The 57,010-nt window shown below is 67.6% G+C and carries 54 protein-coding genes (2 of these 54 only partly in view); 29 read left to right on the top strand and 25 right to left on the bottom strand.

All coding sequences use genetic code 11. The annotated features are described in order from the left end of the window. The 4 genes in view from LX13_RS09365 to LX13_RS09350 are tightly spaced (at most 49 nt apart) and all read left to right on the top strand, a layout consistent with a single transcriptional unit that may run on beyond the window. Nucleotides 1–1,812, top strand: partial view of a hydantoinase B/oxoprolinase family protein gene (locus LX13_RS09365; protein ID WP_253661069.1) — the 3' portion only. It extends 510 nt beyond the left edge of the window; only the last 1,812 of its 2,322 coding nucleotides appear in the window; the start codon falls outside the window, past its left edge; its stop codon occupies nucleotides 1,810–1,812. After that, entirely contained in the window at nucleotides 1,809–3,503 is a 1,695-nt protein-coding gene (locus LX13_RS09360) for a (2,3-dihydroxybenzoyl)adenylate synthase (RefSeq protein WP_253661068.1), read from the top strand. The genes LX13_RS09365 and LX13_RS09360 overlap by 4 nt, the downstream gene beginning before the upstream one ends. Nucleotides 3,504–3,552: 49 nt before the next feature. After that, entirely contained in the window at nucleotides 3,553–5,133 is a 1,581-nt protein-coding gene (locus LX13_RS09355; protein ID WP_253661067.1) for an FAD-dependent monooxygenase, read from the top strand. A gap of 37 nt (nucleotides 5,134–5,170) precedes the next feature. Continuing rightward, nucleotides 5,171–5,878: a TetR/AcrR family transcriptional regulator gene (locus LX13_RS09350; protein ID WP_253661066.1), complete on the top strand. Its 708-nt coding sequence runs from the start codon at nucleotides 5,171–5,173 to the stop codon at nucleotides 5,876–5,878. A 9-nt stretch (nucleotides 5,879–5,887) separates the two neighbouring features. Here LX13_RS09350 and LX13_RS09345 read toward each other — a convergent pair whose 3' ends face one another. Next, nucleotides 5,888–6,496, bottom strand: a complete 609-nt coding sequence (locus tag LX13_RS09345) for a TetR/AcrR family transcriptional regulator (protein ID WP_253661065.1) — start codon at nucleotides 6,494–6,496, stop codon at nucleotides 5,888–5,890. A 94-nt stretch (nucleotides 6,497–6,590) separates the two neighbouring features. Next, nucleotides 6,591–6,923 carry a TfoX/Sxy family protein gene (locus LX13_RS09340; RefSeq protein ID WP_253661064.1) on the bottom strand — a complete coding sequence of 111 codons (333 nt, stop codon included), beginning with the start codon at nucleotides 6,921–6,923 and terminating at the stop codon, nucleotides 6,591–6,593. Nucleotides 6,924–7,045: 122 nt separating this feature from the next. On the opposite strand from LX13_RS09340, the gene LX13_RS09335 reads away from it, so the two are divergent. Beyond that, entirely contained in the window at nucleotides 7,046–7,405 is a 360-nt protein-coding gene (locus LX13_RS09335) for a hypothetical protein (RefSeq protein ID WP_253661063.1), read from the top strand. A gap of 32 nt (nucleotides 7,406–7,437) precedes the next feature. Continuing rightward, nucleotides 7,438–8,229: an SDR family NAD(P)-dependent oxidoreductase gene (locus LX13_RS09330; RefSeq protein ID WP_253661062.1), complete on the top strand. Its 792-nt coding sequence runs from the start codon at nucleotides 7,438–7,440 to the stop codon at nucleotides 8,227–8,229. Here the strand turns inward: LX13_RS09330 and LX13_RS09325 are convergent. Then, nucleotides 8,213–8,674, bottom strand: a complete 462-nt coding sequence (locus tag LX13_RS09325) for a DUF4126 family protein (protein ID WP_253661061.1) — start codon at nucleotides 8,672–8,674, stop codon at nucleotides 8,213–8,215. The two genes, LX13_RS09330 and LX13_RS09325, sit on opposite strands and share 17 nt — an antisense overlap. Before the next feature lie 61 nt (nucleotides 8,675–8,735). On the opposite strand from LX13_RS09325, the gene LX13_RS09320 reads away from it, so the two are divergent. Together LX13_RS09320 and LX13_RS09315 are read left to right on the top strand one after the other, a co-directional pair. Then, nucleotides 8,736–9,548, top strand: a complete 813-nt coding sequence (locus LX13_RS09320; RefSeq protein WP_253661060.1) for a DNA-formamidopyrimidine glycosylase family protein — start codon at nucleotides 8,736–8,738, stop codon at nucleotides 9,546–9,548. 139 nt (nucleotides 9,549–9,687) lie between these two features. Then, nucleotides 9,688–10,662: a hypothetical protein gene (locus LX13_RS09315; protein WP_253661059.1), complete on the top strand. Its 975-nt coding sequence runs from the start codon at nucleotides 9,688–9,690 to the stop codon at nucleotides 10,660–10,662. A gap of 69 nt (nucleotides 10,663–10,731) precedes the next feature. Here the strand turns inward: LX13_RS09315 and lon are convergent, their stop codons facing one another. Next, nucleotides 10,732–13,050 (bottom strand): endopeptidase La, encoded by a 2,319-nt coding sequence (gene lon, locus LX13_RS09310; RefSeq protein ID WP_253661058.1) that lies wholly within the window; start codon nucleotides 13,048–13,050, stop codon nucleotides 10,732–10,734. A 193-nt stretch (nucleotides 13,051–13,243) separates the two neighbouring features. Beyond that, the gene (locus LX13_RS09305) at nucleotides 13,244–14,047 is read right to left on the bottom strand and encodes a DUF4436 family protein (RefSeq protein WP_253661057.1); all 804 of its coding nucleotides are present in this window, start codon (nucleotides 14,045–14,047) and stop codon (nucleotides 13,244–13,246) included. Nucleotides 14,048–14,380: 333 nt separating this feature from the next. Here LX13_RS09305 and LX13_RS09300 point away from each other — a divergent pair, with 333 nt between their 5' ends. Continuing rightward, the gene (locus tag LX13_RS09300) at nucleotides 14,381–14,923 is read left to right on the top strand and encodes a CGNR zinc finger domain-containing protein (protein ID WP_253661056.1); all 543 of its coding nucleotides are present in this window, start codon (nucleotides 14,381–14,383) and stop codon (nucleotides 14,921–14,923) included. Nucleotides 14,924–14,938: 15 nt separating this feature from the next. On the opposite strand, the gene LX13_RS09295 is transcribed toward LX13_RS09300, so the two are convergent. From LX13_RS09295 to LX13_RS09285, 3 genes are read right to left on the bottom strand one after another with little or no spacing between them, the layout of a single operon-like run. Further along, on the bottom strand, nucleotides 14,939–15,655 hold the full coding sequence (locus LX13_RS09295; protein WP_253661055.1) for a DUF8176 domain-containing protein: 717 nt from the start codon (nucleotides 15,653–15,655) through the stop codon (nucleotides 14,939–14,941). Next, the gene (locus LX13_RS09290; RefSeq protein ID WP_253661054.1) at nucleotides 15,652–16,215 is read right to left on the bottom strand and encodes a DUF8176 domain-containing protein; all 564 of its coding nucleotides are present in this window, start codon (nucleotides 16,213–16,215) and stop codon (nucleotides 15,652–15,654) included. Before LX13_RS09290 ends, LX13_RS09295 begins: the two co-directional genes overlap by 4 nt. Before the next feature lie 10 nt (nucleotides 16,216–16,225). Continuing rightward, nucleotides 16,226–17,443: a glycoside hydrolase family protein gene (locus LX13_RS09285; RefSeq protein ID WP_253661053.1), complete on the bottom strand. Its 1,218-nt coding sequence runs from the start codon at nucleotides 17,441–17,443 to the stop codon at nucleotides 16,226–16,228. A gap of 366 nt (nucleotides 17,444–17,809) precedes the next feature. On the opposite strand from LX13_RS09285, the gene pgfA reads away from it, so the two are divergent. The 3 genes from pgfA to LX13_RS09270 all read left to right on the top strand — a co-directional run bounded on the left by pgfA (nucleotide 17,810) and on the right by LX13_RS09270 (nucleotide 20,973). Further along, nucleotides 17,810–18,964 (top strand): cell envelope lipid trafficking protein PgfA, encoded by a 1,155-nt coding sequence (gene pgfA / locus LX13_RS09280; RefSeq protein ID WP_253661052.1) that lies wholly within the window; start codon nucleotides 17,810–17,812, stop codon nucleotides 18,962–18,964. Nucleotides 18,965–19,135: 171 nt separating this feature from the next. Beyond that, nucleotides 19,136–20,062, top strand: a complete 927-nt coding sequence (locus LX13_RS09275) for an aldo/keto reductase (RefSeq protein ID WP_253661051.1) — start codon at nucleotides 19,136–19,138, stop codon at nucleotides 20,060–20,062. A gap of 2 nt (nucleotides 20,063–20,064) precedes the next feature. After that, a complete protein-coding gene (locus LX13_RS09270; protein WP_253661050.1) occupies nucleotides 20,065–20,973 on the top strand; it encodes a S1 family peptidase in 909 nt (302 codons plus the stop codon). 8 nt (nucleotides 20,974–20,981) lie between these two features. Here LX13_RS09270 and LX13_RS09265 read toward each other — a convergent pair whose 3' ends face one another. After that, a complete protein-coding gene (locus LX13_RS09265) occupies nucleotides 20,982–21,563 on the bottom strand; it encodes a TetR/AcrR family transcriptional regulator (RefSeq protein ID WP_253661049.1) in 582 nt (193 codons plus the stop codon). 89 nt (nucleotides 21,564–21,652) lie between these two features. On the opposite strand from LX13_RS09265, the gene LX13_RS09260 reads away from it, so the two are divergent. From LX13_RS09260 to LX13_RS09250, 3 genes are read left to right on the top strand one after another with little or no spacing between them, the layout of a single operon-like run. Next, nucleotides 21,653–22,600 carry a DAPG hydrolase family protein gene (locus LX13_RS09260; protein ID WP_253661048.1) on the top strand — a complete coding sequence of 316 codons (948 nt, stop codon included), beginning with the start codon at nucleotides 21,653–21,655 and terminating at the stop codon, nucleotides 22,598–22,600. 32 nt (nucleotides 22,601–22,632) lie between these two features. Then, a complete protein-coding gene (locus LX13_RS09255; RefSeq protein WP_253661047.1) occupies nucleotides 22,633–23,130 on the top strand; it encodes a DUF427 domain-containing protein in 498 nt (165 codons plus the stop codon). 48 nt (nucleotides 23,131–23,178) lie between these two features. Beyond that, on the top strand, nucleotides 23,179–24,048 hold the full coding sequence (locus LX13_RS09250) for an LLM class F420-dependent oxidoreductase (protein ID WP_253661046.1): 870 nt from the start codon (nucleotides 23,179–23,181) through the stop codon (nucleotides 24,046–24,048). Nucleotides 24,049–24,083: 35 nt separating this feature from the next. Here LX13_RS09250 and LX13_RS23425 read toward each other — a convergent pair whose 3' ends face one another. Beyond that, on the bottom strand, nucleotides 24,084–25,142 hold the full coding sequence (locus LX13_RS23425; protein ID WP_253661045.1) for a GGDEF domain-containing protein: 1,059 nt from the start codon (nucleotides 25,140–25,142) through the stop codon (nucleotides 24,084–24,086). A 214-nt stretch (nucleotides 25,143–25,356) separates the two neighbouring features. On the opposite strand from LX13_RS23425, the gene LX13_RS09240 reads away from it, so the two are divergent. Then, entirely contained in the window at nucleotides 25,357–25,728 is a 372-nt protein-coding gene (locus LX13_RS09240; RefSeq protein ID WP_253661044.1) for a nuclear transport factor 2 family protein, read from the top strand. A gap of 16 nt (nucleotides 25,729–25,744) precedes the next feature. Here LX13_RS09240 and LX13_RS09235 read toward each other — a convergent pair whose 3' ends face one another. Beyond that, nucleotides 25,745–26,422 (bottom strand): SDR family oxidoreductase, encoded by a 678-nt coding sequence (locus tag LX13_RS09235; protein WP_253661043.1) that lies wholly within the window; start codon nucleotides 26,420–26,422, stop codon nucleotides 25,745–25,747. A gap of 35 nt (nucleotides 26,423–26,457) precedes the next feature. After that, a complete protein-coding gene (locus LX13_RS09230) occupies nucleotides 26,458–27,048 on the bottom strand; it encodes a TetR/AcrR family transcriptional regulator (protein WP_253661042.1) in 591 nt (196 codons plus the stop codon). Nucleotides 27,049–27,157: 109 nt separating this feature from the next. Here LX13_RS09230 and LX13_RS09225 point away from each other — a divergent pair, with 109 nt between their 5' ends. Further along, entirely contained in the window at nucleotides 27,158–28,507 is a 1,350-nt protein-coding gene (locus LX13_RS09225) for a cytochrome P450 (protein ID WP_253661041.1), read from the top strand. A 2-nt stretch (nucleotides 28,508–28,509) separates the two neighbouring features. On the opposite strand, the gene LX13_RS09220 is transcribed toward LX13_RS09225, so the two are convergent. Next, nucleotides 28,510–28,980 (bottom strand): SRPBCC family protein, encoded by a 471-nt coding sequence (locus LX13_RS09220; protein ID WP_253661040.1) that lies wholly within the window; start codon nucleotides 28,978–28,980, stop codon nucleotides 28,510–28,512. Nucleotides 28,981–29,092: 112 nt separating this feature from the next. Between LX13_RS09220 and ilvD the strand changes: the two genes are divergently transcribed. Continuing rightward, nucleotides 29,093–30,799 (top strand): dihydroxy-acid dehydratase, encoded by a 1,707-nt coding sequence (gene ilvD / locus LX13_RS09215; RefSeq protein WP_253661039.1) that lies wholly within the window; start codon nucleotides 29,093–29,095, stop codon nucleotides 30,797–30,799. Between the two features lie 16 nt (nucleotides 30,800–30,815). On the opposite strand, the gene LX13_RS09210 is transcribed toward ilvD, so the two are convergent. Then, nucleotides 30,816–31,511 (bottom strand): YceI family protein, encoded by a 696-nt coding sequence (locus tag LX13_RS09210; RefSeq protein WP_253661038.1) that lies wholly within the window; start codon nucleotides 31,509–31,511, stop codon nucleotides 30,816–30,818. A gap of 169 nt (nucleotides 31,512–31,680) precedes the next feature. Between LX13_RS09210 and ggh the strand changes: the two genes are divergently transcribed. Genes ggh through LX13_RS09195 form a run of 3 tightly spaced genes read left to right on the top strand, consistent with a single transcriptional unit; the run spans nucleotide 31,681 to nucleotide 35,495 of the window. Further along, entirely contained in the window at nucleotides 31,681–33,021 is a 1,341-nt protein-coding gene (ggh, locus tag LX13_RS09205) for a glucosylglycerate hydrolase (RefSeq protein ID WP_253661037.1), read from the top strand. 54 nt (nucleotides 33,022–33,075) lie between these two features. Next, nucleotides 33,076–34,467 (top strand): hemolysin family protein, encoded by a 1,392-nt coding sequence (locus LX13_RS09200; RefSeq protein WP_253661036.1) that lies wholly within the window; start codon nucleotides 33,076–33,078, stop codon nucleotides 34,465–34,467. Then, nucleotides 34,464–35,495: a hemolysin family protein gene (locus LX13_RS09195; protein WP_253661035.1), complete on the top strand. Its 1,032-nt coding sequence runs from the start codon at nucleotides 34,464–34,466 to the stop codon at nucleotides 35,493–35,495. The genes LX13_RS09200 and LX13_RS09195 overlap by 4 nt, the downstream gene beginning before the upstream one ends. A gap of 44 nt (nucleotides 35,496–35,539) precedes the next feature. Here LX13_RS09195 and LX13_RS09190 read toward each other — a convergent pair whose 3' ends face one another. Next, a complete protein-coding gene (locus LX13_RS09190; RefSeq protein WP_372499862.1) occupies nucleotides 35,540–37,645 on the bottom strand; it encodes a PhoX family protein in 2,106 nt (701 codons plus the stop codon). Between the two features lie 185 nt (nucleotides 37,646–37,830). Between LX13_RS09190 and LX13_RS09185 the strand changes: the two genes are divergently transcribed. Next, nucleotides 37,831–39,339 carry an amidase gene (locus LX13_RS09185; protein ID WP_253661034.1) on the top strand — a complete coding sequence of 503 codons (1,509 nt, stop codon included), beginning with the start codon at nucleotides 37,831–37,833 and terminating at the stop codon, nucleotides 39,337–39,339. A gap of 54 nt (nucleotides 39,340–39,393) precedes the next feature. Here the strand turns inward: LX13_RS09185 and LX13_RS09180 are convergent, their stop codons facing one another. Next, complete coding sequence (locus LX13_RS09180; RefSeq protein WP_253661033.1) at nucleotides 39,394–39,975, bottom strand: TetR/AcrR family transcriptional regulator; 582 nt, start codon at nucleotides 39,973–39,975, stop codon at nucleotides 39,394–39,396. Nucleotides 39,976–40,107: 132 nt separating this feature from the next. Between LX13_RS09180 and LX13_RS09175 the strand changes: the two genes are divergently transcribed. Continuing rightward, nucleotides 40,108–40,842 (top strand): SDR family NAD(P)-dependent oxidoreductase, encoded by a 735-nt coding sequence (locus LX13_RS09175; RefSeq protein WP_253661032.1) that lies wholly within the window; start codon nucleotides 40,108–40,110, stop codon nucleotides 40,840–40,842. A 78-nt stretch (nucleotides 40,843–40,920) separates the two neighbouring features. After that, on the top strand, nucleotides 40,921–41,547 hold the full coding sequence (locus LX13_RS09170) for an NADPH-dependent F420 reductase (RefSeq protein WP_253661031.1): 627 nt from the start codon (nucleotides 40,921–40,923) through the stop codon (nucleotides 41,545–41,547). A 15-nt stretch (nucleotides 41,548–41,562) separates the two neighbouring features. Here LX13_RS09170 and LX13_RS09165 read toward each other — a convergent pair whose 3' ends face one another. The 4 genes from LX13_RS09165 to LX13_RS09150 form a co-directional block, all read right to left on the bottom strand. After that, on the bottom strand, nucleotides 41,563–41,946 hold the full coding sequence (locus tag LX13_RS09165; RefSeq protein WP_253661030.1) for a thiol-disulfide oxidoreductase DCC family protein: 384 nt from the start codon (nucleotides 41,944–41,946) through the stop codon (nucleotides 41,563–41,565). 64 nt (nucleotides 41,947–42,010) lie between these two features. Next, complete coding sequence (locus LX13_RS09160; RefSeq protein ID WP_253661029.1) at nucleotides 42,011–42,820, bottom strand: LLM class F420-dependent oxidoreductase; 810 nt, start codon at nucleotides 42,818–42,820, stop codon at nucleotides 42,011–42,013. 39 nt (nucleotides 42,821–42,859) lie between these two features. After that, a complete protein-coding gene (locus tag LX13_RS09155; RefSeq protein WP_253661028.1) occupies nucleotides 42,860–43,285 on the bottom strand; it encodes an ester cyclase in 426 nt (141 codons plus the stop codon). A 44-nt stretch (nucleotides 43,286–43,329) separates the two neighbouring features. Beyond that, nucleotides 43,330–44,037 (bottom strand): SDR family NAD(P)-dependent oxidoreductase, encoded by a 708-nt coding sequence (locus tag LX13_RS09150; protein ID WP_253661027.1) that lies wholly within the window; start codon nucleotides 44,035–44,037, stop codon nucleotides 43,330–43,332. A 90-nt stretch (nucleotides 44,038–44,127) separates the two neighbouring features. Here LX13_RS09150 and LX13_RS09145 point away from each other — a divergent pair, with 90 nt between their 5' ends. Genes LX13_RS09145 through LX13_RS09135 form a run of 3 tightly spaced genes read left to right on the top strand, consistent with a single transcriptional unit; the run spans nucleotide 44,128 to nucleotide 47,509 of the window. After that, nucleotides 44,128–44,886: a TetR/AcrR family transcriptional regulator gene (locus LX13_RS09145; protein ID WP_253661026.1), complete on the top strand. Its 759-nt coding sequence runs from the start codon at nucleotides 44,128–44,130 to the stop codon at nucleotides 44,884–44,886. 40 nt (nucleotides 44,887–44,926) lie between these two features. Further along, nucleotides 44,927–46,189, top strand: coding sequence for a DNA polymerase IV (gene dinB / locus LX13_RS09140; RefSeq protein ID WP_253661025.1), 1,263 nt, complete (start codon nucleotides 44,927–44,929; stop codon nucleotides 46,187–46,189). Between the two features lie 57 nt (nucleotides 46,190–46,246). Beyond that, complete coding sequence (locus LX13_RS09135; protein ID WP_253661024.1) at nucleotides 46,247–47,509, top strand: lipase family protein; 1,263 nt, start codon at nucleotides 46,247–46,249, stop codon at nucleotides 47,507–47,509. A gap of 84 nt (nucleotides 47,510–47,593) precedes the next feature. On the opposite strand, the gene LX13_RS09130 is transcribed toward LX13_RS09135, so the two are convergent. From LX13_RS09130 to LX13_RS09115, 4 genes are read right to left on the bottom strand one after another with little or no spacing between them, the layout of a single operon-like run. Next, nucleotides 47,594–47,989, bottom strand: a complete 396-nt coding sequence (locus tag LX13_RS09130; protein ID WP_253661023.1) for a universal stress protein — start codon at nucleotides 47,987–47,989, stop codon at nucleotides 47,594–47,596. Continuing rightward, the gene (locus tag LX13_RS09125; protein WP_253661022.1) at nucleotides 47,986–49,515 is read right to left on the bottom strand and encodes a tripartite tricarboxylate transporter permease; all 1,530 of its coding nucleotides are present in this window, start codon (nucleotides 49,513–49,515) and stop codon (nucleotides 47,986–47,988) included. Before LX13_RS09125 ends, LX13_RS09130 begins: the two co-directional genes overlap by 4 nt. Continuing rightward, nucleotides 49,515–50,048 (bottom strand): tripartite tricarboxylate transporter TctB family protein, encoded by a 534-nt coding sequence (locus LX13_RS09120; protein ID WP_253661021.1) that lies wholly within the window; start codon nucleotides 50,046–50,048, stop codon nucleotides 49,515–49,517. Before LX13_RS09120 ends, LX13_RS09125 begins: the two co-directional genes overlap by 1 nt. Further along, on the bottom strand, nucleotides 50,045–51,013 hold the full coding sequence (locus LX13_RS09115) for a Bug family tripartite tricarboxylate transporter substrate binding protein (protein WP_253661020.1): 969 nt from the start codon (nucleotides 51,011–51,013) through the stop codon (nucleotides 50,045–50,047). The genes LX13_RS09120 and LX13_RS09115 overlap by 4 nt, the downstream gene beginning before the upstream one ends. Before the next feature lie 187 nt (nucleotides 51,014–51,200). Here LX13_RS09115 and LX13_RS09110 point away from each other — a divergent pair, with 187 nt between their 5' ends. Then, the gene (locus LX13_RS09110) at nucleotides 51,201–52,766 is read left to right on the top strand and encodes a sensor histidine kinase (protein ID WP_253661019.1); all 1,566 of its coding nucleotides are present in this window, start codon (nucleotides 51,201–51,203) and stop codon (nucleotides 52,764–52,766) included. 31 nt (nucleotides 52,767–52,797) lie between these two features. Then, nucleotides 52,798–53,478: a response regulator gene (locus LX13_RS09105; protein ID WP_253661018.1), complete on the top strand. Its 681-nt coding sequence runs from the start codon at nucleotides 52,798–52,800 to the stop codon at nucleotides 53,476–53,478. 1,104 nt (nucleotides 53,479–54,582) lie between these two features. Here LX13_RS09105 and LX13_RS09100 read toward each other — a convergent pair. Further along, nucleotides 54,583–57,010: the 3' portion of a tetratricopeptide repeat protein gene (locus tag LX13_RS09100; protein ID WP_253661017.1), read on the bottom strand. It continues 74 nt past the right edge of the window; the window shows 2,428 of its 2,502 coding nt (coding positions 75–2,502); the start codon falls outside the window, past its right edge — the gene reads right to left on this strand; its stop codon occupies nucleotides 54,583–54,585.

Raw genomic sequence — 57,010 nt, 5'->3', positions numbered from 1 at the left:
GGATCGGGACTCGGATCGTTCGACCCGTCGGCCAAGGACGTCTTCTCCGAGTCGCTGCCCACCCCGCCGATCAAGGTGGTCCGCAACTTCGAACTCCAGCGCGACGTCGCCGACGTGTGGGTTCGCCGGTCCCGTGTCCCGATGCTCGTGGGCCTCGACCTGCGCGCCAAGATCGGCGCCAACACGGTGGGACGCAACCGCATCCACGCGGTCATCGAGCAGTACGGTGCCGACACCGTCAAGGCCGTCATGAAGCGCATGATGACCGACGCCGAGGGGCGACTCCGATCGAAGCTCACCTCGCTGCCCGACGGCACCTGGAAGGCCACCGGATACCAGGACCAGTCACACGCGGGCGACCGCGGCGTCCACAAGATCACCGTCGCGATGTCCAAGACCGACGACCATCTGACGTTCGACTTCACCGGCACCGACAAACAGACCGGCGTCATCAACTGCACCTATGCCGGGATGCGCGGTGGGGTCATGCTCGCGCTGCTCCCGATCCTCGCCGGCGACATCCCGTGGTCGGCAGGCGGTCTGATGCGGTGCTTCGATCTCGTCTCCGAAGAGGGCACCATCAACAACGCGAGCTTCCCGGCCGCGGTCAGTCGTGGCCCGATCGGACCCGCCTGGTTGACCGGAACCCTGATCGCGGAGTGTCTTTCGCAGATGCTGGACCGCTCGGTCGATCTGGGCGCCAGTGTGCAGGCGGCGTGCTGCGGCACCTGGGACACCGCGGTGATCGCGGGGCTGGACGAGCGGGCCGAGCAACCGGTCCCGTTCCTCAACATCATGATGGAGCCCATGGCCGGCGGATACGGGGCGCGTCCAACGGCCGACGGCATGGACACCGGAGGACTCTTCTGCATCCCGATGGGCCGCATCCCGGACACCGAGATGACCGAGTTCCTCTACCCGTTGCTCACGTTGTGGCGTCGCGAGGAGCCCGACTCGGGCGGGCCCGGCCGTCAGCGCGGCGGCGTGAGCGCGTCGTTGGCGGTCACCCCGTACGGAACCAGCCTGCCGATGGGTCTCGTCCTGGCGTCCGCGGGCAAGGCCGTGGCCCAGAACAACGGTCTGGCAGGCGGATATCCCGGCAACACCGGCCTCGAGATCCTTGCCCGCGGCACCGACATCAACGAGCAGTTCGCGGCCGGCCACATCCCCGGCGACCTCGACGAACTCGCGGGCGGCCGGGAGTTCGGGGCCTGCTATGCGGAGAGCTACGTCGCGCCCGGCGAGGTGTTGTACATGCACTGGCAGGGTGGCGGAGGGTACGGCGATCCGCTGCAGCGCGACCCGGCCGCCGTCGCGATCGATCTGCGCGAGGGCAAGGTCACCGCGGATGGCGCGGCCGCGGTCTACGGCGTCGTCGTCGACCACAATGGCACCGATGATCGCGCGACCGCGAAACTACGGACGTCCATGCTGACCGAACGTCGGGAGCGATCCACGCAGCACCCCGACGCCCCGACGATGGACCTGAGCCTGGGCCGACGACTGGACGACAACCTCGCCGAGGTCAGTGTCGGTGACTCGCGTGTCATCGCCTGCGCGCACTGCGGTCGGTTGCTCGGCGACGACAAGAACGGCGGGGTCCTGGATCTCGCGCGGTTCGAGGGCCCGTCCTCGGCGGCCGGCCCCCAGGTCACGTCCGACCCGACCGAGTACGTCGACACACCGATCGTGTTCCGTCAGCTGTGCTGCCCGGGCTGCTGGACGGCCATCTACTCGGGCATCGTCCCGGCCGATCACCCCGATCACTCCCTGGAGATCTCGCGACTGTTGCCGGCGGTGGCGACCCGGTGACCACGATCGACGCACGTGGGCAGACCACGTACGACGACTGGGACGGTCGGCTGATCCCGTACCCGCCCGATCGGGCCCGGCGTCATCGCGAAACCGGTTCGTGGAGTGCGGATCCGACCGGACGCAGGTTCCACGACGTCGCGACACGTCATCCCGACCGACCGGCGGTGATCACCGCCGAGGGGTCGATGACCTACGCCGAACTCGACCGACGGACCGACGCCATCGCGGCCGGGCTGATCGACCTCGGTCTGCGCCGGCTGGACCCGGTGGTGTTCCAGCTGACCAACCGCCTCGGGACCGTCCTGGCCTGGTACGGCTGTCTCAAGGCGGGGCTCGTACCCGTCGCCACCCTGGCCGCGCATCGGATGCACGAGATCGGACACGTCAGCCGGACCGTCGGTGCGGTGGCGCACATCGTCGAGGTCGGGGACCCGTCGTTCGACCTGCTGCGCTTCGCCCACGAGCACGCGGCCGGCGGCGACACCGTCCGACACATCCTCACGGTGGGTGCGCCGTCGGCCGAGCCCGGCTCGATCCGACTGGAGGACCTGGGTCTCGACGTCGACGCGTCGGCGGCACGAGGTTTTGTCGAGGCGATCGAACGCGACATCGACCCGCAGGACGTCGTGGCGTTCCAGCTGTCCGGCGGGACCACCGGTGTGCCCAAGGTGATCCCGCGCATCCACGCCGAATACTGGAACAACGCCGAGATGTACGCCCGGTGGCTGGGGTGGGACGAGACGAGCCGCGTGGCCCATCTGATCCCGATCATCCACAACGCCGGCATCGTGTGCGGTCTGCACGCGTCGCATTCCGTCGGCGCCTGCCTCGTGCTGGCGACCGCCGACGCCGCCAGTGCCTTCGACCTGATGGAACGGGCAGGGGCCACCGAGGTCCTCATCGGGCACGGGCACTATCAGGCGGTCATGGACCCCGGGTTCGACCGCGTCCGCGACCGGTTGCGGAGGGTCATCCTGTCCGGTGCCAAGGTGTCCGCGGAGCTGATGGCCCGGGTCGACGACGGCGAAAGCCACTGGGGCGGTCAACTCTTCGGGATGTCGGAGGGGATGTTCGCGGTGACGCCTCTCGACGCACCGTTACGTGCCCGGGTGGAGACCGTCGGTACGCCGGTCGCCCCGGACGACGAGGTCCGCATCCTGGAACCGGGCACCGAGACCGAGGTCTCCGACGGCGTCGTGGGGGAGTTGTGCTGTCGTGGTCCCTACACGATCTCGGGATATTTCGATGCGGCCGAACACAATCGGTCGGCGTTCACCGCGGACGGCTTCTACCGGACCGGTGACCTGGCGACCATCGTCGTCATCGACGACGTCCGATACGTGTCCATCGAGGGACGCATCAAGGACCTCATCAACCGGGGCGGCGAGAAGATCAACGCCGAGGAGCTCGAGTTCCTCCTGGTGGAGCATCCCGGCATCGACGACGCGGCTGTCGTCGCGATGCCCGATCCCCGCCTCGGTGAGAAGACCTGCGCGTATCTCGTTGCTGCCCAGGGTGAGCTGTCGCTGGCCGAGATCCGCGAACACCTGACCCGACTCGGTGTCGCGAAGTTCAAGTGGCCCGAACGCCTCGAGTGGGTCCCGGCGCTCCCCCGAACCACCGTCAACAAGATCGACAAGAAGAGTCTGCGCGCCGACATCGCCGACAAGGTGCTCGCCGACCGCTGAGGTCGGGCGTCCTCGCAGACCACACCTGGATCGATCGTATGGAGATCTCATGAACCTCGCTCGCATCGCCGTCCTCGGTGGTGGCCCCGGCGGCCTCTACGCAGCACGACTGCTGAAGCTGCGCCACCCCGACGCCGACGTCACCGTCTACGAACAGAGCTCGCCCGACACCACGTTCGGGTTCGGTGTCGGCCTCGCCTCCCGCACCCAGCGCAACCTCCGGGACGCCGACGCGGCGTCGCTCGAGGCCATCGTCGCGGCCGCGTACTCCCACGAGATGTCCATGCAGGTGGGTGCGGATGTGGTCCGCATCGCGCACGGCGACCTGCTGGCCATAGCCCGGACGCAGCTGCTGGCGATCCTGCAGGATCAGGCGCAGCGCGCCGGGGTCAGCCTCGTCTTCGGTGAACGCCATGCGGCGGCCGACCTGGACGCCGACCTCGTGATCGCGGCGGACGGGATCAACAGCGCGACCCGGGAATCCGATCCCCGTTTCGGCGCCCACCTCACCACCGGTGCCGGGCTGTACCTCTGGTGCGGAACGGATTTCGCGCTACCGAGCGCCATCTTCGTCCCGTCGACGACCGAGCACGGGACGTTCGTCACGCATGCCTACCCGTACTCGGCCGACCGCAGCACCTTCCTCGTCGAGACCGACGAGGCCACCTGGCGGCGAGCCGGTTTCGACGTCTCGACCGCCGAGACCGGCCCGACCGACTCCGATCAGACCTCGCTGCGGTATCTGGAGTCGGCGTTCGCCGGAACGCTCGGTGACCACGGCCTGATCGGCAACCGCACCCGCTGGATGCGGTTTCGCACCGTCCGGTGTGACCGCTGGTCGGTCGACAACGTCGTCCTCCTCGGCGACGCGGCGCACACCGCCCACTACTCGATCGGCTCGGGGACCAAGCTGGCGATGGAGGACGCCATCGCACTCGATGTGGCCCTGCGGGATTCGGACTCGATCGCCGACGCGCTCGCACGGTACGAGAGGATCCGCCGACCCGCGGTCGAGCATCTCCAGCAGATCGCCCGTCGCAGCGAACTGTGGTGGGAGTCGTTCCCGCAGCGGATGGATCTGCCGGTGGACCGGTTGATGGTCTCGTACATGACCCGGTCGGGAAAGGTGGGTCTGGACCGGTTCCTCGATTCGGCGCCCGAGGTGGCGTGGGCGGGGGTGACGAGTTACGCCGGCGTCGACGTCGGCAGGCCGCGGCCCGACGACGTCGCGCAGTGGGTGCTGGCGCAGCCCCTGGAGCACCCGCGGGGCTCCTACCCCGCACGACTGGCTCCGACGGACCTGCGCGACGACCCGAAGACCGTCGTCCACCACGTCGACACCGAGTCGGCCTGGGATGAGGCGGCCGATCGGCTCGTCGCCGCGGCGCGGGGAGATGCGGTGGTCTGGGTGGCCGGGGCCTCCGACCGCGACGCCGTCCTGACCCGTCTCGACATCGCCGAGCGCGTGGTCCGCGGTACCGACGCACTGGTGGTCGTGGAGATCCCGTCGGAGTGTCTCGCCGATGCGGCGGCGGCTCTGGTCAGTGGTCGTACCCACCTCGTGGCGACACCCGAGCGCGCCGACAGGGGGACCGAGAGAGGAGCGCCTGCCGTCGCGTCCTCGGTGTGAGGGCGTTTCGGTGAGCCCTGCCGGTTATCCTTCACCGATGAGCAGCGAGGACGAGTCGGTGCCGGCGCGCAACCCTCGTCGCGAGCTGGTCGAGAAGCAGATCCTCGACCAGGCGACGCGGTTGTTCGCCGAGAAGGGGTACGCGAGCACGACGCTGCAGGACATCGCCGACGCCACCGGACTGACACGGCCATCGCTCTATCACTACGTGGCGAACAAGGACGCGCTGCTGTCGCGTCTGGTCAGCGAGAGCACCGACACCCCGGCCGCGATGCTGCACGAGATCAACGAACGCACCGATCTCGGTCCCAGCGAGAAACTCCGCAAGATGGCCACGGCGATCGCGCTGAACCAGGCGCAGACCGCCGACCGGTTCAAGCTGATCATCCGGTCCGAGGCGGCGTTGCCCGACGAGATCTCCCGGACCTTTCAGCAGAGCAGGCGGCACGTGCTCCAGGAGTTCGTCCGGGTGATCGAGGACGGTGTGCGCAGTGGCGAGATGCGACCCATCCATCCGCGGACCGCCGCGCTCGGGATCATCGGGATGCTGAACTGGGTTGCCTGGTGGCACACGCCCGGTGACCCCGACGCGGATCGGGCCGCGGCGGTCCAGCTCGCCGACATGGCGTTGCGGACGGTGGCGCAGACCGAGGTAGGTCCGTCGACCCCCGAGGGGCCGGAGCGGGCCATCGCCCTCATCCGACAGGATCTCGACTACCTGGAGCGACTGCTCGCGCAGGAGTGACCCGCGGCGCTACTCGAGTTTGATGGCGTGGACCGCCGCGAGCATCACGTCCCGCAGCGACTCCGCTGTCGGTTCCTCCTGCTTGGTCCAGCGGATCATCGCGCCGGTCAACGCGTCGTTCATCGCCTGGCCGAGGGAGGCCGGTGATCCGGCCCGCGGCAGGCTCCCGTCGTCCTGCGCCTCGGCGATCATCTCGGTCAGGACCTCGGCGGTCGAGTCCGGAACAGCCAGTAGCGGACCGCCCGCGTACACCCAGGCCCGTACCAACGGCAGCGCCGCGTCGACATCCCGCGCGTAGGCCAACGACCACCGCTCCTGTGCGTCGAGGATCCGGTTGCGCAGGGGGAGTGCGGGATCGGTGTCCTTGCGGAGGAGGTCGCCGAAACTCGTGTGCAGAGAGCGCGCCACCTCGCCGAGCAGCAACTCCTTCTGCGGGAAGTGATTGAACACGGTGGCGCGAGCCACCTGTGCCTCGACCGCGATCCGCTCCATGGTGGTCTCGGTGTATCCCAGCTCGCCGAACAGTTCGACCGCGGTGGCCAGAATGCGCTCGCGGATAGAACCTTTGCGGTCAGGGGAGCCGGATTCGACAGGTTCCCCGGTGTCCTCGGGTGTCATTAGGCAGACTATAGAGTCTGGTGCCCGCGATCTCGACCGCTCGTCTGCCTCGGGGGACGAAGATCACCGCTCGTCGCCGCGGGTGAGACCGGTGTCATTTCGGTGGGAGTGTGCGCACGTGAGCGACGCCGCGATCCACCCAGTCACCCAGCTCGTCGTGGCTCTCGATTCCCGCGGCGGCGACACGCAGCCATCCGCGCGCCTCACGCCCGGACATGATCATCGGGGACGTGTGCAGGTGCTCGAGCAGTGCATCGGTCTCGTCGGGTGGGACGCGCAGCATCAGTCCGCCCTCTGTGCTGACGGCGACCACCATGTGTCCGTCGATGAGGAACGCGAGTCCGCCGAACATGGCCTTCTCCGTCACGCCCGGCTCGATCTCGAGGAGCTCGCGGACGCGATCCGCGAGGTGTTCGTCGTAGGCCATGACCCCATTCTTCGACGGCGAGGCGTGGCTTGTCTCGCGGTGGGGGAGATCCAATCGAGTTCCAACACCGCCCGGCTAGGTTCGGCGCTCGGTGAGTTGTCGGGAACCTGACAGGAGTAGCCATGACCAATGCCCCAGCGCCGCGACCGCAGTCGGGTCTGCCGTTCGACGAGGATCAGGAACGTCTCGGGACCCCGCCGGCGTCCGGCCCCGTCGACGACGGGCTCCGCTCGTATCTCCGGGGGATGCACCCTCGGGCGATGTTGGCGATGGGCGAGGGGATGCCCGTCGTGATCAAGCAGCTGGTGCAGTTGCTGTTCCTGCTGTGCTGGCCGTTCTGGGCCGTCGGGGGACTGGTCGTCGGTGTCATCTACTACTGGGTGCTCTACCCGTTGCTGTGGGTCCTGTTCTGGCCGCTGCGTGCCCTGATCGGCGACAAGAAGATCACCGCCGAGCCCGCGGACGGAACCGTCATCACGTGAGGGGTGTCGGCGTCGTGGCCTAGCGTCGTCGCATGGACCTCGACCTGTCGGGCCGCCGCGCCCTGATCACCGGGAGCAGCGGCGGCATCGGCCGTGCGGTTGCGCAGCGCCTCGCCGAGGAAGGGTGCGCCGTGGTCGTCCATGGACGCGACCGCGGTCGAGCCGAGGAGGCAGCCGCGCAGATCGCGGCAACCGGAGCGCAGACATCGGTGGTGGTCGGTGACCTGACCCGCGCCGAAGACACCGACCGCATCTGCGACGAGGTGGCCGCGCTCGGGGGAGTCGACATCGTCGTCGCGAACGCCGGCCCGTTCGTCGAGAACACCTGGCACACCGCAGATCCGGACGACTGGTTGCAGGCGTTCGAGGGGAACGTCCTCTCGACCGTCCGGCTGATCCGCCGCCTCACCCCGAGCATGCGCGCGACGGGGTGGGGTCGGGTTCTGACAATCGGGACCCGGGCCACGGTCACCCCGCTGACCACGATGGTGGAGTACTCGGCCGCCAAGGCGTCGGTGGTCAACCTGACGGTGAGCCTCGCGCAACACCTGGCCGGTTCCGGGGTGACCGCGAACTGCGTCAGCCCCGGGGTCATCCTCACCCCGTCGATGCGGTCGATGTTCGCCGCGCGGCCGGAGAACATGGGTGCCGAGTGGGAGGACATCGAGGCCGCGGTGACGTCGGACTACGCCCCGAACCCTGTCGGACGGCTCGGACGCCCTGATGACATCGCGTCCGCGATCGCGTTCCTGGCCAGCCCTCTGGCCGACTACATCACCGGCGTGGAACTCCGTGTCGACGGTGGGATCACGGGCGTGAGTTGACCACCGCGGTGTAGGCCAGCGCGTTGGCGGCGACGTCCTCGGCCAGCGCGGCCGCGACCGGCGGGACCTTCGTCGACGCCGCCGACCGGTAGGCCGCACCGGCGTACGAACCCGCCAGCGCCGCAACCGAACCGATGACGATCGTGGCGGCGACGGTCTCGGGGTCGGCGCGCCGCGTCAGGCTGTACGCCCCCAGTCCGCCGGCCGCGACCCGGGCGAGGAGCCCGGGCAACTGCAGGCGCGACGGCGTGAACGGGAGTTTGTCGGCGACGGATTCGCCGACGATCGCGAGCGCCGCGACACCGTCGGCCAGCGCGGCATTCGGGGTCCCGGCGAACCGCGCGTGCACGAACGATGCGATCCCCACCGCGCTCCGCAGACCACTGGCGAATCCGATGACGGCGGCCGAGCCGAGAGTTCGAGGTGGCAGCGTTCGAGGTGTCATGGATCAGTCCTACCCGCCCCGGGTCTATGACGTAACCCGTGATGACGAGGACGATGGGTACGTGCCCGAAGGTGACACCGTGTTCGCGCTCGCCCGGCGCCTCGACTCCGCGATGCGAGGCCGCGTGCTGACGCACGGCGAATTGCGGGTCCCGGCACACGCCACGGCAGATCTCGCCGACCGCACCGTGCTCGAACACGTCACGTACGGCAAGCATCTGCTGACGCGGTTGTCGGGCGACCTCACGCTGCACACCCACCTGCGCATGCAGGGGTCTTGGACCGTCTCGAAGGAGGGTAAGTGGCTGCCGCGGTCGGTGATGCCCGACGTGCGGGTCGTCCTGCGGACCGACGGACCCGCCGCGTACGGGGTCCGGCTTCCGGTCGTCGAACTGCTCCGAACCGGTGACGAGGATCAGGCCGTCGGCTATCTGGGACCCGATCCGCTACGGACCGACTGGGATGCCGCCGAGGCCGCGCGCAGGCTGGCGGCCGATCCCGGACGGGCGCTCGTCGCAGCCCTCCTCGACCAACGTTGCGTCGCCGGTTTCGGGAACCTCTGGGTCAACGAGCTGTGTTTCCTGCGCGGACACTATCCGTGGACACCTGTCGCCGATGTCGACCTCGACGCCCTGCTCCGGCTCGGCGCCCGCGCCCTGACCCATTCGGCCACCGTGCCCGGGGCGATGCAGGTGACCACGGGCAACAAACGCAAGGGGGAACAGCACTGGGTCGCGGGGCGAGCCGGCCGACCCTGTCTACGTTGTGGCACAACGATACTGGTGGTCGACGAGGTGCCGAACGATCCGGAACGCCGCCGGACCTGGTGGTGCCCGCACTGCCAACCCGAGCCCACGAACCCCACGGGGCCCTGAGGCGTCCCGGCGGGCACGGTGTCGGTCGCCTTCGCCGGATCTCGCGATTCCGCGACTTTGCTTACCGAGGCTCGATACCCTCGCTCACGATATGGGCACTCACGATATGGGCACTCACGTGATGGGCAGGAACAATTCGATGACACGGTGGCGGCGCAGCGCGGTGGTGATGGCCGGCGCGATCGCGACAGTCCTCGGGACGATGGCGGTACCCGCGCAGGCGGCTCCCGCGGGTGACCTCAGCGACCAGACGGCGGTCGCCGCCACCCAGAAGGCGACCTCGGACGCGGGGCAGCCGACCGGGACCGGGGTCTCCTCGGACGGGGTGTCGGTGCCGGCGTCCGGCCCGGCGCGTGTCGTCGTCACCTCGCCGAGCGGCGCCGAGGCGACGGTGACCGCCCAGCGATCCGATGGCAGCCGTGTCGTCGACGGTGCCGCCGTCGCCGATGCGGGCAACGCCAAGATCGTGTCGCAGGCGGTGTCGCCCGGGGTGGCGCAGCACGCGATCACCATCGGCGCGACGCCGGGTGCGTCGTCCTACGCGTTCGACGTCGGCGGAGATCCCGATCAGCGTCTGATGCTGCGCCCGGACGGCGGTGTCGCCCTGCGTGCATCCCAGGGCGGGGTCGACGTCACGCTCGGATCGGTGGCCAAGCCGTGGGCCGTCGCCGCCGACGGAGGGTCGGTCGACACGCGCTTCGACGTCTCGGGGTCGACCATCACGCAGGTCGTCGAACCCACTGCGGCAACGCGGTTCCCGGTGGTTGCCGACCCGCGCATCACGTTCGGACGGTCGGTCCAGATCGCTCTGACCGGTGGTGAGGCGAACGCCGTGCGGCGGGCGGCCGCCGCTGTCCTCGGGGTGGGCGTGAAGATCGGGTGCACGTCGGCCGCGCGAGCCGCCGTGGCAGCTGTCGGTGGACCGGTCGGCGCCGCCGCGAGCGCAGTACTGAGCCTCGGCTGCAAGTACGGCGAGGCGGCGTTGGTGTCGAAGCTGTTCGACACCGCTCGAGCACACGGGCCGTATGAGGATCTGCAGTGCTACGCGAGCGAACTCCTCGCTGCCATCGGCGGGAAGCTCGCCCCGGTGGCAACCGAGAACTGCTCCGCCTGACCCCACAGACGACCACTGCCCCACCGGGATCCGGTGGGGCAGTGGTGTGTCCTGCGTGGTCGCAGTCGGTCAGGCCGCGATCGTCGCGCCCTGCTCGACGTCCTCGAGTGCGGCGAGGATGATGTCGGCGACATCGGTCATCGGCCGCACGTCGACCGCGTCGAGCACCTCGGCCGGGACGTCGTCGAGGTCGGGTTCGTTGCGTGCCGGGACGAACACCGTTGTCAGACCGTTCCGTTGCGCGGCCAACAGCTTCTGCTTGAGTCCACCGATCGGGAGGACCCGACCGTTCAGGGTGACCTCACCGGTCATGCCGACCTCGGCGCGAACCCGGCGTCCGGTCGCCATCGACACCAACGCCGTCACCATCGTGACGCCTGCGGATGGGCCGTCTTTCGGGGTCGCGCCTGCAGGGACGTGGATGTGGATCTTGCGATCCAGCGCCGACGGATCGACGCCGAGTTCCGCCGCGTGCGACCGGACGTAGGACAGCGCGATCTGCGCCGACTCCTTCATCACGTCACCCAGCTGACCGGTCAGGGTCAGGCCTGCGTCACCCTCGGTGCTCGAGGCCTCGATGAACAGGACGTCGCCACCCATGCCGGTGACGGCGAGACCCGTTGCCACGCCGGGCACGGCGGTGCGCTCTTCGGACTCCGGGGTGAACCGGGGACGCCCGAGGTAGCCCACCAGATCGGGCTCGTCGATCACCAACGCCGTGTCGTCGGCCGCCAGTTTCGTGGTCGCCTTCCGCAACGCCTTGGCCAGGAACCGCTCGAACTGACGCACACCCGGCTCGCGGGTGTAGTCGGCCGCGATCTTGTGCAGCGCCTCGTCGGTGACGGTGACCTCGTCGGCGGTGAGCGCGGCGCGGTCACGCTGGCGGGGGAGCAGGTAGTCCCGCGCGATGGCGACCTTGTCGTCCTCGGTGTAGCCGTCGATCGTGACCAGCTCCATGCGATCCAGCAGAGCGGACGGGATCTGTTCCACCACATTCGCGGTCGCGAGGAACACGACGTCGGACAGATCGAGATCCAGGTCGAGGTAGTGGTCGCGGAACGTGTGGTTCTGCGCCGGGTCGAGCACCTCGAGCAGAGCGGCCGAGGGGTCGCCCCGGTTGTCCGATCCCACCTTGTCGATCTCGTCGAGCAGCACGACCGGGTTCATCGAACCGGCCTCACCGATCGCCCGCACGATGCGCCCGGGCAGCGCTCCGACGTAGGTGCGACGATGCCCACGGATCTCGGCCTCGTCGCGCACGCCGCCGAGGGCAACGCGAACGAATTTGCGGCCCAACGCCCGTGCGATCGACTCACCCAGTGACGTCTTGCCGACACCGGGAGGACCGGCGAGCAACATGACGGCACCGGAGCCGCGTCCGCCGACGACCTGCAGGCCACGCTCGGCCCGACGTGCACGCACCGCCAGGTACTCGACGATGCGATCCTTCACGTCCTCGAGACCGTGGTGGTCGGCGTCGAGGATCTCGCGCGCCGAGGCGATGTCGGTGGAGTCGGTCGTGGAGGTGTCCCACGGGAGGTCGAGGACGGTGTCCAACCAGGTTCGCAGGTAACCACTCTCGGGCGACTGATCGCTCGAGCGTTCCAACTTGCCGACCTCGCGCAGGGCTGCCTCACGGACGTTGTCGGGCAGCATCGCCGCCTCGATCCGTGCACGGTAGTCGTCGGAACCGTCCGGTTCGCCCTCGCCGAGCTCCTTGCGGATGGCGGCGAGCTGCTGACGCAGCAGGAACTCCTTCTGCGTCTTCTCCATGCCGTCGCGGACGTCGCCGGCGATCTTGTCGTTGACCTCCACCTCGGCGAGGTGGTCGGTGGTCCACGTGATCAGGGTGCGCAGCCGCTCGGCGACGTCGGGGGTCTCCAGCAGCTCACGCTTCTGGACGTCGGTGAGGTACGACGCGTAGCCGGCTGTGTCGGCCAGGGCCGAAGGGTCGGTCAGCTTGTTCACCGAGTCGATGATCTGCCATGCCTCACGGCGCTGCAGCATCGCCAGGACGAGCTTCTTGTACTCGGCCGCGAGCTCTTTGATCTCGTCATTGACGGTGGGCTCGGTGACGGTCTCGACCTCCACCCACAGCGCGGCGCCGGGCCCGGTGGTGCCGGATCCGATGTGTGCGCGGCCTTCGCCCTTGACGACGGCAGCGGCCTGTCCGCCGCCCAGCCGACCGACCTGCACGATGGATGCGACCACGCCGTACGACGGGTAGCGGTCCTCGAGACGGGGTGCGACCAGGAGTTTTCCGGAGTCGGTGGCCTGGGCGGCGTCCACGGCCGCCCGCGCTGCGTCGTCGAGTTCGATGGGGACCACCATGCCGGGCAGCAGGATGGGATCGGTCAGGAACAGAACCGGTAAGCGGGTATCGCTCATTCTTCCTCCAAGGTTAAGTCTGATCGGCTCAACCGGCGGGGGAGTTGATGTGTTCCCGCTCAAGTCCGTGTTCGTTGTGAGCGGAATCAGAGCGTCGAAGGGTCGAGAACAACGGAGATCGTCCGTCTGGGAGACCGGCGTGGTCACCACGACCACGATGGCCCGCTACCCGGACGATCTCAGTGGTCGAGGGTCACGGACCCTGTCGCCACCACGCGGTGACGTAGAAGACGAGTGAGAGCGCCAGACCCATGACCACCCACAGGACCACGGTGTAGTCGACCCACGAACCGATGGGCGGCGACCCGGGGAACAGGTTGCGGATGGGCAGCACCGCGAACAGCATCACCGCGAACCACGTCACGATCGGCGGCAGGAACTGCTTGCGGCGACGCAGCGTCTGGATGGACACGAACAACGTGCAGATCGGCAGGATCGCCAGCACCACACACATCGCGAGGCCGAAGGCGATCGTCGCCCCGGTACGCGAGACATGAACGTCGAGAGCCTCTCCCGGCCCCTCATCGGTGTCGGTGGTGTCGACCGCCCACGACGACATCGAGTCGGTCACGGCGACCTCCGTCGGCACTGCGGTGCGCGTGTCGCCGGACCCCGCGAACACCCGAACCGTGAGACTCGGCGCGCGGTAGGTGTCGAAGGGCCAGTCGCGGATGTCCCCGTCGGCGTACAGGGTGACCGGCTGCGAGCTCAACTGCGTTCCGCGAGCGAAGGTCAGCGAGCTGGCACTCGCGGCCGGGGTGACCTCGACGGTCAGGTCCTCACGCAGGTCGCCGTTGGTGTCGAGGAGGTCGGCGCCCGCATACACCGAGGCGCGGGTCTGGAGCGAGAAGTCCTCACCCGAGACCGCGTTGATGTCGAGGTAGACCAACGCGCCGTTCGCTCTCGGCTGCCGATGGTCCGCCCCGCCGCCGTCACCGCCTGTCGCATAGGCGATCACGACCGTGACGTAGAGACCGATCACGATCAGGACGAGCAACGCCGCGGCCGCTCGGCCGCGCGTCCGTGTCAGCGCGATGGCTCCTCCTCGATGGTGGAACGGTGTCGCCAGGGGAACGTCAGGTCAGTACCGCGGGAGTGCACGGACCGACTCAGGCCGCTGGGCGGATCGTTCGATGTGAACTGTAGGTCGACGCGGCGCGCCCCGCAGGAGATGCACCGGACGTAGAGCACCGCGCCCTCGCTCGTGCGATGCGCGGACTCGGTCGACCATCCGTGTTCGTGCGCCGCTCGCTTCGGATGGAGCTCGGTGTGACGGGATGGGTTGTTCAACGGTTGGATGGTCATGCCATCACTGTGCTGTCATGGTCTTGTGCATCTCAACCCTTACGGCGAGTACGCGGTCCTGCTCGCGGCATCGCTGGCCAACAACTGGCCGGACACCTGCGCCGGCATCGAGGAACGAACGCGCGACTTCGGTATGACCATGAGCTTCCACATCGGCGCCGACGACCATGCGCAGACCAGGGCGGTGATCGACGGGTGGTTGCGGATGGTCGACGCCCCGACCGAGGACGAGCGGGCGCGGTTGCTCAACGAGACGATGAGCGTGGCCGCCGCGTATCCCCGCCTGACCAATCACGACGACGAGGGGTGGCATCTGCACTATCGCGACCGCGACCAGTCCCTGGCGCACGTGCTCACCGCGGTGATCTCGGTCGGCACGGCGTTGCACCTGACCACCCGTGGCATGCACCGCATCGGACGGTGCGCGGCGGGAGAGTCGGGTGGAGCGTCGTGCGAGAAGGTGATTGTCGACGTCAGCCGCAACGGCACCCAGCGGTACTGCTCGGTGCGCTGCGCCAACCGCTCGGCGGTGCGTCGGCACCGCGCGAGGTCAGCCGCACGCCGGTGAGGCGCGCTCGGGCGATCAGCTGCCGTCGCCGGTGACGATCGCGTCGATGACCCAGCGGTCCGGTTCGTTCGCCGAGACGTAGAAGGTGTCCTGGACACCGACCTGTGCGATACCGGCGTCGGTGCGGACCCGCAGGGTGACGAGAAGGCGTGCAGTCGATCCGGTCGTGGTGATCTGGGCGCACCACGCATCCGTCGACGCGGGCAGCGCCGAGATCCATTGCTGGAGTTGCGCAACGGTCGGGATGGCGGCGGCCTCCGACAACGTCCCGCGCGCGCCGACGGCCGACCGGTCGTCGATGGCCGCGCCGACGAAGGCCGCGACGACTCCGGTCGGCGTAGTCGGATCGCCGCCGCGCGACACGGTCGTCACAGAGCCGTCGGTGCCAGTCGCACACCACCCCGCCGGTGCCGTGCCGGCGGTCGAATCATCCTGCGAACCGGTCAGGTACACGACGAGAACGGTCAGTCCGGCGGCCACGAGGACGACGAGGGCAAGGGTCCCCGCGATCAGTATCCGGCGTTTGGTTCGGGCCTGGGAGCGCGTGCGCTGGCCCTGCATCGCCAGTTCGTCGAGGGTCGCCGACCACGCACTCGTCGGACCGGGTTCGGGACCGAACCACGACGGATCCTGTGGCGGGCCCTGCGGCGGTGGTGCGTCGGGGCCGCGGTACGGGTCTTGGGGTCCCAAGCCCTCGGGGTCGTTGGTCCAGCCCCAACGGTTGTCACTCATTGGTCGACCTGGCCTGTCATCTGCACCGAGCCCGATGTCCCGGTGACGCTGGCGCGCAGCCGGAAATCGGAGACCACACCGCTCGGGGGTTGGTAGGTGATCGTGAACAGGACTGTGTTGGCGTCGGTCTGACGAAGACGGAGGCAGTAGGTCGTCCCGGGCGGATAGCCGTTGAGTGCTTCGCGGATCAGTTCGGGTCGGCCCATGGGGTTGCCGGGGGCGATGGCCTCGGAAGCGCGATCGGCGTCGCGGGCGGTGATGACCGCCCAGTAGTAGTACGCAACGGCGCTGATGGCGGAGTCGGGACCACCTTTCTCGCGGGTGACGGTCTCACCGGGCGCGGCGGTGGTGGGATCGCAGGGGAGTGGCTTGATCGCCGGCAGTGCGGCGATGGGGGCGATCGACGACCCGCCGACGGCACTCGCGTCGGGCAACGCCTCGGGCGGGGGATCACTGCTGCACGCCGCTACGGCGAGCAGGAAAACCGTTGCCGCACACGCGACCAGCCCACGCCCCGCCTGATGGCGACGGTGTGGGCCGGCGGTGTGCCGAGGGGTCATCGAACGGCACTCACTTGCGGTGCTTGCCCCCTGCTGAGGCGGCGGCGTACTGCGGGTGGTCGATGCGGAGGTTGGGGAACGCACGCAGCGCCTCACGGCCGAAGTTCTCGACTGCCGCGGCCACCGAGTCACGGGCGGTCTGCGCGAAGACACCGGCCGCCTGGTACGGCGCGTCGGCCTGGGCGTGGTCGATGTCGATCGGGACGTTCACGGCTCCGATTCTCACATGGCCGGTGACGTCGCCGTTCTTCGCGACCACGTAGTCGACCTTGCCGCCACCGGGGAGTCCGCGGTCGTCGAGGTGCAGCTCGTACTGGTTCGCGTCCGGGTTCGGCGGGGTGGGCTTGGACTTGCGCGGATCCTCGTTGGTGGCGCCCAGCGGTGCGTTGGGATCGCCGCCCGGATCGCCTGCGCCGACGGCATAACCGATTGCGCCGCCGATGACTCCACCGATGCCTGCTCCGACTACGGCTCCACCGGCTGCGCCGCCCGCGATGCCCACGCCCGTACCGACACCCAGGCCGATGAGCGCGCCTGGAGCCGCGAACGCCGCGAACCCTGGAGGGGTGAAGGTGCCGATGATCGCGCCTGCCGCAGCACCGGTACCTGCACCGACAACGCCTCCGACCACGGCGGCCGGGATGCCCAGCGCGATGGCGCCTGCGGTGCCGCCGATCAGCGCGCCGACAGTGGTCGACGCGGCGGTACGCGCAGCCTGATCCGGCGGGAAGCCGATCGACTCGTAGTAGGTGGCGGTGCGTGCCTCGATCGTCGCCGCCTGCCCGTTGAGGTTGCGGGCGTCGGCGTCGGACAGCCACGCCGGCTGAGGCGTGCGGAAGTTGCCGAGCTTGATCACGCCCGGACGCGGGAGGATCGGGTTGACGGGCTTGACGCGTTGGGGCGCGCGCAGCACCGGCGGGACCGCGTTGTACGAGCCGGAGTACACCGGCGGCGTGTAGCCCGGGCTGCCCTCGTAGACCGGGGGAGCGTCGAAGGTGGCTGCGGGGATGATGCTGCGACCCTGCGGCGCCGGGGGAGCGGGTGCCGGTGTCGGTGCCGGGGCGGGAGCCGTGGAGGGCGGTGCGGAGCCGGGCGCGGTCTCACCCGAGGGAGGGGCCGACCCGGGAGGCGCGGCCAGGGCCTGACCGGCGGCTCCGGAGGCGATCGCTGCGGCGATCACGACACCGGCGGTCGTACGGGTGATTCGCTGCGTGTGCTGCTGCGACACGGTCACGCTCCTTGGCGTCAGGTATCGACGTGACCGTCGACGATGTGGTGAAGACCAGCTCAGCCTTCACAGATCGTCCGAGCGCGACTGGTCAGCCCCCGGGATCAATAGCCTCTGTAAAGATTGCTCGAATTGAATCATGTGCGTTTGTCTAGTTCAACTGGGAATGTCGACACTGTGGAGTTCCGTTTGCGGTGAACGAAAACAGCTGTCGCTCATGGCCTGCGCGCTTCGGGCGCGCCGCCGCCTTGGAGTGAGACACGCCGTGTCATCCGTTCGTACGACATTCCGACGTTGGCGAGCACGCTGCCGACACCGCGCAGGCGCCATATACGGTGAACCGGACATCGTTACGTCAGGAGCCCAGTGTTGAAGAAGTTGCTCGCCCCCTTCCTCGTGTTCATCGGGGTCGCCGCGATCACCGCGGCCATCGCGGTTCCGACGTGGCTCGTGCCGAAGCTCGAGGTCGTGCCGCTCGACCTCGACATCACGACGGTGTCGCAGTCGGTCCCGATGGGGATCACCTCCGACAACAATCTGCCGGCGCGGGTGTTCGATCGCTGCTCGGTCAGTGAGGACAAGGCGCGGGTCTTCGACGCGCACGTGACCCAGCAGCGCCGGACCGTCGTGGTGGATCCGTCGAACGCCGACCAGGCCACGGTGCAGTCGGGCCAGACCGTCCGCATCGACCGGATCGACGACAACGGCACCACCGTCGACCAGACGACCGCGCCCATCGGCGCGACCCGCTCCTGCAACGACGGTCTGTTGTCGTCGAACGTCGACCTCCTGTCGGTCGACCGGAAGACCAGCGCGCCCAACGGGAAGCTGAACCGCCTCTACCTCTCGGCAGGGCCGGACGGTCAGCCGATCCAGGAGAACGAGGGCAACTTCATCGATGTCCCGCGCAAGGGTTACCAGTACAAGTTCCCCTTTGACACGAAGAAGCAGGAGTACCCCTACTTCGACGCCAACACTCGTCGTGACCTGCCCGCGAAGTTCGTCGGCGAGACCAAGATCAACGGCCTGACCGCCTACGAGTTCGTCAGCGAGGTGCCGGAGATCGATCAGGTGCTGCTGGCGACCCCGAACGGACAGCCCGCGCTCGGGACGTCGCTGGAGAAGCCGGCCTCCTGGTGGGGGATCCAGGGCATCCCGGCGAACGAGCAGGTCGTGATGCACCGCTTCGCATCGGCGACCCGCCACGTGTGGGTCGAGCCCGAGACCGGCACTGCGCTCAAGGGTCTCGAGGTCCAGCACCAGTACTTCAAGTCGCCCGGCGCCGAAGATCCCGACCTCGCCGCACCGCTGCGCGAGTTCCGGATGGATGCGTTCCACGCCACCGTCGCCTGGAACGACACCACCATCGACAAGCAGTCCGACAAGGCGCAGGGCTACGTCGACCAGCTGCGCTGGGGCGGCGTGATCGTCCCGATCATCCTCGGCGTGGTCGGTGCCATCGCGCTGATCGCCGGTGTGGTGCTCCTGCTGCGTCGCCGTGAGGACACCCCGGCGACCTGATCCGGCCACCCACTGAAATCGTCCGACTCAGAGGCCGTCGAGGGCAATACGCCCTCGGTGGGCCTCAGGTCGGACGATTTCGATCACTGCCGCGGGACTCTTCGCCGCGCCGCACTACGCTGTCCATTAGCGCTGCGAATCATCGACCGCGGCCGTGTGAAGGGACAGACCATGGTGCAGATCGGACCGACGGACCTCGACACGTTTCCCCTCGTCCTGGGTGGCAACACGTTCGGGTGGACCAGTGACGAGCAGCAGAGCGGTGCCGTTCTCGACGCGTTCACCGAGGCGGGCGGCAGCTTCATCGACACTGCGGATCAGTACTCGCAGTGGGCTCCCGGACACAGCGGTGGTGAGTCGGAGACGGTGCTGGGCAACTGGCTCACGCGGCGCGGTAACCGTGACTCGGTGATCATCGCGACCAAGGTCGGCAAGCGCGAAGAGCACCTCGGACTGTCGCCGGACAACATCCGCGCGTCGGTCGACGGGTCGCTGGAGCGGTTGCAGACCGACCACATCGACATCTACTACGCCCACGCCGAGGACCCGACGGTCCCGCTGCACGACATCGCGGTCGCGTTCGACGGCCTCGTCGCGGCAGGCAAGATCCGCCACATCGGTCTGTCGAACTTCTCGCCGGTGTTGATCGAGGAGTGGTTCAGCGTCGCCGACGCACTCGGACTCGCGAAACCGGTTGCGCTGCAGCCCCAATACAGCCTGGTCCACCGCACCGAGTACGAGGGTGGGCTCCAGCAGATCGCCGTGGACAACGGTCTCGCCGTCCTTCCCTACTGGGGTCTCGCATCGGGTTTCCTCACCGGCAAGTACGCGCAGGGAAAACAGTTCGACGACACCGCACGCGCCTCGATGGCATCGGGGTACGCGACCGACGAGGGCTACGCCGTGCTGAAGAAGGTGACCGAGATCGCCGACGCGCACGGTGTCGAGCCGGCCACGGTCGCGCTGGCCTGGCTGTCGACGCGGCCGCAGATCACCGCGCCGATCGCGAGTGCCCGTACGCCCGAACAACTCCCGGCACTGCTGGCTGCAGCCACCCTGGAGCTGTCCGACGACGAACTCGCCGCACTGGAGGATTGAGAGTGAGACCGACGATGTTCGCGAAGCTCGTCACAGTGATCGCTGCCGTGGTGGCGACCGTCGCTCTCGGCGCTGCCCCCGCATCGGCGATGTCGAACGGGCAGCCCACCTCCCCTGGTTCGGCCCCGTGGTTCGCCGCGATCGTGTTCGCCGATGGTGCCGACGTGGGAGGCACCATCGTCACCGGAGATCGACCGGCTCGCAGCCACTGTGGTGGTGCACTGATCGATGCCCGAACCGTCCTGACCGCAGCCCACTGCGTGGCCGATCCGGCGACGATCGCGGCCGATCCAGCGAAGGCGTTGCCGACAAACGCCTTGCGCGTCATCCTGGGGGACCGATCGCTGAGCGCCGACCGGACGCCGGAGATCGCGATCAGTCGCATCGACATCGACCCCGCGTTCGGCCTCGTGCCGAATCCCCGGGACCCCGGCAACCTGGACACGGCCGCCGCCCACGACGATCTCGCGCTCATCACGCTGGCGAAGCCGCAGCCGAGGGCACAGACGATCGGACTGTCGCCGACTCTCGGTCTCCCGGGAACGCCGGTGGCACTGTACGGCCACGGGCTGATTCCCGAGGGTGGGATATCCGACGGCCTGCTGCGCGGCCCGCTGGCGCTGATCTCCGCCGCGGACTGTGCCCGACAGACGTTCGCCGCCCCCGTTCGTGGCGGGTTGATCTGCGCTCAGTCCCCGGAGGGGCGACCCGCAGTTCAAGCCGGGTTCGGCGACAGCGGCGGACCGGTTGTGACGAGAGACCGTTCGGGGCGCGCGGGTCTGGTGGGGATCTTCTCCTTCGGCACCGAGACGGTCGCCCCGGTGCTGTTCACGCCGGGGTTCAACGCAGCGACCGATGTTCGCATCGGCGCGCTCCGCTGGCCGGAACTACGGGCGCACCTGCACCTCTGAGCCGCGGCTCAGCCCCCGACGAGCAGGCGCGCCATCTCGGCGATCTGGTCGTCGTCGAGGGGCGTGGGACCGATCATGACCTGCCGCTGCATCATCCCGTCGATGCCCAGGCGCACGAGCTCGCCCCGGGCGTCGGAGACGGGATCGCCGGCAATGCCGAACGTCGCGACGATCATCTTCACGAAGGCCGCGTGCTGGTCGTCGAAGGCTGCCCGCAATTCGGGGTTGGTCATGCTCTCGGCCCGGAGGTGATGGCGCGCGATCACCCGATCGCGGTTCTTCTCGTCGGACATCTCGGTGACAAACCCCGTGATCGCCACCGCAGCCCGCGATCGGCTCCACTCGGCGATGTCGAAATAGCGAGTCGCAGTGTCGATGTCACGACGGAACACCTCCTCGAGGGCCAGGTGCAGCAGCCGGGCCCGAGTGGGCGCGTGGTAGTTGACCGATCCAGAGCTGAGGCCGGCGGCCGCGTCGACGGCACGGTGCGTCAGTCCGCGCGGCCCGCGCTCGGCCAGCACCGACACCGCGGCCGCCATGATCGCGGCCCGTCGGCTCGTCTGCGGGGGGCGGGCGTCGGCAGTTGTCACAGATCACAGATTACCGGTCGTGGTTACGGAGCCGTAGGAACACAAGCGAGGTCTTGCACCCGCCCGGGATGGAACCTTAGTCTCAACGGATGTTGAGTAATTGGACGCCGAGCCGTCGACACCTGTTCCGGGTCGGGGCCATGGGCGCCGTGGCGGCGGCAGTGGGCAGCGCACCCATGGCGGCGGCACGCCCCCAGCAGACATCGACCACCCAGGACTGCGGGGTGCGCTACGTCGGCTATCGCGACGCCGATCGGGCCAAGCCGTACGCGAAGTACATGGCGGCGCACACCGATCCCGCGCCGGCGCCGGTCCGGCGGGCATTCGACGGGCCGCCCCTGGCGTCCGCAGCGATCCCCGACTTCGCGAACATCACCCGTGACCTCGGCCCGACCGGGTACTCGACCATCGAGACCGGATATGGACAGAAGGCCGACGGCGTCCTGTTCGTCGCGGTGCGGACCGAGATGCCCCGGGTCACCGCGGCGATGTGGGACTGGTGGTTCGGCTGGCACTCCGTCGAGTCCGCCCGCTACAAGCTGTGGCACCCCGACGCCCACGAGTACGCCTCGCTGCGGGTCGACCGCACCACCGACGCGATCCCCGACCGGCAGAAGTACGTCGGCAACACCAGCTACGTCGACGAACTCGTCGGACCGAAACTGCAGCAACTCGGCATCGACTTCCGCGACCCGCGCGGACAGGGCTTCGCGGTCCCGTCCGACCAGACCGTCGTCTTCGGACGCGTGGGCAGCAGCATCGCGCCGGTCGACCTCGGCTGGCTGGCGCATCAGGTGCGCCCGATCCCCGGCGGCGCGGAGATGCGCAGCCGTTTCTACCTGAACATGCGCGGACTGCACCTGCCGAACCTCGGGCAGGCCGCGTGCGCGGTGAAGCGTGGCGCGTCGGTCGACCCCACCGATCTGTTCCTCGGTCTCGACCTTGCGAGGGACCTGCTCATGCACTGCGGCCAGGAGATGAACCATCTCGCCGGGTTCCTCCCGGAGCTCCACCGGGAGTTCGCCGTCCGTCCGTAGTCTGGACGGGTGATCCAGAGACGAGCCGCGTGATGCGCCGACCCACCCCGGAGACCCCCGGGCCCGGACAGGAATCGGTGTGGGACTACCCCCGCCCCCCACGACTGGAACCCTTCGCCGGATCCATCACGATCGAGCTGGGCGGCCGGACCATCGCGTCGGCCACACGTGGATGGCGGGTACTCGAGACCAGCCATCCGCCAACGTATTACATCCCGCGCGACGCGTTCGCCGACGGCGTTCTCCGCGAGACCCAGGGTGCATCCTGGTGTGAGTGGAAGGGCCAGGCCTCCTACTTCGACCTCGTGACGCCCGAGCGCGGCGCACCGAAGGCCGCCTGGACCTACCTCGAGCCCACCCCCGGATTCGCCGACCTCCGCGGAGCGATCGCGGTCATGGCCCGCGACGTCGACCGCGCCACGGTCAACGGCGAGGAGGTGACCCCGCAACCCGGTGGTTTCTACGGCGGCTGGGTCACCGACAGCGTCGTCGGCCCGTTCAAGGGCATCCCCGGCTCCATGGGCTGGTAGCCGCCCCACGATCGTCCTGCTCGCCCCCTCCGTCAGAAGGAACCCGTCATGCAGATCGCCGTCCATCTCGCCAACATGACCCTGCCCGGCGGTCCGCCGGCCCTGGCCCGCACCCTCGCCGACACCGCGAAGGCCGCCGACGAGGGCGGGGTCGACACCCTGACCGTCATGGACCATTGGTTCCAGATGGAACAGCTTGGTGGGCCGGATCTGCCGATGCTGGAGGGGTATTCGCTCCTGACGTTCCTCGCGGCGCACACCAGTCGGGTGCAGCTCGGCACGCTGGTCACCGGCATCACCTACCGCCACCCCGGACTGCTCGCCAAGGTGGTGACGACGCTGGACATCCTGTCGCAGGGTCGGGCCATGCTGGGCGTCGGCGCCGCCTGGTACGAACGCGAGCACCAGGGCCTCGGCGTGCCGTACCCGTCGACCTCCGAGCGTTTCGAGCGCCTCGAGGAGACCATCAAGATCTGTCGCCAGATGTTCGGCGACGACGAGGGGCCCTACGAGGGAACGCATTACCGACTCGCCGAGACGCTGAACAACCCGCAGACCATCTCCCGGCCCGGCCCGCCGCTGATGATCGGTGGCAGTGGTGAGAAGAAGACCCTCAAGCTGGTCGCCCGGTACGCGGACATGTGCAATCTGTTCGCGACGGGCGTCGACGAGGTCGCCCACAAGATCGATGTGCTCAAGGGCCACTGCGAGACCGAACAGCGGGACCCGGCCACCATCAAGACGACCATCATCGGTGCGGCCGACCCCGTCGCCGACGTCGATGCGTTCCTCGGCGAGATGGAGCGCTACGCGGCGCTGGGTGTCGAGCAGGTGTTCGTCGGCCCCGCCGGATCGGATCCGGTCGAGTGGACCGAGAAGCTGGCCGAGACCGTCATCCCGCGGTTGCGCGAGATCTGAGCCTCACGGCCGATACGCCGGGGCGCACGGTGAGATCAGCTGTGCGCCTCGGCGTTGGCCGACGGCACCGGGTCGGGCACCGACCAGTCGATCTCCACGCGGTCGCCGCCGGCGTCCTGCGCTGTACGCATCGCCACCTCGGCGCGGTCGAGAAGGGCGTCGATCGCGACCTGGACGCCCGTCGACGGGATCGGGGTGGGCGCGAACGCCACGCCGACACTCGCCGAGACCGGCACCGGGTCCTCGACACTGAAGACGAGCTCACGGAAACGATTCGCGAAGATGCGCACACCCTCGTGGGTGACGCCGGCGAGTGCGCTGAACTCCGCGTCGCCGGTGCGCGCGACGAAGTCGCCCCCGCGGACACCCTGGGCGAGGCGCGAGGCCACGCGCTTGAGCACCTGCTCGCCGCGTTCGCGACCGTCGCCGACGGCGATATCCTGGAACTGGTCGAGGTGCACCCGGACGACGACGAGGTAGTCCTTGCGGTTCAGCGCGCCGAGACTCGTCGACGCCGCTGAATAGAGACCGTGGCGCGTGAGCACCTCGGTCAGTTCGTCCCGCATTGGTCCACCCGTCTGCAGAGAATTACGTGTGCCGATAGCTGCGAATCCATAATGCAGTATCGCGGTCAGGAAGACCCCGGCGAACGCTGCCTGCGCCGCGAAGGGGTACAGCGATCCGATCGACTGATCACTGCCGGCGAGACCCACGACGAGCACCGCGATGATGACCACCGCCGACGCCGCGACCTGACCGGCCGTGACCCGGCGACTGGTGAAGAACGCCGCGTAGCTGCCGACAAGCCCCAACGTCACGGTGCTGGCGAGTCCGACGCGCGCATCGCTGCAGCTCAGCGCAACGAGAGCGCACCCGAGATCGGCCGCTCCGAGGAACACCACGCGCGCAACCGGACCGGTGCGCGGCGCCACGAGCAACACGATCCCGACCGCCACGGCCCCGATGCAGGCGACTCCGAGGGCAACGCGCCCGGCGGTCCCGTCCGGACCTCCCGGAACCCACGCCAGACCGAGCCATGCGGCCGCGGTCAGGATGCTCAGGATCCCGATGCCACCGGACAGCGCGCTGATCACACGCGTGTTCGTACTCGATCTGACACTGCCCCCCGGCTGAAGTCCCCCTTCGATGACCGGCACCTGACGATTGTGTCCGACGTACACCGGTTTGGTGCTTCGAACGGTCATGAGTCCCCTGTTTTGGGACATTGCGGCGCGAATGTGTCCATGCGTTAGTGTCCATCACTAGAACACGTTCTAGTTCCAGGGCCGAAGAAACGAGGATGGACACATGAGCAGCGAGAAGATCCGGGCAACTGTCGAGAGCTACGTCGAACTGGTCGGGGCCGGAACAGCGGAGGCCGTTGTCGACCTCTTCGCCGAGAACGCGACGGTCGAGGACCCCATCGGCGCCGACATCCGATCCACCCGCGAGTCACTGCTGGAGTTCTACGGCGCCATCGCCGGGCTCGAGCGGTCGACGTCGCTGTCGTGGGTCCGGATCGCCGGCGACACCGCCGTCTTCGAGTTCTCGCTGACGACCGTGGCCGGCGACGCATCGTTCCAGGTCACGCCGATCGACATCATGCGTTTCGACGACGACGGCCGCGTGGTCAGCATGCGTGCGGTCTGGGATCCGGCGACCGACCTCAAGCAGATCTGAGCCCTCGCGCCGTGCGTCAGCGTCGCGCGGCCGGACGCAGGATGATCTCGGTGGGATGTGCGTCGGCGGGCGTGGCGATCGCGTGGGCGACCGCAGCAGCGACGGTGTCGGGCGCCAGGAAACGCGACCCGTCGTACTCACCGCCCTCCATCGCGACGATGTCGGCCTGCATGTCGGTGTCGATGCGCCCGGGGTACACCGAGGTCACCCGCAGGCCGGGCTCCTCGGCGCGCAACGAGTCCGCGAACGCACGCAGCGCGAACTTGCTCGCCGCGTAGGCGCTCCACCCCGGGTTGGCGTTGCGGCCGGCCCCGGAGTTGATGAACACGATGTGCCCGTCCGCCTCGCGCAACGCGGGCAGGAGCAGCCGGGTCAGCTCGGCGACGGCGATGAGGTTGACCTCCATGATCCGGCGGTACTCGTCGGCAGGCGTCTCCTCGACGGTGCTGATGCTGCCGACGCCCGCATTGTGCACGAGCACGTCGAGGGAATCGATGGCGTCGACGGCATCGGCCATCTCCTCGTGGTCGGTCAGCTCGACCGGCCACGTCGACGACCCCTCGAGGTGGGTGGCCAGGGTGTCGAGCTCGGACGACGGTCGGCCGCCGAGCAGGAGGTCGTGGGTGGGGGCGAGGGCGCGCGCGATGGCGGCGCCGAGGCCGCGACTGGCACCGGTGATCAGAGCTGTGGGCATTCCCCGAGCGTAGTGACCGGCGCCGGCTGTCCGGGTCAGCCCGCCGCGGGGCCGAGCAACCGTGTGGTGGCGATGATGGCCGTCTCGACGACGTCGTCGACGGGCCGGTTCTCCTCGACGACGAGGGCGGTCAACTCCTCGAGCCCGCCGACGAGGAAGCGGGCCATCTCGACCGTCACCGGCGCGATGTCGGCGGTGCGCAGCGACGCGGTGTCGCTCAGGCCCACCAGCAGTGCGATGAACTGGTCCCGCGGACGGGACTGCAGGGTGACGGTCGGATCGCCGAGCGAGGGCAACTCGCGAACGTAGCTGCGGATGACGGCCGGATGAGTCTGTACCCCTGCGAAATACGCGGTGATCGCCTGCCGGACCTGCAGCCGCCAGTCGGCGGTCATGTCGACCGCGTTCGCGACCATCCCGAGGATCTCGCTGTGCACCGAACGCAGCAGTGCGAAGTAGCAGTCGTCGAGGCCGCTGAACTCCTTGTAGAAGGTCCGTCTCGATGTCCGGGCGTGGGCGACGATCTCACCGATGGTGGTGTCGCGGTAGGTGCGTTGCGTCAGCGATGCCGCCATCCCGGCCATCAGGCGATCCCGGTACGAGGGTCCGGTGGGTTCGGTGGTCACGATTCCCTTCCGGTGCCCGACATCAACCACGGTTCCGACCGTACGCCGAGCACCTGCTGGTACGTTGGAGTACCTGCAGACTGATGTGTTCGTCGAAGGGTTCGCCTCCATGTCCACCGACACCGCCCCGGACGTCGCCGTCCCGCACCTCCCGCCGTCGTCACGGCTGCCGAGATCGGTTCAGGGGGCTTTGTTCATCGCCTCCCGACGGCGGCTGTTCGCGTTGATGCGCCGCCGCCACGGCGTGGACTACACGGTGAACGTCCCCATGTTCGGCAACGCGGTGGTCCTCGGCGACACCGATCTCATCCGGCAACTGTTCCTCAGCGGCTCGGATGCGGTGCACAACATCCGGCCCAATCTCGGGCGCGTTCTCGGGCGGGCGTCGATGTTCTCGCTCGAGGGCGAGGAACACCGCCGCCAACGCAAACTCCTCACCCCGCCGTTCCACGGCAGACGGATGCGTGAGTACGAGTCGATCATCGCCGAGGAGACCCTCGCCGAGGCCCGAACGTGGCCGTCGGGGAGCGAGTTCGAGTCGCTGGCCCCGATGATGCGGATCACGCTGAACGCGATCCTGCGCGCTGTGTTCGGCGCCGAGGGCGAGGAACTCGAGGTCCTCCGTCGGCACATGCCGGAGTGGATCGAGCAGGGCTCGCGGATCTCGGTGCTCCCCAAGCCGCCGTTCGACTTCCCCGGGTCGCCGTGGCGCCGGTTCCACACCAACCGTCGCCGCTTCGACGATCTCGTCGACACCCTGGTCGCGAAAGCGCAGGCCGACCCCGATTTCGAGAACCGCTCCGACATCCTGTCGTTGATGCTGCGCAGCCGCTACGACGACGGCACCGCGTTGTCTCGCAAAGAGATCGCCGATCAGCTGCTGACCATGCTCGCCGCCGGTCACGAGACGACCGCGAACACGTTGGCCTGGGCGATCGAGCGTCTGACCCGCCATCCCGACGTCCTGCGTCGTCTCTACGACGAGGTCGATGCCGGCGGCTCCGAGCTGCGCCAGGCCGTCATCTACGAGGTCCAGCGGTCGCGGCCGGTGATCGACCTGTGCGGACGCACCGTCACCGCGGAGTCGCTCACCCTCGGCGAGTGGACCATCCCGCGCGGGCGCGTGGTGTTGGTGAGCATCGCCCAGGTGCAGGCCGACGAGGCGTTGTTCCCGCACGCCGATCGTTTCGACCCGGACCGATTCCTCGGGTCCAAGCCCAGCACCATCTCGTGGATACCGTTCGGCGGCGGCACGCGGCGCTGCATCGGCGCAGCGTTCGCGAACATGGAGATGGATGTCGTGCTCCGAGAGTTGCTTCGGCATTACGCCATCGAGATGACAACGGCTGCCGATGAGGCGTGGCATTCGCGCGGGGTCGCGTTCAACCCCGCGAAGGGTGGACGGGTGCGGCTCTCACCGCGCGGCGTCGCATCGACCGGTGTCGCCGACGTCGGCTGACCTCAGCTGCCCGACTCGGCCTGCTCCTTGAGCGCGAGCAGGCCCCTCTCGAAGTCCTTGCCGATCAGCTTGTCCATCGGGACCACCATGGCGAACAGCTTGGCGAACCCCGTGCTGTGTCCGGCCATCGTCCAGCCGACCGTCGTGGTCGACTCCGTCTCGACGATCGTGAAGACGACGGTGCTCTCGGACGAGAACGGCTTCTCGAACCGCAGGTCGATGGCGACGCGTCCCGGTCGATCCGCCTCGGTGATCGTCATGGTGCCGGCGCCGGCCTTGCGGTTGCCGCGCCACCCGTACGTGGCGCCCTCCCCGGTGTCCGGACCGCCGTAGGTGCGTTCGACGTCGGGGTCGTTGCGTTCCCACGGTGACCACGCGGTCCACCGGTGGAAGTCGGCGACGAGCCCGAACACGGCATCGGCGGGCGCGGCGATCTCCGTCGTGCGGGAGACGGTGTACGGGGTGGGTGCCATGCCGTGGAACGGTAGTCGGATCGGGCGCCGGTCGGAACGGGTTTACGCTGGCTCCGGAGTTCCATTCATGGGCAGCCCAGCCCGATTCTCGATGTAGAAGGTCAGGAGCGTCATGTCGACGGAGGACAACTCACCGGACGTCAAACCCCGCAGTCGCGACGTCACCGACGGCCTGGAGAAGACCGCGGCGCGCGGAATGCTGCGCGCGGTCGGGATGGGTGACGACGACTGGGTCAAGTCGCAGATCGGTGTCGCGTCGTCCTGGAACGAGATCACCCCGTGCAACCTCTCCCTCGAGCGACTGGCCAAGGCGGTCAAGGTCGGGGTGCACGCGGCTGGTGGCTTCCCGCTCGAGTTCGGCACCATCTCGGTGTCCGACGGCATCTCGATGGGCCACGAGGGCATGCATTTCTCGCTGGTCTCGCGCGAGGTCATCGCCGACAGCGTCGAGACCGTCGTCAGCGCCGAGCGTCTCGACGGATCGGTGCTCCTCGCCGGATGCGACAAGTCGCTGCCCGGAATGCTCATGGCCGCAGCACGTCTGAACCTCGCGAGCGTCTTCCTCTACGCCGGCTCCACCCTGCCGGGATTCGCGACGTTGTCGGACGGCAGCGAGCACCAGGTCACCATCATCGACGCCTTCGAGGCGGTCGGAGCCTGTTCGCGTGGCCTGATGTCGCGTGCCGATGTCGACACCATCGAACGCGCGATCTGCCCCGGTGAGGGTGCCTGCGGCGGTATGTACACCGCGAACACGATGGCGAGCGCCGCCGAGGCGCTGGGGATGTCGTTGCCGGGCAGTGCTTCCCCGCCCGCGCCGGATCGTCGCCGCGATCAGTTCGCGCACGCCAGCGGCGAGGCCGTCGTCGAACTCCTGCGTCGCGGGATCACCGCGCGCGACATCATGACCCGCGAGGCGTTCGAGAACGCGATCGCCGTCGTCATGGCGTTCGGCGGCTCCACCAACGCGGTGCTGCACCTGCTGGCCATCGCGCACGAGGCCGAGGTCGAGCTGACCCTCGACGACTTCACCCGTGTCGGGGCGCGGGTCCCGCACCTCGCCGACGTCAAGCCGTTCGGCAAGCACGTCATGACCGACGTCGACGCCATCGGCGGCGTTCCCGTGGTGATGAAGGCCCTGCTCGACGCGGGTCTGCTGCACGGGGACTGCCTGACCGTGACCGGCCGGACCGTCGCCGAGAACCTCGCCGACATCGCCCCGCCCGACCCGGACGGCAAGGTGCTGCGCGCGATGAGCGAGCCGATCCACCCCACCGGCGGCATCACGATCCTCAAGGGTTCCCTCGCCCCGGGCGGCGCCGTGGTCAAGTCCGCCGGGTTCGACTCCGACGTCTTCGTCGGCACCGCCCGCGTGTTCGAGCGTGAGCGTGCGGCGATGGATGCCCTCGAGGACGGCACGATCGCGGCCGGCGATGTCGTCGTCATCCGCTACGAGGGCCCGAAGGGTGGGCCCGGGATGCGCGAGATGCTCGCCATCACCGGCGCGATCAAGGGCGCGGGCCTCGGCAAGGACGTCCTGCTGCTGACCGACGGCCGGTTCTCCGGCGGCACCACCGGGCTCTGCGTCGGACACGTGGCGCCCGAGGCCGTCGACGGCGGTCCGGTCGCCTTCGTGCGCGACGGTGACCAGATCCGGCTCGATGTCGGGACCGGCACGCTCGATCTGCTCGTCGACGAGGCCGAGCTCGAATCACGCAGGCAGGGCTGGGCGCCGCTGCCCCCGCGCTACACCCGCGGGGTCCTGTCCAAGTACGCCAAGCTCGTCGGCTCGGCGTCGCAGGGAGCGGTCTGCAGCTGACTCTCGGCGTACGCGGTCAGGCGCGGTCGAGGTTCACCAGGAACTCGATGGATCCGGTCTTCTCGACCTGGACGAAGCCGAGCGAGGGCGCTTCGACGCCGTAGTCCGACCATGTCACCGGGATCGAGCCCTGCACGATGACCGAGGTCCCCGATCGTTTGACGTTGAGATCGGTGCTCACGTCCCGCTTTTCGCCCTTGAGGGTCATCGTGCCGGTCACCGGGACCGTGGCGGCCGCACCCGAGGCCGGGACCCCGGAGATGTCGGCGGGACTCGTGATCTCGAACGTAGCGGTGGGATGCGCAGAGGTGTCCATGATCCCGGAGCCGCGGAACCTGTTGTCGCGCGACGACTCCGGGCTCGTGATGGATGCGACGTCCACGGTGATGGTGCCGCTCTCGAGTTTGTCGGCGGCGACGTCGATGCCGCCGGTGACCTTCGCGGTGCGGCCGTTGACCGTGATGTTCTCCCCGCGCAGCACCTCGTCGACCCGGTACCCCGCCTGCGTCCGGGTGTCCTGTGCGTCCGGGCCGGCGACGACGGTCCACGCGCCGTTGACGTCGCCCTGGGCGGCCTGGGTCTGCGAGGGCAGACTCAGCGCCTCATCGGCGTCCTCGACGATCCAGTTCTTGTAGACCCATGGTCCGGCGGCGACCGCCACGATCACGACCACGACGATCACTCCGGCGGCCCACAGCAGCTTCTTCTTCATGTCGCTCCGTCTCATCGTGTCCTGGTGCGGTGATGAGAACCGAAGATATGCGGCGTTCCTGAAAACCACCTGGCAAATTGGTGCGAATCGGACTCCGCCCCGTCCGCGCGGTGTCGGGCCCGATCGCGCCGCCGCGCGCGAAACCGCAGGTGTGCGGGAGGATGGCGAGGTGGCGAACCTCGGCTTCACCCCGACCCAGCTGTCGGCGCGCGCGGCCTATCTCCTGCGCGGCAACGATCTCGGCACCATGACCAGCGCCGCACCCAAGCTGTACCCGCACATGTGGAGCTGGGACGCCGCGTTCGTCTCGGTCGGTCTGGCACCGCTGAGCGTGGAACGCGCGGTGATCGAGATGGACACCCTGCTCTCGGCCCAGTGGACCAACGGGATGATCCCGCACATCGTGTTCGCCAACGGCCGCGACGGATACTTCCCCGGCCCGGCGCGATGGGAGTGCGCAAAACTGGCCGCCCACGCCCCGACGACCGCCGACACCTCCGGCATCACCCAGCCGCCCGTCCACGCGATCGCGGTGCAGCGGATCCTCGACCAGTCCCGTCGACGAGGGCGCACGACCCGCGCGGTGGCCAACGAGTTCCTGGATCGTCGCTGGGGCGACCTGGTGCGGTGGCACCGCTGGCTGGCCGACGCCCGGGATCCGGGCGGGCGGGGTCGGATCACGCTGTTCCACGGCTGGGAGTCCGGCATGGACAACTCGCCACGCTGGGACGCCGCCTACGAGAACGTCGTCCCCGGGGCCGACCTGCCGCCGTACACCCGCGCCGATCTGACCCACGTCGCCGACCTCACCATGCGCCCCACCGACCTCGAGTACGACCGCTACCTGTGGCTCGTCGAGCAGATGAAACGGGTCAACTACGACGACGCCCTGCTGCCCGACGTGATGAGCTTCGCCGTCGAGGACGTGTTCGTCAGCGCCATCTTCGCCGTCGCGTGCGACGTCCTCGCGACCATCGGTGAGGACTACTCGAAGCCCCGGGCGGACGTCCGTGACCTGCGGGCGTGGGCCGATCGCTTCCGTGCCGGCGTGGTGTCGGCGACCAACGAGCGCAACGGCATCGCCCGCGACTTCGACCTGCGCGCCGGACGGTGGATCAACACCGAGACCATCGCGGCCTTCGCTCCGCTGCTCTGCGGCGGCCTGCCCCGCGACCGCGAACGGACGCTGTTGCGGATCTTCGAGGGTCCGCGTTTCTGTGGCCATCCCGACCTGAGGTACGCCGTCCCGCCGTCGAACTCGCCCATCGCGGCGAACTTCAAACCGCGCGAGTACTGGCGCGGACCGGTGTGGCCGGTGATCACCTGGCTGTTCTCATGGGCATTCGCCCGGCGCGGTTGGCCCGAACGTTCGGCCCGCCTCCGCGAGGAGGGGCTGCGCCAGGCACAGGACGGTGCGTTCGCCGAATACTACGAACCGTTCACCGGCGAGCCGCTGGGCAGCATGCAACAGAGTTGGACCGCGGCGGCCGTCCTGGACTGGCTCGATTAGGTCACTGCCCGGTAGGTAAAGGAACTTTTACGTTCAGTTGGACGTAGAAGTGTCGTGACGATCCTCGGAATCCTCGCCGGCATCCTCGTGGTCCTCGTGATCACCGCGTTCACCGGCTACTTCGTCGCGCAGGAGTTCGCCTACATGGCTGCCGACCGCTCACGGCTCAAGGCGCAGGCCGCAGCGGGCGACCGCAGCGCCGAACGTGCCCTGCGGGTGACGCGTCGGACCTCCTTCATGCTGTCCGGTGCACAGCTCGGCATCACCGTCACCGGTCTGTTGGTCGGCTACGTGGCCGAGCCGCTCATCGGTGAGGGCGTCGGCGAGCTGCTGGGTGGTCTGGGGTTCGCGGCCGCGACGGGTGTCGCGTTGGGCACGATCATCGCGGTCGTGCTCTCGACGCTGGTGCAGATGCTGTTCGGCGAACTCTTCCCCAAGAACCTGGCCATCGCCCGACCCGAGCCGGTCGCCAAATGGCTGGCCCGTTCCACCACGCTGTACCTGTCGCTGTTCGGCTGGCTGATCTGGCTGTTCGACCAGTCGTCGAACCTGCTGCTCAAGGTGCTCGGCATCAAGCCCGTGCACGACGTCGAGCACTCGGCGACACCCCGCGACCTCGCGCACATCGTCGCCGAGTCGCGGGCCACCGGCGAGCTCGCTCCCGACCTGTCGGCGTTGCTCGACCGGATCCTCGACTTTCCCGGCCGTACCGCGGCGCACGCCATGATCCCGCGCCCGCGGGTCGACACGATCTCGGCGGACGACGACGTGTCGGCGGTGCTGGCAGTCATGGGTTCCGGTCACACGCGGTACCCGGTGATCGGCGACGGTCCCGACGACCTGCGCGGTGTGATCGCACTGCACGACATGCTCGCCGACCGCCCCTCCGGGAGCGCGGACGACTTCGCCCGCCCCGCTGTGATGGTGCCGACGACGCTGCCGTTGCCCGCGGTCCTGACGACGTTGGAGACGGCGAAGGCCGAGATGGCACTGGTCATCGACGAGTACGGCGGATTCGCGGGGATCGTCACCGTCGAGGACATCGCCGAGGAACTCGTCGGCGACATCGACGACGAACACGATGCGGGCACCGCCGCCGCCGTCACCGGCTCGGTCGACGAGGGGTGGTCGATGCCGGGGGATCTCCCCATCGACGAGGTCGAGCGGGTCATCGGGTTCCGCCTTCCCGCGGGGGATTACGAGACCCTCGCCGGCGCCACGATCCACGCGGCCGGGGGATTCCCCGAGAAGGGGAGCCACGTCGCGATCCCGCTCGAGGCCGACGCGGCCGATCTTCTCCACGACGACGACCCACCCGGGCGTCTGCTGACGGTGACGGTCGTCGCGGTCGAACGGATGGTGCCCGCGCGGGTGTGTGTCCGGGTCGACATGGCCCACAACGACTCCGACGATCACGCCGCCACCGACATGGAGACGACACGATGAGCAATCCCTGGGTACTCGTCCTCGTCACCGCGGGACTGATCGCCGCGAGCGCGTTCTTCGTGGCCATCGAGTTCGCGCTCATCGCAGCCCGCCGCCACCGACTCGAGGACGCCGCGGTGAACAGCCGTGCGGCGCGCGCGGCCCTGCGCAGCGCGTCGGATCTGTCGGTGCTCCTCGCGGGCTCGCAGCTGGGCATCACCGTCTGCACCCTGGCCCTGGGCGCGGTGACCAAGCCTGCGGTGCACTACTGGCTGACCCCTCGGTTCGAGAGCCTCGGCGCACCGCTGTGGATCGCCGACGTCATCGGCTTCGTGCTCGCGCTGATCGTCGTGACGTTCCTGCACCTCGTGGTCGGCGAGATGGCCCCGAAGTCCTGGGCCATCGCGCACCCGGAACGCTCGGCCACCCTGTTGGCGATCCCCATGCGTGGCTTCATGTTCCTCACCCGACCGCTGCTCGTCGGCCTCAACCACATGGCCAATTGGTGCCTGCGTCGCGTCGGGGTGGAGCCCGTCGACCAGACCGACGGCACCCAGGACACCGAGGGGCTACGACACCTGGTCGAGCACTCCGGCACCGTCGGCACGCTCGACGAGCGCTACCACGGAAGGCTGACCAGCGCGCTGGAGATCGAGAGCCTCGCCATCGGCGACATGGTCGCCGAATCTGCGACTCTCGCGAGAATCGCGGCTGTCGATGTCGGTGCGTCGATCGCCGAGATCAGGGCGACCGCCCGGACCAGCGGCCACCTGCGGCTGCTGGTGCGCGCCGGCGCCAACACCGTCGGCGTCGTGCACGTCCGTGACAGCCTCACTGCCGAGAGCTCCAGCACCGCCGGGGATCTGATGCGGTCGCTGCTGCGCGTCGACGCGCAGGAACCGGTGCACGCGGTGCTCCGGACCATGCGCGAGACCAGAACCCACCTCGCCGTCGTGCAGTCCGCAGGCACTGGTGACGTCCTCGGCGTGGTCACGCTGTCCGACGTGGTCGATCGCCTGTTGCCGGGGACGGTCGGCAGCACCGCGTAGCAGTTCGTATCGCCAGGCGACACGAACTGCTACGGATCGGCCGGTCAGACCCCGATCTTGCCGCCGGTCTTCCACACCGCGACCACCGATGGGCGGGGCTGTGACGACCCGCCGTCGGGCCAGTTCGAGTACGGCTTGTCCGCGCTGTACTCGTCCTCCTCGCCCGGGTGCTGGACGCAGACGATCACGCGGTCCTCGGTGATGATCGGCCCACAGGTCTCCGCGCCTCGGGGGACGGTGAGGAACTGCTTTGTCTCGCCGCGGTTCTCGCCGTCGAGCGCGACCGCGAACAATCCGTCGTTGCTCTTCAGGGCATTGCCGTCGGTGGAGATCCACAGGTTGCCGTGCGGGTCGAACGCCACGTTGTCCGGGCACGAGATCGGGCTGACCTTCGTCTTGTCGAACCCGCCGTAATACGTGTCGGCCTCGGCCGGGTCGCCGCAGACCAGCAACAACTCCCAGGTGAACTCCGTGCCGGCGTGATCATCGGTGAACTCGATGATCTGACCGTTCTTGTTCTCGTTGCGCGGATTGGCCTCGTCGGCGCCGGCCTCACCGTCGGTGCCGCGCTTGGTGTTGTTGGTCAAGGCGCAGTAGACCTTGCCGGTCTTGGGGTGCGGCTCGATGTCCTCGGGCCGGTCCATCTTGGTGGCTCCGGCCTTGTCGGCGGCGGTGCGGGTGAACACGGCGACCTGCGCTGCGGTCATCCCGGCGATCTTCGACTCCGACGAGCCGTCGTCGTTGACGGTGAGCAGCGGGATCCAGGTGCCCTTGCCCGCGAACTTCCCGTCGGTCGGAAGCTTTCCGCTGCCGTCGATCTGGTCCGGCGCCTCGCCGGTGAGCCTGGCGACGTAGAGCGTGCCGACCTCGAGGATGCGCAGGTTGTTGCGCATCGCGGAGGCCCCGTTGCCGGGCGTGATCTTCTTCGACGACACGAACTTGTAGATGTACTCGAACCGCTCGTCGTCACCGGTGTAGGCGACGACGGTTCCGTCGGAGGTGACGAAGATGTTGGCCGACTCGTGCTTGAGCCGCCCGAGCGACGAGTGCTTGATCGGGGTGGACGTCGGGTCGTGCGGGTTCACCTCCACGACGTAGCCGAACCGGTTGGCCTCGTTGGGATCCCGGGCGAGGTCGAAGCGCGATTCGTACCGGCCCCACACGTGGTAGTCGGCGTCGTCGGCGAAGCTGTACCGGTCGAGGCCCTCTTTCGCGGCCGGGTCGGTCACCTTGTCGGCGTTGGAGAAGTAGTTGTTGTAGTTCTCCTCGCCCGAGAGCATCGTGCCCCACGGGGTCAGTCCGCCCGAGCAGTTGGCGATGGTGCCGAGCACGGTGGTCCCGGCCGGGTCGGCCGTGGTCTTCACGAACTCACTGCCCGCGGCGGGGCCGGTGAGGGTGAACGGTGTCGACGCGGTGATGCGTCGGTTCCGCTGTCCGACAAGCGGGGTCAGCTTTCCGCTACCGGATTCGGACGTGACCTCGACGACGGTGATCCCGTGTGCGGCCATCGACACGCGTGCCTGGTTCTCGGTCGGGTCCAGCTTCTTGTAACCGGTGAACATGAACTCCTCGGTCGTGTACTCCTGGTTGCACACGAGGTAGAAGTTGTTCGGTTCGCCGTCGATGGCGATCAATCCGGCGAAGTCGTTGTTGAAGCCGAACTGCATCTCCTGGGCCTGCGGGGTCTGCGCGGCGAAGTCGAACGCCGGTGCTCCGGGCATCACCGGGTCGCCCCAGCGGATGACGACGGACTGCTCGTATCCGTCCGGGACCACCAGGGCATCTTGGGTGTTGGGCGCGACGGGGGTGAAGGCCATGCCGTCGCCCGTACCGGATCCGGTGACCGGTGGTGTCGACGGCGTCGAGGTGGTCGCGCTGTCGTCACCACATGCGGCAAGCGCAGCGGCGGCGCCCACCCCCACGGCGACGGTCGCCGAGCCCCTCAGGATCGAGCGCCGGGAGACCATTGTGCGCACCACGTCGCCGAAGTACTCGTTGTCGCTGGTGTTGCCGGGCTGGTGCCTGCACGCGTCACCGCATTTGTAGAGGCAGGTCACCCGGGCGCGCCCGGACGAGCCGGGCGTGGCGCCGCAGGTCTGTGATCGGGCGCCTGCGGGCGCAGAGAAAAGGGTGAGCGGAATGCGAACCACGTGGGTCTCCCAGGGCTGTGGAAGTGGACGAGAACGTCCGAACGCTACGCACCCCAGGTAAAGGGATCACATGGTCAAGGTAAATGGAAGGCAAAGAAGGTTGGGAGTCTTTTAGGACCGTAAATGTCCGCAATGGGTCAGATCATCGACGGGACCAGGTCATCCCATCTTCGAGGAGCCCACACATGACCATCCCCGAGCCCACCGCGGACGAGATCGCCGCAACCGCGCGGGAGCTCGGCTACGACGATCTCGCCGATTCAGCTGAGGAATACACGCAGATGATCACAGGCATGCTCGGGGTGTACGAGGCACTCGACGCGATAGACGAACCCGAGGTCCTCGTCAGTCGAGGGCCGGTGGCCTGTCGACGGCCGTCGGCCACCGAGGACCCGCACCACGCGTGGCAGGTGCGGGCATCGATCACCGAGGTCGAATCGGGTCCCCTTGCCGGGGTCCGGCTCGCGGTCAAGGACAGCATCATGGTCGCCGGCCTCCCGATGGCCAACGGGTCCGACGTACTCGCCGATTTCGTCCCGACCGGCGATGCCACCGTCGTGACACGAGCCTTGCGAGCGGGCGCGGAGATCGTCGGCAAGACGACCAACGAGTACTTCTGCATGTCCGGCGGGAGTCATACCTCCCACGGTGGGCCCGTACACAACCCACACCGGATCGGTGTCTCGGCGGGTGGATCGTCGAGCGGCAGCGCCGTCGTGCTGGTGACCGGTGATGCCGACATGGCGTTGGGGGCTGATCAGGCGGGCTCCATTCGGATGCCGGCGTCCTGGTCCGGCGTCGTCGGACTGAAACCGACGTATGGCCTGGTGCCGTACACCGGAATCGCGCCGCTGGAGGGGATGCTGGACCACGTGGGCCCGATGGCGCGCACGGTCACCGACAACGCCCGGCTGCTCGCGGTTCTGGCCGGCCCCGACGGTATCGACCCCCGCCAGCGCGACGTGCGCATCGAGAACTACGAGGCCGCGGTTGAGGCCGGGGTACGCGGAATGCGTGTCGGGGTGGTGACCGAGGGATTCGACAGCCCCGACGCAGAGGCCGCCGTCACCACATCGGTGCGCTCGGCGGCCCGTTCATTGCGCGCTGCCGGCGCAGTGGTCGAGGACGTGTCGATCCCGTTGCACAGTGTGGGTCCGGCCCTGTGGACGGCGATAGCGATCGAGGGAATGGCCGAAACCGTCTCTCGTAATCAGGGTTTCGCATTCGGACGGGACGACCACTACCCGACGGACATGATGGGGCATCTGTTCGACCGACTCGACCGTGTCGGCGGTCGGCCGGCCAACGTGGCGCTGTTCACGATGGTGGGACACTACGTCAACGCCAAGAGCGGTCGCCTCCACTACGCAAGAGCAGTCAACAAGACCCGGGTTCTGAGGGCCGCCTACGACGAGGCCTTGAGCCGGTTCGACGTGCTGGTGATGCCGACGACGCCCCAGACGGCACAACCACTGCCCGACCCAGCTGCCGGGCCCATGGCATCAATGCAGGCGGCAATCGAGATGTCGGCGAATGCCTGCCCGTTCAACATCACTCATCATCCTGCGTTGAGTGTGCCGTGCGGAACCGTGGACGGACTGCCCGTAGGCCTGCAGATCGTCGGCCGGCACTTCGATGAACCGAGCCTCTACCGGGTCGGTCGCGCGATCGAGCAACACGGCGGCGGTCGGTAGCCGAGCACCGATCCACCGTCCTGCCGGCTCCGTCGACGACGAGCGGTCGACGGGTTATCGGCGGGAGGCCGGAATCGCGCTGTCGACGAGTACGGCGGCGATGGCCGCCGCGGTCGGAAAGGACCCACTGTTGATGACGCGAGTACGGGCGGCGGCGCCGTCGAGCAACAGCGCCAGTTGTTCGCCGAGTTGTTCGGGGTCGGTGGCCCCGGCCTCGCGAGCCGCGTCCGTGAGCCGCGCGGCGACGGCGATCTTGTAGTCGCGCGCGTATTGCGACGCAGGATGTTTCGGATCGTGGAGTTCCACTGCGGCCCCGATGTAGGGGCACAGCGGCGCGGACGCCGAAACCTCGAATGCGGCCAGGAGACGCTCGCGGGGCGAGAGGTCGTCGCGGTCGAACACCCCGGACATGACGTCCGGATCGAACTGGCGCAGGTACTCGGCGATCAGTTCGTCCTTGTTGGTGAAGTGCTGGTACGCAGTGCGTTTGGACACCTGGGCCACCGCACAGAGTTGATCAACGCCCGTGCGGTTGACGCCCTGCTCGCGGAACAGTTGCTTCGACGCGTTGAGAATGCGCTCCCGTGCCCCCCGCCCGCGTCGTTGGCCCAGTGGGCCCTTCTCCAACTCCGTCATACCGGCAGCATACGCCTCCGGTAACGATCGGTGTATGTAGCTTGCGGGCGACGGCGATCGCCGCTAGCTTAAGTACACAGACCGGTACCAAAGCGGGCGCCGGGTGGAGAGCATCAAATCAAGGGAGAGATCGTGGGAAAGCTCGATGGCAAGGTTGCGGTGATCACGGGCGCATCAACCGGAATGGCCCTGGCGGGCGCCAAACTGTTCGTCGACGAAGGCGCGTACGTCTTCATCCAGGCTCGACGGCAGGAGTCGCTGGACGCCGCCGTCGACCTCATCGGCCGCAACGTCACCGCAGTTCAGGGCGACGCGTCGGATCTGGCCGACCTGGATCGCCTGTACGACACGGTCAGGAGGGAGAAGGGTTCCATCGACGTGCTGTGGGCCAGCGCCGGTATGGGGGAGGCCGCCGTCCTCGGAGAGATCACGGAGGAGCAGTTCGATCGGGCGTTCTCCCTGAACGCGCGCGGCACCCTGTTCACCGTGCAGAAGGCATTACCGCTGATCAACGACAACGGGTCGATCTTCATGACCGGGTCCAGCGCATCCCTCAGTGCCTTTCCAGGCTGGAGTCTCTACGCGGGAAGCAAGGCGGTGCAGCAGGCCTGGGCTCGCGTTTGGCTGAACGAACTGCGCGACCGCAGGATTCGGGTGAATGTTCTGACCCCCGGGCAGGTCGCCACGGCCAAACAGGAGGAACTGTTCGACGAGGCGACCAAGAACGCCTTCGAGGCGCTCATCCCTCGCGGGGAGATGGGCCGCCCCGAGGAGATCGCCACGGTCGCCCTGTTCCTGGCCTCCGATGACTCGAGCTACGTCAACGGGCTGGAACTCCTCGCCGACGGCGGCACCACCGCCCTCTGATCGCATCGACCAAATCCGCTCGTGCGCAATCGATGCGAACCGGACAACGCACTCCCCGAACACGGAAAAGAGAACCTCATGAGCAGCATCACCCTTCTCGGCACGGGAAACATGGCCCGCACCATCGGCACACGCGCGGTGGCCGCGGGCGACACGGTCGAGGTGATGGGACGTGATCGGTCCAGAGCCGAACAGCTGGCGACAGTCCTGGGCGGAGGTGCCTCCGTGGGCACATGGGGTGCCGTCCCCGCCGGCGACATCGTGATCACGGCCCTGTTGCACGACGGTGTGGCCCCGGTCGTTGTCGAGTACGCAGACGCTCTCGCCGACAAGATCATCGTCGACATCAGCAACCCGTTCAACGCCTCGTTCGACGCACTGGCACACGGCGAGGAGACCTCGATCGCGCAGAAGGTCGCCGAGGTGGCTCCTGCGGGCGCACGCGTGATCAAGGCGTTCAACACCATCTTTCGCAACGTGTTGGAGAAGGGGAGGCCCGACGTGTTCATCGCCGGCGACGACCAGCAGGCCAAGACCGAGGTGTCGGGATTCGTGGCCGGTCTCGGACTGCGACCGCTCGACGTCGGCGGGCTGACGATGGCGCACTGGCTCGAGGGGATGGGCCTGGTCACCGTGGGGCTGGCCAACAACGGGGTCGGCCACTGGGACTTCGCGCTCGGCGCCGACGAGGTCTCCGCCGCCTGATGCCCGCGGTGTTGTTCAGCGCGCGCAGTCGCCCGGTGCAGATGTGCAGTGCGGGGTGGTGCCGGGGAAGTACTGGCGATGGCCCGCGACCCAGCGGTAGGTGAGTTCCTGGACCTGGTGGACACCGGGGAGTCGGTAGATCGCCAACGGGATACGGGTTCCGAGTCCGGCGGCGACCGCGGCATTGGCGGCATGTGCCGCGGAGTAGACCGTGCCGTCGTCGTCGAGCCACCAGACCGAGTCCATGAACGTATCCGCCGGCGCACCGACCCGTTCCGCGGTGCCGGGGCGCTGCATGGGTTCGGTGCGCACGGCGCCGGTGCGGTTCATCCGCAGCAGCAGATCCTTGGCGCGGGTGCACATTCCGCAGTCGCCGTCGAAGAACAGTATTCCGGACATGAATCCAGTCTGCTCTTCGGCGAGCGCCTGCGGGGTGTGATGATCGTGACGTCGCGGGAGGCGCTCAGGAGATCGAGTCGCGCCAGCGGCAGAGTTCTTCGGCCACCGACAGGTCGTAGTCGGGACCGTTCACGCCGACGGTGAACAGGGTGATCCCGGCGGCGTGCAGTTCGTCGGCCTTGGCCACGAGCTCCTTGACCCCCTCGCCACGGCTCACGCCACCGTTTAGCTCGACACCGGCCGAGTGCTGGATCTCGCTCGGGTCTCGCCCGACGGCCGCGCAGTGTTCGGCGAGCACTGCGCTCTTGTGGGCGTAGCTCTCGGGGTCGACGAAGCCGTGCCAGATGTGTGCGTGCTGCGCCACCAACTTCAACGTCTTCTTCTCACCCTGACCGCCGATCAGGATCGGGATCTCGCGGGTGGGGGCGGGGTTCAGCTTCCCCAATCGGGCGCGGATGCGCGGGAGCGCCGCGGCGAGATCGTCGAGGCGACTGCCTGCGGTACCGAAGTCATAGCCGTACTCGTCGTAATCCTTTTCCTTCCAGCCCGACCCGATGCCCAGGATCAGTCGGCCGTCGGAGATGTTGTCGACGGTGCGGGCCATGTCGGCCAGCAACTCCGGGTTCCGGTAGGAGTTGCACGTGACCAGCGCGCCGATCTCGATGCGCGAGGTCTGCTCCGCCCAGGCGCCGAGCATCGTCCAGCACTCGTAGTGCGCGCCGTCGGGGTCGCCGTAGAGCGGGAAGAAGTGATCCCAGTTGAAGGCGACGTCGACACCCATGTCCTCCGCGCGACGTAGTGCGTCACGCATGTGTGAGTACTCGGGCGAGTGCTGGGGCTGGATCTGGACACCGATGCGTACGGGGGTGGTCATGTGTCCACGAATACACGGTGTGAGGGCCTGCGGACAGGGTTATGGCGCGACGACGTCCTGAGCTCGGCGAATGAAACCGAACCAGTCCTCCAGATGCCAGGTTCTGCGGATCCTGCCGTCGGCGATCTCGTGGAACTCGTGCAGGGCGACGGCGATCTCGCGGCCCGTTCCCGGGGCGCCCATGAGCTCACCCGTGTGCACGCCGCGGATCTCGCAGCGCGTCGCAATGGTGCCGTTGCCATCCGATCCGCGGCCGTCGACCACGTCGAGGACGACGATCTCGAGTTCGCTGACCGCCTGGGACAGTCCGCTGATGATCGGCACGGCCCCCTGGGGTCCGGGGCCCTGGCCGGGCGCGAGCGGGATGTCCTCCCAGTCCGGCGTGACCACGGTCTCGAGCAGATCGGTGTCGCCGGAGAACGCGCGATAGAACGTGGTGACGAGGTCGTCGATCGAGGGGGTCATCGTGGTGTCCGTTCTGGTGGTGCGGTTGTGGATTGCGGGGTCGGTCACCACGGCAGTTCGGCGCCGTCCTGGAAGAACCGGCCGGTGCCGGTGCCGGCGGGTAGTTCGATCACCCGACGGATGCTCTCGGCCCCGTCGGGAACCGGACGTCCTCCCTCACCACCCATGTCGGTCGCGGTCCACCCCGGTGACGCGACGTCGACGGTGATGCCGGCATCGGCCAGTTCTGCGGCGAGCATCCGGGTCAGTCCGTTGAGGGCGACCTTGGACGTCCGGTAGGCGGGCACGCCGGCACCCATCCGTGTCAGCGACGCCTGCTCGGAGGACACGTTGACGATGCGCGCCGAGTGACCCTTTCGGAGAAGCGGCAAGAAAGCCTGCGTGACGCGCCAGGTGCCGATGAGATTGGTGTTCAGGGCTGCGGTGACGACGTCGAGGTCGGCGTCGACCGCGCTCTGCCAGGCGTCGAAATGAATGGCCGCGTTGTTGACCAAGACGTCGACTCGACCGAGATCGGAGTCGACGTTCTCGGCGGCCGCGCGGACGGAGTCGGGATCGGTGACGTCGAGAACGAGCGGGACGATCGATCGGGCCGATCCGGCGTCGACCAACTCGGAGGCCGCGGATCGAGCCGCCTCCTCGGTGCGCGCGGCGGCGACGACGGTGTGGCCACGATCGGCGAGCTGGGCCGCCAGTGCGCGACCGATTCCTCGGTTGGCTCCGGTGATCAGGGTGATGGTGGGGTCGGGCATGGAATCCTCCATTATGTGATCGATGCTCACGTTGAGTATGCATCAACGATAACACATCAACGATGTGACACAGCTGTTATCGTTGCTCACATGAGTCGCGACGTGCCCCGCTCGCCACGGGATCGAATCCTCGACGCCGCCACGGGTCTGCTCGCCGACGGTGGCCGCGACGCGGTGACCACGCGAGCGGTCAGCGCTGAGGCGAACGTGCAGGCCCAGACCATCTATCGCCACTTCGGTGACATGCGATCGCTGTTGCAGACGGTCGCCGCGGACGGATTCCAGCGCTTCCTGACCGCCAACACCCGGCATGAACACGGAACCGACCCCGTCGGGGAATTACGGGCCGGGTGGGATCTGCACATCGAGTTCGCACAGGCGAACCCCGCCATCTACACGCTGATGTACGGCGAGCGGCGACTCGGCCCGGGCGGGGATGAGTCCACCCAGGTCTACGAGGTGCTGCGCCGGATAGTCGAGCGGGCCGCCGCTGCGGGTCGCCTGGCGCTGCCCGTCGACACGGCGGCCGCGATGATCTATGCGACCGGCATCGGCGTCGCGATGACACTCATCACCACAGATCCGGCGACTCTTCCCGCGGCGCAATCGTTGTCGGCGAACACCCGAGACGCCGTCCTGGGTGCGGTCACCGTCGACGCCTCCGACCGGGCTACTGATCGCACTGCCGACGATGTGGCCCGCCACGCGATCGCGCTGCGGGCACTGTTGTCGCACGGCAACGAGGACCTGAGCCCCGCCGAGGCTGCGCTCTTCGAGCAGTGGCTCGGCGTGCTGGCTCGTAGACGGGCTGCCGCCGCCGACCATCGCGGGGGTTCGTCACCGGCCTGATCGGGCTCGGGTTGTCGGGGCCAGATGCGAACATGTGTTCGTGCAGGATCGTGGTTCGGAGCGGCCCCCAGGTGACGCCACGATCCTCCACGCCGATCTCGACGCGTTCTACGCATCGGTAGAGCAGCGCGACAACCCGTCCCTGCGCGGGCGACCGGTGATCGTCGGTGGTGGCGTGGTCTTGGCGGCCAGCTACGAGGCCAAGGCGTTCGGCATCCGCACGGCGATCGGCGAGCAGGAGGCGCGCCGGCTCTGTCCGCAGGCGATCGTCGTGCCTCCCCGGTTCGAGGCCTACACCGAGGCGAGCCGCGCGGTGTTCGAGATTTTCCGCGACACCACTCCGCTGGTCGAGGGCATCTCCATCGACGAGGCGTTCCTCGACGTCGGTGGCCTGCGACGCATCGCCGGATCACCCGTCGAGATCGCCACCCGCCTACGGGCCCGGATACACAGCGACGTCGGGCTCGCCATCACGGTCGGTGTCGCCCGCACCAAGTTCCTCGCGAAGGTCGCCAGCGCGGTCGGCAAGCCGGACGGCCTGCTGGTCGTCCCGCCGGACGGCGAGATCGAGTTCCTCCACCCGCTGCCGGTCGAGCGGCTCTGGGGCGTGGGCAAGGTGACCTCGGCAAAGCTCCACGGCAGTGGCATCCACACCGTCGGAGACATCGCCGACCTCGGTGAGTCGATGATGACCGCGCTGTTGGGGCCGGCGGCCGGGCGCCACCTGTTCGCCCTCAGCATGGCCCGCGACCCCCGGCCGGTCCACGTCGGACGCCGTCGACGGTCGATCGGTTCCCAGCGCGCCCTGGGCCGCCGCCCCAAGACCGAGGCCGACATCGAGGCGTCGATCGTCGCCATCACCGACCGGCTGGGTAAACGTCTGCGCACCGCGAATCGTGTCTGTCGAACGGTGGTTCTCCGTCTGCGCTTCGACGACTTCACCCGTGCGTCGCGCTCGCACACGCTGTCCGAGGCCACGGCGTCCACCGAGGTGATCCTGCTGGCCGCTCGCCGCCTGCTGTCCGACGCGATGCCGCAGCTGACCGACCGCGGTTGCACGCTGATCGGATTGTCGCTGACCAACCTCGACAACGACGACGCGATCCAGCTGGCGCTGCCGTTCGGCGACACCGCGGCGGGGTCGTTCCGCGAGGAGAGCAGCGGCGGCGCGGTCACCATGGACACCGCCGCGCTCGACGACGCGATGGACGATCTCCGCAACCGCTTCGGGGCGTCTGTCCTGACGCGCGCGGTGCTGCTCAACCGCAGCGAGGGCATGGAGGTCCCGAAACTTCCCGATTGATCTGGACAGTCACCGGGTCGTCTGTCCAGAAAGGAACGTGTGTCATATGGTGAGTGCGTGAAATCACATTTGCGCGCGATCGCGGTCGCCGTCGCTTGTGTCATCGGGTCGGGGACCCTGACTTCCGTTACCGTTCCGACGGCATCGGCAGCGACGAGCTTCTACACGCCACCTGCCAACTTCGACACCGCACCCGGGTCGATCATCAAGTCGAGATCGACACCGATCTTCCTGCAGATCCCCGCGGATCCGCGCCCGTTCCCGGGTAAGGGAACGACGGTCATGTACACCTCCAAGCTCCAGGACGGCACACCCGCAGCGGTCACCGGCACCTACATCGAGCCGTTCGCGCCGTGGCGCGGCAGGGGCGCCCGGCCGACCATCGTCATGGCTCCGGGCACCATCGGCCAGGGCGACCAGTGCGCGCCGTCGAAGCTGGTCGGCTTCCCGGTCTCAGTGGACACGAAGAACCTGACGCTGGGCTCGAACTACGAATCGCTGTTCGCCAATCTGCTTCTCTACCAGGGCTACCGGGTCCTCATGACCGACTACATCGGCCTCGGAACCCCCGGCGTGCACACCTACGTCAACCGCATCGAGGAGGGACACGCCGTCCTCGACGGCGCCCGCGCGGCGCTGAACTACGGCAAGCTGCCCGCCGATTCACCGGTGGGCTTCTGGGGTTACTCCCAGGGCGGCGGTGCCACGGCGTCGGCGGCCGAGATGGCGTCGTCGTACGCGCCCGAGCTGAACATCAAGGCGACCTACGCGGGCGCGCCTCCGGCAGACCTGCAGAAGGTGTTAAAGGCAGTCGACGGCTCGTCCATCACCGGCGTCATCGGCTACACGGTGAACGGGTTGGTGGCGAGATACCCCGAGCTGGGCCCGTTGATCCAGAAAGAGGCGAGCCCCGCGGGCAAGGCCGCCCTGAAGAAGCTGGCGACCTCCTGCATCGGTGACACCGCGTTCCGGTACGGCTTCCACCGCACCAGTGAGTGGACGACGTCGCGAAAGTCGCTGTTCGAGATCTCCCAGAAGTACCCGCAGATCCAGAAGGCACTGGCCGAACAGCTCATCGGGAAGTCGAAGCCCAACGCGCCGGTTCTGGTGGACACCGGGATCAACGACGACATCATCCCGCACGGACAGGTGCTGGAGATGGTGCGGAGTTGGCGTGCACAGGGGGCGAACGTGCGGGTCATCAACGACGGCACGCCGCCGATCTTCCCCTCGCTGGCCGTGAACCACGCGCTGCCGTACGTGTTCAGCACGGTGCCGGTCTACAACTTCTTCTACGACCGGTTCAACGCGCCCAACTGATCGGCTCCGCGCCGACCGATACGAACGACAGATGCCGTGCACCCGACCGGGGTGCACGGCATCTGCCGTCGGCGGTGAATGGAACTACTGCACCAGTGCGGGTTTCACCGCGAGAACCGGCTTGGGGCACGCGAGGAGCAACCGCTGAGCGGTACTGCCCATGAGCAACTTCCCGACCGGGGACCGGTGGCGGATGCCGATGACCAGGAGTTCGGCGTCGTCACGGTCCATCGCGTCGAGGAGGGCGTCGACCGGGTCGACCGAGACGTCCTGCTCGACGACGAAGCTGATGCCCGACGCCCCGAGGATCTCCTCGAGGTTGCCGACGTCGGTCGAGTCGGCGAAGCGGGGGTCGGCCAACGCGTCCCCCTTGGTCGCGTTGAGCACGGTGACGGCGGTGTCGCGTACCCGCGACTCGGTGATGGCGTGCTCGAGGGCTGCCCGACCGTACACATCCGGGGTGTAGCCGACGACGATCATGCGTTCTCCTTCTCACGGGCGGGGGTGGTGTCGGTGGTGAGGGCGGTCCGATGGCCGAAGAAGCGGGCGATCAGCGGGAACACGAGCAACGACACGATGATGACGTACACGACGACGGCGATCGGTTCGGTGAAGATGCCGCTCCAGTCACCCTCGTTGAGCTGCAGGGTCTGGCGTAGCTGGCGTTCGATGCGTGGCCCGAGGATGACGCCGATGATCAACGGCAACACCGGGAGTCCGAATCGACGCATCAACAGCCCCATGAGTCCGAAGACCAGCAGCAGCGCGAGATCGAGCCACTGCAGGTTCACCGCATACGCACCCAGGACGGCGAAGAACAGGATGCCTGCGTAGAGGTAGGGCCGCGGTGTCCGCAGTAGCTTCGCCCACAGCGGCGCGAGTGGCAGGTTGAGTGCGAGCAGCAGGAAGTTGCCGATGAAAAGGCTGGCGATCAACGTCCAGACCAGCAGCGGTTCCTTGTCGAACAGTGTCGGTCCGGGCTGGATGCCGTAGGAGACGAACGCGGTGAGCATGACCGCTGCGGTCGCGTTGGTCGGCAGACCCAGCGAGAGCATCGGTACGAGAGTGCCTGCAGCCGAGGCATTGTTGGCCGCCTCCGGACCGGCGACACCCTCGATGGCGCCCTTGCCGAACTCCTCCGGGTGCTTGGTGAGCTTCTTCTCGGTGATGTAGGAGAGGAAGGTCGGTAGCTCGGCGCCGCCGGCGGGAAGCGCTCCGAACGGGAAGCCGAATGCGGTACCGCGCAACCACGGCTTCCAGGAACGCTTCCAATCACTCTTGCCCATCCACGGCCGCCCGACGGGGATGACCTCGGCGGGCTTGCGCCGCAGGTGCGCAGCGACCCAGAGAGCCTCACCGAGGGCGAACACCGCGACGGCGATCACGACGATGTCGATGCCGTCGGACAGCTGGGCGATACCGAAGGTGGCGCGCGGCTGTCCGGTCAGGAAGTCGATCCCGACCAGCCCTATCGCCAGGCCCAGCAGCAGCGAGATGCATCCGCGCAGTTTGGAACTGCCGAGAACGGCGGTGACCGCGACCAATGCCAACAGCATGATGGCCAGATAGGACGGGGCGCCGAGGGACACCGCGAACTTCGAGACGATCGGCGCGAAGAGCACCAGCAACACGGTGCCGATGGATCCGGCGACGAACGATCCGATCGCGGCGGTGGCAAGGGCCTGCGCGGCGCGCCCCGCCCTGGCCATCTTGTTGCCCTCGATGGCGGTGATGACCGACGACGACTCACCCGGGGTGTTCAGCAGGATCGAGGTCGTCGACCCGCCGTACATACCGCCGTAGTAGATACCGGCGAACATGATGAATGCCGCACTGGGGCTGACGTTGTAGGTGATCGGGAGAAGGAGCGCGACGGTCATGGCCGGCCCGATGCCGGGCAGGACCCCGACCGCGGTGCCCAGCAGGACGCCGATGCACGCATAGAGCAAGTTCATCGGTGTCGCCGCCTCGGCGAAACCGTTCATCAGCCAATTGAGGTTGTCCATCAGAGGATCCCGTCCAGAATGCCTGCGGACAACGGGATCCCGAGTCCGACGTAGAACGCATAGAAACTGATCAGCGACAGCGCGAGACCGATCGCGAGATTGCGGACCCAGTGCCGGTTGCCGAGGATGGTCGCCGCGCCGCCGAACAGGCCGGCGCCCACGATCACCCAACCGAGCACGTCGACCAGGGCGATGGTCGCGATGAACAGGAGAACCAGCAGCCCGACCGTCTTCCAGTCCGCGGGAGCGGAGGTGTCGATGTCCTCGCCGTCATCGGGCGTCCCCCGACTGCCCCGCCACGTCGCGATGGCCAGAAGCACCGAGCAGACCAGGAGACCGATCCCGATGACGAGCGGGAAGAGCTTCGGACCGACGGGGTCGACTTTCGCGAACTCGGCCGTCAACGACATGGCGTCGACGATCAGGAACACCCCGACCACGACCATCACGGCGCACACGACGAGCTGTGCCCAGTCGGGACGTTCGGACTCGGTCTCCTCCGGACCCTCGGGACGGTTCAGTGTGGCGGTCATACCAACCCCAACTCGGTCAGCGTGGACTCGACCCGCTGATCCTGCTCACGCAGGAACTGCGCGAAGGGTTCGCCCGTCTCGAACGCGTCCGTCCAGCCGTTCTTGCTCAACGCTTCTCTCCATTCGTCGGTCCCGTGCAGCTCCGTCAGTGCGGCGACCATCTCGTCGCGTGCGGCGTCGGACAGCCCGGGCGGCGCGAGCACGCCGCGCCAGTTGGTGAACTCGAGGTCGATTCCCGCCTCGCGCAGCGTGGGTGCATCGACGTCGGCCACCCGCTCGGATCCGGAGACCGCGAGGACGCGCACCTGGCCTGCCTCGATCTGGTCGACGTACTCGCCCAGACCGGAGGTGCCGGCCGCGATCTTGTTGCCCAACAGGGCCGTCAGCAGATCGCCGCCGCCGTCGTAGGAGATGTAGTTGACCTTCGTGGGATCGATCCCCACCGCCTCGGCGGTCTCCATCGGGAAAAGGTGGTCGGGTCCGCCGGGTGACGAACCGCCGCCGATCGACACCGACGACGGGTTGGCGCGCCATGCCCGCACAAGGTCGTCGACGGTCTTGAACGGTGAATCCGCAGGTACCAGAATGCCTTCGGGCTCTTCGACCATCTTCGCCAGTGGCGTCGCGTTCGACACGCGCGCCGTGGAGCCGTTGGTGTAGCCGGCGCCGACGACCCCGAGACCCATCATCATCATGAGATCGTCGTTGCCGGACTCGTTCATCAACCGCGCCATCGCCACGGTGCCGCCCGCCCCGATGACGTTGAACACCTCGACGCGTCCGGTGATGTCCTTGTCCTCCATCACCTTCACCGCGGTGCGGGCGGTGAGGTCGTACCCGCCGCCGGGGCTGTTGGGCACCATCATGCGGATGCGGTGCAAGCCCTCGCCGTCGTCGCCGCGGGTGACGCCGCACGCCGCGACGAGCAGCAGCAGCGCCAGGATGGCGCCCAGCCGTTTGCGCATCGGTCCTCGATTCGTGTTGATGATGTGAGACTGTGATCGAGGCCAAGCATGAAGCCAAAGGTGAGCCACGTCACCTTTTCGGACCCAACGAAAGTAGTGTTCTTTGTGGTCGCGACCGAATGTCCGTCCGCGGCGAGGTCCGGGACGTCCCGGCCGCCGAGGTCGCTCCCTGGCGGGCCAGTTCCTCGTGCTGCAGCTGCTGGTGGTCGCCGTGGTCCTCGGCGCGGTCGCCGCGGTCTCCATACACCAGTCGACCAAGGAGTTCCGCGACATCGCGGGCGGGCGCATGCTGTCGGTCGCCGAGAGCCTCGCCTCGACGCCGATCGTCCGTGAGCAGTTGGCCGCCCCGCAGGTCGCGCAGGTGCTCGCTCCCGACGTGGACCGGGCGGTCGCGTTGTCGGGTGCCACGGTGGCCGAGATCGTGTCCCCGAACGGCAGGGTTATGGTCTCCACCGATCCGACGAGGGTGCGGGGTGACGCCGACCTCGGTGACAGCGACGTCCTGGGCGGGCGGGGGTGGTCCGGCGACGTCGACATCGACGGCCGACGATCCATCGCCGGTCACGTCCCGATCCTCGACACCGACGGGCGGGTCCTGGCGGTGGTGACCGTCTCGGAGAACTACCCGTCGACGTGGATGCTGTTGTCCGACGCGGGCGCTCGCCTGCTGATCTACCTGGGTATCGGCGCGGGTGTCGGGGCGGTCGGGTCGTGGCTGCTCTCCCGTCGCATCCGACGACACACCCTGGGAATGGAGACCGCGGAGATCGCCGGCCTCGCCGACCACCGAGAGGCGTTGTTGCACAGCATTGCCGAAGGCGTCATCGCAGTCGGCAACGACGGACGCATCACGATGATCAACGACAGTGCCCGCGCCCTGCTCCACCTCGAGCCCGACGTGGTGGGCACGCCGGTGGCCGAATCGGGCATGGACGCCGGTGTCCGCGAGATCCTGCTGTCACCGGGCGATGTGGAGGACGTCATCGTGACGACGTCCACGCGGGTGCTGGCGTTGAACCGCCGCAGCGCGACCAGCAGACGAGCCGAGAGTCGGGGTCAACACATCGGGTCGGTGACCACCATGCGTGACAGCACCGAACTCGCGTCCATGCAGAGCCAGCTGACCTCGCACAAGAGTGTGACCGACACCCTCCGGGCCCAGACACACGAGTTCGCCAACCAACTCCACACCATCTCCGGCCTCGCACAACTGGGCGCCTACGACGACGTCACCACCTTCGTGGGGACCCTGACGCGGCGACGCGCGGAGATCAGCGAGTCCATCACCGCGCACATCGGAGACCCGGCCGTCGCCGCGTTGCTGATCGCCAAGACGTCGCTGGCGGCCGAGACCGGCGTCCGTCTGACGCTCGACCCGTCGTCGCGGCTGCGAGCCCTCGACCCCGCGCTGTCGACCGACGTGATCACCGTCGTCGGCAACCTCGTGGACAACGCGCTCGATGTGTCCCGCGACCACGGCTCGCGATCGATCACCGTCCTCGTGCGCGACGATTCGACCTCGGACGTCCCCGATCTCTGCGTCGAGGTCGTCGACTCCGGCCCCGGTGTACCGCCCGAGAAACGTGAGTTGATCTTCTCGCGGGGGGTGACCTCGAAGGCCGACACCCCGGGCGGGCGGGGGATCGGTCTGGCGCTCGTGCGTCTGGTCAGCGCTCAACACGGTGGCACGGCCACCATCGACGACGCCGAATCCGGTGGCGCACGATTCCGCGTTCGCATGCCGCTCGGCTGACGACCGCCCACGACACGAGTAGGAGGAAGCAGTGCCCACAGTGCTGGTGGTCGACGACGACTTCATGGTGGCCGACATCCACCGTCGATTCGTCGAGGCCACCGACGGATTCCACGCCGTCGGCGTCGCGCACTCGGCCGCCGAGGCACGCGCGAGCGTTGCCACGCTGCGTCCGGATCTGATCCTGCTCGACGTCCATCTCCCCGACGCCTCAGGTCTCGACGTCCTCCGTGAGTTGCGTGCGGCGAAGGATCCGGTCGGCGTCATCATGATCACCGCCGCACGCGAGGTCGACACGGTCGCCGACGCACTGAGCGGCGGTGCGGCCGACTACCTCATCAAGCCGTTCGAGTACCCGCAGCTGCGCGACAAGCTCGAGGCGTTCGCGACCCGGTTCTCGGCGTTGCGCAGCGGCGAGGCCGATCAGAGTCTCGTCGACTCGCTGTTCGGCGCCGGATCCCCGACAAGCCCGGGCGAGACGGCCGAGCGCTTCCCCAAGGGACTGTCCCCGGAGACCGGAACCCTCATCCTCGACGCCGTCGCCGGCGGAGCGGAGTTCTCGGCCACCGAGTGCGCCGAGGCCGTGGGCATCTCCCGGGTCAGCGCACGCCGCTACCTCGAGCACTACCTGGAATCCGGCGTTCTCGAGGTGCGTCTGCAGTACGGCCGTGCGGGCCGCCCGGTCCGCAAATACCGGGGCAGGACGGGCTGACTGGGTGGAAAGCGCCATCGGAACTGGCTTTCCGCATTGTCGGCGGTGTGAAACGTGCGTTGTGTGTGACGGAGAGCCGCCGATGGTGCGGAACCGTGTCATCGAGTGTGCGCTGATTGCCACGGAGGTCGCGTCGCGTGTTTAGCCTCGTCGGTAATCCGCTTCCATTCCGTCCTGCCCGTGTAAATGTGCGTGAAACAGCTGTCGGCGCCACCTGGGTCGACGGGGCCACCTTGTCGCCTGTGTGACCGCCACCAGCTCGAGCACCGAGACCGCCGCGACGGCGGAAAAGTGCTCGCTCGGCGCCACGAACTGGCCCGCCGACGCAAGGTCGATGGGCTCGGCACGGTTGCCGTCCCGGTAGACGTTGCTGTCGGGCTTGGTCCCGGCCACGCTGCGAACCCCTCGGCCGCGTCACGTGCGGGCGCCGCTATGGTGACGATGCGCGACGATGCGCGACGATCGGCGACCAGCGCGACCGAGACCTCGACCGCCTCATTATCGCCCACGGCGTCGACCGGACCCTCTGTGAGAACCCGGTTGAGCAGTCCGGTGCCACAGCGGACGGGCACCCCACAGAAACGGAGCCACGGTCCTGGCGCTCGCGTTGCCGGTCGTCTCGACCACCCGGATCTCCGGTCGACGCTCCAGCTGCGCAACGCGACACCGACCGCGCCCAACGCCCCGTGCGGCAGAACGGTGTCGCCGGGGCCCGCCCATCCACGCCAGCATTCGCCGCCGCAGTCATGCCGCAAAAGATCTGCGGCATGTTGAGGGATCCACTGCTTGGGTGCAGCGGACACCTCGGCCGCGGGGGCGATCATCGCCGTCGCGTATCCGCCGTGCACCTCACGTGAAGACCAAGTGGCCGACCGCACCGAGGCCCGATCCGACGGTGGAGTCTGGACCAAATGCGACGACGGTGCCCGCCGCCTCGCACCGTTCGGCAGCGACGAACCAGTAGTCGTCAAGAGCTTTGACAGTGACGCACTCCACCGAAGTGACGGAAGGGTCCGCATTAACGAGGAGGACGACTGAGTTCGTGTGCTTCCCGCGCCATTGGAGCTGTAGAAAGGGTGCCACTTGTGGCCCCTGATCAACGACTTATCCGACTGGAGTAATGGTTTCGTCCAGAACAATCTGTAGCAGCTCAGATCTGGGGGCCAGATAACGAGCAGCGTCGAAGACCGTAATCGATCCCTGGACTTCGTCGCAGAGCTTGTCGAATACCCTTCGGCGCAGCCGATCAGCATTCAGAGGGTCCAACTGGACAAGGGGAGTCAGCACACAAACCACCTCAAGAAGTGAGGCTGCGCACATAGGTTGCAGTGCGATTGTCATAGTTTCCGGTCGTGCGACCCACTCCCACAAGCGCTCAGAACACAACACCACAATCCTTCGCCGTTCAGAATTCTCGGTCCAGATTGCTGACGCGACCCCCGCTACTTCCAGCGCGAAACCGGCGCTCGTTGCGGCTTGAGCCATAAACAGAACATTCTCTGCGGTTCGAACCTGGCGCCAAAGCATGGACTTTCGAGAACCGCGAGATTTTCTTAACCCGTGAATGGCAACCGCAAGTTCGCCAAGCTGAAGCTCAGCGGTCACCCATCTCATAAGTGCCTCGACGTCCCGCTCGATGTGTGGTTCCACAGTTTGCCGAGCCTCTTCGTAACGGGCCATGTCGGAGAGCAAATCGGCGCGTCGCACTGCTGACTGCTGAAGCCGTTGAGCGGGAAGTTCGAGTGCGTCGATAGCCTTTTGCGGGTCGCCGTTCTTCGTGTGTATATCGGCGAGGGCCAGTGAAGCTTCCTGGCTAGTTATGTGATGGCGTTGAAGATCTGCGATGGCATCGGGTTCGCGCCCGGCATCAAGCAGAAGACGGGCGCGTCGCACTGCAGACTGCTGAAGTCGCTGAGCGGGAAGTTCGAGTGCATCGATAGCCTTTTGCGGGTCGCCGTTCTTCGTGTGTATATCGGCGAGGGCCAGTGAAGCTTCCTGGCTAGTTATGTGATGGCGTTGAAGATCTGCGATGGCATCGGGTTCGCGCCCGGCATCAAGCAGAAGGCGAGCGCGTCGCACCGCGGACTGGGCGAAACGCCTCGCTGGCGTGCACAAGATCTCGATTGCTTTCTCCGTATGTCCCGTCTCTACGTAGATTTCCGAGAGCAAAACACTCGACTCAGTATTAGTGTCGGAATGCGAGGTAAGTAGTTCAATTGCAAGTGCCGTTCCAGCGGGAGAAGAGTCCTGTAAAGCCCCCAAGGCCAGTGCGCGCGAAGCGTTGGCATTCGACTTAATTCGATCGGGGACAATAGTTCCTGTTAATAGGTTCCGACTACGTACCAGAGCGATTTTAACCATCGCGGTCGTAGCGTCGGCGTTGGTCTCGATCCACGGTTGAACGGCATCCATGGCGTCCTCGTACTTATACATGGCCAGATGGATATCCGATAGCACAATTGCACAATCTGCATACTGCGAACAAGTTCTTTCTAGCAGAATGACGGCCTCCTGCTCGCGCTGTTCAGCAACAAGCAGGTGTGCCATCAGTATCGCGGGCTCCGGGCGGTCCTCAAAAGGGCCCAACACCGTCAGGGCCTCAGGGATACGTCCTGCCGATTGCAGTATCCGCCCTAATCGGGTGGCAGAGTAGGGGGACGTCTCGGCGTACGGCCGCAGGTAATTAATCGCAACGTCGATATCGGCAAAGCGCAACAGAATGTTCACGGCAGCATGGGGGTCTTTGAAGCCGGAGATCATGGCGGTCGCCAATTGGACATCACCGCCCGCCGCCGCCTCTATCGCAACCGCTTTTTGCGCCCTCCATGGCATGCTTTCCCTAGACTTTTCGGTACTGACAAGGACTTCTCGAACACAATTATCCGAACTATCTGTGTTACTCTGAATCAGATGCTGGATGAGGTATTCGTGGGGTGTGTAATGCGGAAAAGTCTTGCCACTACGCGTCGTGACCCAACTTTGAACTAGCGCGGGTACTCCCTGATGATGAATATCCAACGTTCGCTCGCCAGAGTACGGGTTGTCTTCGTCGGCCGACTGGTTTAGCTCATTTAATGCGGTCGAGACCCAATCTGCGTTGCCGATGCGCCGCGCGGCAGCATCCGGAAGATACTTGTGAGCGAAGGCTCTAATTACTGATTCGGAAATAGGACTCGGACATCCAAGGCGGCGGATGTCCGCAACACAACTCATGATGGCATGGGCGGGGGGGCTGAACGCGTTTGTCCCTTGCGCGGCCCACCGAGCGACCAACTGTTCGCCCCCCGCGAGAACTTGGGTTACGGCTTTGTTGCCCGGTCCGTCATGCTCCGCTGCCGGCGCCGTCGCAATCGCCACGATCAGTCGCCGGTCATGAGCATCGGCATCGTTCAGAAGTCGCATGCCCTGCTGGATCTCTTCGTTCGTGAAGCTGTCCGAAATGTGAAAAAATTTGCAATATTTGGTTATTAGATCATGAGTGACGATCTCACCAGACCGCATCTGCGCAGCGTTCGGCCGCTTGCTCAATTCG

It is taken from the genome of Williamsia maris, from assembly GCF_024171815.1.
Taxonomy (GTDB): domain Bacteria; phylum Actinomycetota; class Actinomycetes; order Mycobacteriales; family Mycobacteriaceae; genus Williamsia_A; species Williamsia_A maris.
This window is presented reverse-complemented; position numbering and strand designations above follow the sequence as displayed.

Coding starts and splice junctions, on each gene's coding strand:
- LX13_RS09355 (WP_253661067.1), top strand. CDS start 3,553: ATGAACCTCGCTCGCATCGCCGTCCTCGGTGGTGGCCCCGGCGGCCTC.
- LX13_RS09350 (WP_253661066.1), top strand. CDS start 5,171: ATGAGCAGCGAGGACGAGTCGGTGCCGGCGCGCAACCCTCGTCGCGAG.
- LX13_RS09345 (WP_253661065.1), bottom strand. CDS start 6,496: ATGACACCCGAGGACACCGGGGAACCTGTCGAATCCGGCTCCCCTGAC.
- LX13_RS09340 (WP_253661064.1), bottom strand. CDS start 6,923: ATGGCCTACGACGAACACCTCGCGGATCGCGTCCGCGAGCTCCTCGAG.
- LX13_RS09335 (WP_253661063.1), top strand. CDS start 7,046: ATGACCAATGCCCCAGCGCCGCGACCGCAGTCGGGTCTGCCGTTCGAC.
- LX13_RS09330 (WP_253661062.1), top strand. CDS start 7,438: ATGGACCTCGACCTGTCGGGCCGCCGCGCCCTGATCACCGGGAGCAGC.
- LX13_RS09325 (WP_253661061.1), bottom strand. CDS start 8,674: ATGACACCTCGAACGCTGCCACCTCGAACTCTCGGCTCGGCCGCCGTC.
- LX13_RS09315 (WP_253661059.1), top strand. CDS start 9,688: ATGACACGGTGGCGGCGCAGCGCGGTGGTGATGGCCGGCGCGATCGCG.
- lon (WP_253661058.1), bottom strand. CDS start 13,050: ATGAGCGATACCCGCTTACCGGTTCTGTTCCTGACCGATCCCATCCTG.
- LX13_RS09295 (WP_253661055.1), bottom strand. CDS start 15,655: ATGAGTGACAACCGTTGGGGCTGGACCAACGACCCCGAGGGCTTGGGA.
- LX13_RS09290 (WP_253661054.1), bottom strand. CDS start 16,215: ATGACCCCTCGGCACACCGCCGGCCCACACCGTCGCCATCAGGCGGGG.
- LX13_RS09275 (WP_253661051.1), top strand. CDS start 19,136: ATGGTGCAGATCGGACCGACGGACCTCGACACGTTTCCCCTCGTCCTG.
- LX13_RS09260 (WP_253661048.1), top strand. CDS start 21,653: ATGTTGAGTAATTGGACGCCGAGCCGTCGACACCTGTTCCGGGTCGGG.
- LX13_RS09255 (WP_253661047.1), top strand. CDS start 22,633: ATGCGCCGACCCACCCCGGAGACCCCCGGGCCCGGACAGGAATCGGTG.
- LX13_RS09250 (WP_253661046.1), top strand. CDS start 23,179: ATGCAGATCGCCGTCCATCTCGCCAACATGACCCTGCCCGGCGGTCCG.
- LX13_RS09240 (WP_253661044.1), top strand. CDS start 25,357: ATGAGCAGCGAGAAGATCCGGGCAACTGTCGAGAGCTACGTCGAACTG.
- LX13_RS09235 (WP_253661043.1), bottom strand. CDS start 26,422: ATGCCCACAGCTCTGATCACCGGTGCCAGTCGCGGCCTCGGCGCCGCC.
- LX13_RS09225 (WP_253661041.1), top strand. CDS start 27,158: ATGTCCACCGACACCGCCCCGGACGTCGCCGTCCCGCACCTCCCGCCG.
- LX13_RS09220 (WP_253661040.1), bottom strand. CDS start 28,980: ATGGCACCCACCCCGTACACCGTCTCCCGCACGACGGAGATCGCCGCG.
- ilvD (WP_253661039.1), top strand. CDS start 29,093: ATGTCGACGGAGGACAACTCACCGGACGTCAAACCCCGCAGTCGCGAC.
- LX13_RS09210 (WP_253661038.1), bottom strand. CDS start 31,511: ATGAAGAAGAAGCTGCTGTGGGCCGCCGGAGTGATCGTCGTGGTCGTG.
- LX13_RS09195 (WP_253661035.1), top strand. CDS start 34,464: ATGAGCAATCCCTGGGTACTCGTCCTCGTCACCGCGGGACTGATCGCC.
- LX13_RS09185 (WP_253661034.1), top strand. CDS start 37,831: ATGACCATCCCCGAGCCCACCGCGGACGAGATCGCCGCAACCGCGCGG.
- LX13_RS09180 (WP_253661033.1), bottom strand. CDS start 39,975: ATGACGGAGTTGGAGAAGGGCCCACTGGGCCAACGACGCGGGCGGGGG.
- LX13_RS09170 (WP_253661031.1), top strand. CDS start 40,921: ATGAGCAGCATCACCCTTCTCGGCACGGGAAACATGGCCCGCACCATC.
- LX13_RS09165 (WP_253661030.1), bottom strand. CDS start 41,946: ATGTCCGGAATACTGTTCTTCGACGGCGACTGCGGAATGTGCACCCGC.
- LX13_RS09160 (WP_253661029.1), bottom strand. CDS start 42,820: ATGACCACCCCCGTACGCATCGGTGTCCAGATCCAGCCCCAGCACTCG.
- LX13_RS09155 (WP_253661028.1), bottom strand. CDS start 43,285: ATGACCCCCTCGATCGACGACCTCGTCACCACGTTCTATCGCGCGTTC.
- LX13_RS09150 (WP_253661027.1), bottom strand. CDS start 44,037: ATGCCCGACCCCACCATCACCCTGATCACCGGAGCCAACCGAGGAATC.
- LX13_RS09145 (WP_253661026.1), top strand. CDS start 44,128: ATGAGTCGCGACGTGCCCCGCTCGCCACGGGATCGAATCCTCGACGCC.
- LX13_RS09130 (WP_253661023.1), bottom strand. CDS start 47,989: ATGATCGTCGTCGGCTACACCCCGGATGTGTACGGTCGGGCAGCCCTC.
- LX13_RS09125 (WP_253661022.1), bottom strand. CDS start 49,515: ATGGACAACCTCAATTGGCTGATGAACGGTTTCGCCGAGGCGGCGACA.
- LX13_RS09120 (WP_253661021.1), bottom strand. CDS start 50,048: ATGACCGCCACACTGAACCGTCCCGAGGGTCCGGAGGAGACCGAGTCC.
- LX13_RS09115 (WP_253661020.1), bottom strand. CDS start 51,013: ATGCGCAAACGGCTGGGCGCCATCCTGGCGCTGCTGCTGCTCGTCGCG.